Below are 57,671 nucleotides of genomic sequence, written 5' to 3' on the forward strand. Positions count from 1 at the left end.
GCCCGGATTTGCCAAAGCGCCTTCTCCAATGCAAGGACCGGGACGTCCAACACCCGGACAACCTTCCGCGATCCGTCCCCCCATCGCATTTGACAATGGTGCAGGAATATTGACCTGCTTCCCATCAGCTACGCATTTCTGCCTCGCCTTAGGGGCCGACTCACCCTACGCCGATGAACGTTGCGTAGGAAACCTTGGGCTTACGGCGAGGGGGCTTTTCACCCCCTTTATCGCTACTCATGTCAGCATTCGCACTTCCGATACCTCCAGCACACTTTCCAGTGCACCTTCGCAGGCTTACGGAACGCTCTCCTACCATGCATATAAATATGCATCCGCAGCTTCGGTATATTGCTTAGCCCCGTTACATCTTCCGCGCAGGACGACTCGATCAGTGAGCTATTACGCTTTCTTTAAAGGATGGCTGCTTCTAAGCCAACCTCCTGACTGTTTTAGCCTTCCCACTTCGTTTCCCACTTAGCAATATTTGGGGACCTTAGCTGGCGGTCTGGGTTGTTTCCCTCTTGACACCGGACGTTAGCACCCGATGTCTGTCTCCCGTGATTGCACTCTTCGGTATTCGGAGTTTGCTATGGCGTAGTAATCCGCAATGGACCCCACAACCATGACAGTGCTCTACCCCCGAAGGTGATACACGAGGCACTACCTAAATAGTTTTCGGAGAGAACCAGCTATTTCCAGGTTTGTTTAGCCTTTCACCCCTATCCACAGCTCATCCCCTAACTTTTCAACGTTAGTGGGTTCGGACCTCCAGTACGTGTTACCGCACCTTCATCCTGGCCATGGATAGATCACCTGGTTTCGGGTCTACACCCAGCGACTGAAATCGCCCTGTTCGGACTCGCTTTCGCTACGCCTGCCCTAATCGGTTAAGCTTGCCACTGAATGTAAGTCGCTGACCCATTATACAAAAGGTACGCCGTCACCCCCTTGCGAAGGCTCCGACTGTTTGTATGCATGCGGTTTCAGGATCTGTTTCACTCCCCTCCCGGGGTTCTTTTCGCCTTTCCCTCACGGTACTGGTTCACTATCGGTCGATCACGAGTATTTAGCCTTGGAGGATGGTCCCCCCATCTTCAGACAGGATTTCACGTGTCCCGCCCTACTTCTCGTACACCCAGTTCTTCCTCGCTGTTTTCGTCTACAGGGCTATCACCTGCTATGGCCGCACTTTCCAGAGCGTTCGACTAACAATGAAGATAAAGAGTACAGGCTGCTCCCATTTCGCTCGCCACTACTCTGGGAATCTCGGTTGATTTCTTTTCCTGCGGCTACTTAGATGTTTCAGTTCGCCGCGTTCGCTTCGCGTAACCTATGTATTCAGTTACGGATGACCCATTCGGGCCGGGTTTCCCCATTCGGACATCTACGGATCAAAGCTCGTTTGCCAGCTCCCCGTAGCTTTTCGCAGGCTACCGCGTCCTTCATCGCCTGTGATCGCCAAGGCATCCACCACATGCACTTGTTCGCTTGACCCTATAACGGGTGCGTCTCGGCCGCATTCACTGGGAATCCGGCGTGATCCACATCGCTACAGGTTGAGTATTCGTGTTGCGCCGTATTCCAAAGCAATCTTTCGATCACTTAAAAATACATTGATACAATCACAACCCTGATTCACCTACTCACGCACCCATCTCGAGGCACGCTTTCGTGAATCTCTTTACTACTTCTTCCTGATTGTTAAAGAACGACAGCCGATAGCGCAGTTACCATCACCACGTATCGCTCTGACTGGCTCAATCGCCAATGCATAACGCTCGGTGAATACCGAACACTAGGCATTGAGGATTGGTGGAGGATGACGGGATCGAACCGACGACCCCCTGCTTGCAAAGCAGGTGCTCTCCCAGCTGAGCTAATCCCCCCGGTCATGCACAGAACAGCATCTGCTTTCCATCCCCGGGGGTCTCACCGGTCAGCCACCGCAGAATCAGTGGTGGGTCTGGATGGATTCGAACCATCGACCCCCGCCTTATCAAGACGGTGCTCTAACCGGCTGAGCTACAGACCCCTGAGTCTGTCTGCGTATGCTGTGCATGTGTGTCTTCAAAGTTCACAGCCGATAAGCGTGAGCGCTTGGTGCGTCGCCTGACGCATAAGCTCTGGAAAGGAGGTGATCCAGCCGCACCTTCCGATACGGCTACCTTGTTACGACTTCACCCCAGTCATGAATCCTACCGTGGTGACCGTCCTCCTTGCGGTTAGACTAGCCACTTCTGGTAAAACCCACTCCCATGGTGTGACGGGCGGTGTGTACAAGACCCGGGAACGTATTCACCGCGGCATGCTGATCCGCGATTACTAGCGATTCCAGCTTCACGCACCCGAGTTGCAGAGTGCGATCCGGACTACGATCGGTTTTCTGGGATTGGCTCCACCTCGCGGCTTGGCAACCCTCTGTTCCGACCATTGTATGACGTGTGAAGCCCTACCCATAAGGGCCATGAGGACTTGACGTCATCCCCACCTTCCTCCGGTTTGTCACCGGCAGTCTCCCTGGAGTGCTCTTGCGTAGCAACTAGGGACAAGGGTTGCGCTCGTTGCGGGACTTAACCCAACATCTCACGACACGAGCTGACGACAGCCATGCAGCACCTGTGTTATGGCTCCCTTTCGGGCACATCCACCTCTCGGCAGACTTCCATACATGTCAAGGGTAGGTAAGGTTTTTCGCGTTGCATCGAATTAATCCACATCATCCACCGCTTGTGCGGGTCCCCGTCAATTCCTTTGAGTTTTAATCTTGCGACCGTACTCCCCAGGCGGTCAACTTCACGCGTTAGCTACGTTACCAAGCCAATGAAGGCCCGACAACCAGTTGACATCGTTTAGGGCGTGGACTACCAGGGTATCTAATCCTGTTTGCTCCCCACGCTTTCGTGCATGAGCGTCAGTATTGGCCCAGGGGGCTGCCTTCGCCATCGGTATTCCTCCACATCTCTACGCATTTCACTGCTACACGTGGAATTCTACCCCCCTCTGCCATACTCTAGCCCGCCAGTCACAAATGCAGTTCCCAGGTTAAGCCCGGGGATTTCACATCTGTCTTAGCGAACCGCCTGCGCACGCTTTACGCCCAGTAATTCCGATTAACGCTTGCACCCTACGTATTACCGCGGCTGCTGGCACGTAGTTAGCCGGTGCTTATTCTTCCGGTACCGTCATCCGCCACAGGTATTAACCACAGCGTTTTCTTTCCGGACAAAAGTGCTTTACAACCCGAAGGCCTTCTTCACACACGCGGCATTGCTGGATCAGGCTTGCGCCCATTGTCCAAAATTCCCCACTGCTGCCTCCCGTAGGAGTCTGGGCCGTGTCTCAGTCCCAGTGTGGCTGGTCGTCCTCTCAGACCAGCTACAGATCGTCGCCTTGGTAGGCCTTTACCCCACCAACTAGCTAATCTGCCATCGGCCGCCCCTGTAGCACGAGGTCCCGAAGGATCCCCCGCTTTCCTCCGCAGAGCGTATGCGGTATTAATCCGGCTTTCGCCGGGCTATCCCCCACTACAGGACACGTTCCGATGTATTACTCACCCGTTCGCCACTCGCCACCAGGGTTGCCCCCGTGCTGCCGTTCGACTTGCATGTGTAAGGCATGCCGCCAGCGTTCAATCTGAGCCAGGATCAAACTCTTCAGTTCAAACCTGTTACTGTTTCTCGGGCTCTCTCGAACCCGGTCGCTCACTCAACGTACTGACGAATGATCCTTCCATCTCTCGACAGAAAAACCTTCCTTTCATTACTGTGTGAGACCTGATACTTTCGCTTCACCCGGCCCCGTAAGACCCGGTGTGCGCCAGCGCATCAAGCGCCCACACTTATCGGCTGTTAGTTTTTAAAGATCAGTTACGCTTCCACGAGCGCGCCGCACCGGATGACTACCTTCGCCACCCCCTGCACCGCTTCGTTTCTGCGCCCGCTGCATCAGCAGCAGAGAAACGAGATTATGAAGACTCTCTTTCGTTTCGTCAAGAGCTTTTTTGCTTTCGCTTAAAATCCCTGGCGTCACGACCGCTGGTTTCCGCCGCGGCCCTCGTTTGCAACGAGGAGGCGAATAGTAGGTGAACCACAACCGAATGACAAGGGTTTGACCCAAACATTTTTTTGACGCGTCACTTCCGAGTTGAATTGACCACCGCGTTGACCACCGCGTCGGCGGGTACCGCCTGCGCCATTGCCGCGTAGCCCGCGTCGCTCGGGTGAATATGGTCGCCGCTATCGAACTCGCGCCGCAAGCGGTCCAGATGCGCCGTGTCGCGCAAAGCGGCGTCGAAGTCGACGACACCGTCAAACGCACGCGCAGTCCGGATCCACTGGTTGACCGCCAGCCGGATGCTTTCACGCGACGGCGGTAGTGCGGCCGGCGTCAACGTCGCGCCGAACACCTTCACGCCCGCATGTCGCGCGGCGGCAATCAGCCGCTCGTAGCCTGCAATCAAATCCGGCGCCGTCACCGAGGTATGCGGGAAATCGCAATCCAGGCCATTACGCGCGGGCATCGAAGCGAAATTGATGTCGTTGATGCCAATCAGCACAATGGCAGTCTTGACGCCCGGGCGCTGCAACACGTCACGGTCGAAGCGCTTGGCGAGCGCGTCGCCGTAACAGGGAGAATCACTCAGCAGACGGTTGCCGCTAATACCCAGATTGACCACGGCAATGGATCGCTCGCCACCGCCGTTCGCGGCAAGCCGTCGCGCGAACGCGTCGGGCCATCGGCGATTCTGGTTGAGGCTGGAGCGCATGCCATCCGTGATCGAATCGCCGATCGCCGCCACCGCCGCTGACGACGGCGCAGCCGACACCGCCATCCCCGTTACCCAAACATACTGCGTAAATTTGCCGCGAAAGCCGGCCGCCGACGCATCGGCCGTATGGTCGCCAGGCGTCGACACATAATTGACCTGATTCGATACCCGGTGCCATGCGACGATCCGCTGCTCCGGTCCCACGAACACGCTCACGGCGTACGGTTTGCCTTCGACCACGTCCAGCGCAACCGGATCGCTGTCCAGCTCGCCGCCCGCCGGCACGCTCACGGCATTTTTCCCGCCGAAGGTAACGCGCGCGTCTGCGCCCACCGTAGCCGCGCCGCCATCTGAGCGGGCAACGCGCACATCCTCGATGACAAGCGGCGTCTTCCCGTACTCGTTACTCAGATGAATTCTTGCGGACGCGCCCGACAGCGTCGGGTAGATGATTTGACGCACGGTTCGTCCGGCAACGTCTGGCGCACGATATAGAGGCGGCAGATCGGCGCGCTGAGGAATCGGCTGCAGTGCCGTTGCCCAGGCGGTTACCCAGTGCGCCGAAGTGGCATCGGCGGCAAACACGGTGGTGGGAAGAGCAAATTGGGACAGCAGCGCCGCGCTACAGGCGGCGACTAAGGCGCGAATGGTCATTCGGAGAATGTGTTTCCAGGCGAAACGTGTATTGTGCCCGAAGCCACCTTTCCCGCCGGCGGCCGGCCGGTGGACATGCGCCGCGCCTCGACACCCGTCAGGCCGCGAGACGCTCGCCCATCATATTCAGCGCCAGCGCCTCGGCGACTTCAATGCCGTCGATCGCCGCCGAATAAATGCCGCCGGCATAGCCTGCGCCCTCGCCGGCCGGATACAGCCCTTCGATATTGACGCTCTGATAGTCGTCCCCGCGCTTTACCCGGATCGGCGAAGACGTGCGCGTTTCGACGCCCGTCAGCACCGCGTCATGCATCGCGAAACCGGCAATCTTGCGATCCAACTGCGGCAAGGCTTCCCGGATCGCCTCGATCACATAGTCGGGCAAAGCGGTGCTGAGATCGGTGGGATGCACGCCCGGCTTGTAGGACGGCACCACCGAGCCAAGCGACGTAGACGGCCTTCCGGCGATAAAGTCGCCGACCAGCTGTCCCGGCGCCATATAGTTACCGCCGCCGAGCTCGAAAGCCCGCTCTTCCCACTTGCGCTGGAAAGCAATGCCGGCAAGCGGGCCGCCCGGATAATCTTCCGGAGTAATCCCCACGACGATGCCCGCATTCGCGTTACGCTCCGCGCGCGAGTACTGGCTCATGCCATTGGTCACGACGCGCCCTGGCTCGGACGTCGCCGCCACGACGGTGCCGCCGGGGCACATGCAGAAGCTATAGACCGCGCGCCCATTGCTGCAATGGTGGACCACCTTGTAATCAGCGGCACCCAGCTGCTTGTGTCCGGCAAATTTGCCGAACCGGCTACGATCGATCAACCCCTGCGGATGCTCGATCCGGAACCCGAGCGAGAAAGGTTTGGCCTCGATGAACACGCCGCGCTCATGCAGCATTTCGAACGTATCGCGAGCGCTGTGCCCCACGGCCAGCACCACGTGGTCGCAACGCAGCGTCTCGCCATTCGACAGCTTCAATCCGCGCACCTTGCCCTGATCAATCTCGATATCGTCGACGCGCGTTTCGAAACGCACTTCGCCGCCCAGTTCATGAATGGTCGCGCGCATCTTTTCGACCATGCTGACAAGACGGAACGTTCCGATATGCGGACGGCTCAGGTAGAGAATGTCTTCCGGCGCGCCCGCGCGGACGAATTCATCAAGCACCTTGCGGCCGTAGTGCTTCGGGTCCTTGATCTGGCTATACAGTTTGCCGTCCGAGAACGTACCCGCGCCGCCCTCGCCAAATTGCACATTCGATTCCGGATTCAACACCGACTTGCGCCACAGCCCGAACGTATCTTTAGTGCGCTCACGAACCGCCTTGCCCCGCTCCAGAATGATCGGACGAAAGCCCATCTGAGCGAGGATCAGGCCCGCAAACAACCCGCATGGCCCCATGCCGATCACGACCGGGCGCAGCGTTGCAAGTTGCGCCGGCGCTTTAGCGACGAACTTGTACGTCATGTCGGGCGTGACGCCGCAATGCGGAACCGTGGCCAGATTCCTGAGCGCGGCCGCTTCGTCCTTGACCTCGACATCCACGATATAGGTGAGCTTGATGTCGGCGCGTTTGCGCGCGTCGTGCGCACGGCGAAACACGGTGTAACGGACCAAGGCGTCTGCAGACACCCCGAGTTCCTTGAGGCGCGCGCGGATTGCCGCCTCCAGCGCGCTCTCGGGATGATCGAGCGGGAGTTTGATTTCGCTTAGACGTAACATGAGCAATGGGAAGCAGATGGGCCGCACATCACGGCCAATTCGCAATTTTATAGGTTTAGCGTCGCCGCGGGGCAGCGGCTTCCCCGAAACGCATCCGTGCAAACGGCCTGCCGGCTCGCAGCGATTTGCCACGACGTCTCAAAAAATTTGTTAACCGACCGGTCGGTTGGTTTATACTGTGCAGACACTGACAACTTCCTCAGAGAGCGTCCCCCATGTACACGCAATCCCTGGATATCCCCGGCAACGTTTCACCGCTAGACGCGGGCGCGGATTCGCCCGAGCAGGTCAAATTCGACGCGGTCATGGAGGCCGACGGCAAGATCGAGGCCCAGGACTGGATGCCCGAGGCCTATCGCAAGACGCTGGTGCGCCAGATTTCGCAGCATGCACACTCTGAGATCGTCGGCATGCTGCCGGAAGGCAACTGGATCAGCCGCGCGCCGAGCCTCAAGCGCAAGGCGATCCTGCTCGCCAAGGTTCAGGACGAAGCCGGCCACGGTCTCTATTTATATAGCGCGGCGGAAACGCTGGGTGTATCACGCGATCAGTTGATCGCGGCGCTGCACGCCGGCAAAGCCAAGTATTCGAGCATCTTCAATTATCCGACGCCCACCTGGGCGGACGTCGGCGTGATCGGCTGGCTGGTGGACGGCGCGGCCATCATGAACCAGATTCCGCTGTGCCGTTGCACATACGGCCCGTACGCCCGCGCCATGATCCGCATCTGCAAGGAAGAGTCATTCCACCAGCGCCAGGGTTTCGATGCGCTGATGTCCATGATGGCCGGCACCGACGCGCAGCGCGAAATGGTCCAGCAAGCCGTCAATCGCTGGTGGTGGCCGGTCCTGATGATGTTCGGGCCGAGCGACAAGGATTCGATCCACAGCAATCAGTCGTCGAAGTGGGGCATCAAGCGCATTTCGAACGACGATCTTCGTCAGAAATTCGTGGACGCCACCGTCGACCAGGCCAAGGTGCTCGGCGTCACGCTGCCGGACGCGGACCTGAAGTGGAACGAAGCGCGCGGCCATTACGACTACGGCGACATCGACTGGGAAGAGTTCTGGCGCGTCGTCAACGGCGACGGCCCGTGCAACCGCGAGCGTCTCGCCACCCGTGTCAAGGCTCATAACGAAGGTGCCTGGGTCCGTGAAGCCGCCCTCGCCCACGCCGAAAAGCAGCGCCAGCGCGCGCAACAGCAAGCCGCGTGATAGCAGCGTCAAGCCACGCCAAGCAAAGAATCTGGAGATCAGCAATGAACAAGGAATGGCCGATTTGGGAAGTCTTCGTGCGCAGCAAGCAGGGACTCGACCATAAACACTGCGGCAGTCTGCACGCCGCCGACGCGCCCATGGCACTGCGCATGGCGCGCGACGTCTACACGCGCCGGCAGGAAGGCGTGAGCATCTGGGTGGTGCCTTCGTCGGCGATTACGGCGTCCGCGCCGGAAGACAAGGCGGAATTGTTCGAACCGGCTGGCGACAAGATTTACCGCCACCCGACGTTCTACACGCTCCCCGACGAAGTCAACCACATGTAAGCGCGGTCATGAACATCACGCCCCAACATCTCCAATACGTGCTGCGCCTCGCGGATACCGCGCTGATTCTCGGTCAGCGCAATACCGAGTGGTGCGGCCACGGTGCGATTCTCGAAGAGGACATCGCGCTGTCGAACATGAGCCTCGACCTGATCGGCCAGGCGCGCCTGCTTTACACGCATGCCGCCTCGCTCGAACAGCAGCTCACCGGCCGGGCCCGCACGGAAGACGACTACGCGTACTTTCGCGCCGAGCGTGAGTTTGCGAATTACACGCTTTCCGAGTTGCCGCATTACGGCCCGCTCGCAGGTACAGCGCAAGCCGAAAAAGACTATGCGGTCACGATCGTGCGCAACTTCCTGTATTCAACGCTGATGGCACATCTGTGGACCGCGCTCACGCATTCGAAGGACGAGCAACTGGCCGCTATCGCGTCGAAGTCGATCAAGGAAACCAGCTACCACGTGCACCACTCGCGCGAATGGCTCGTAAGGTTCGGCGACGGCACAGACGAGTCGCACCGCCGCGCCCAGGCCGCGCTCGACTATCTGCTGCCGTACACCCGTGAATTCTTCAGCACGGACGCAGTGGAAGAAAGCATCGCGGCGGACGGAATCGGGCCGCTCACGTCGGACCTCGAAGCAGCATGGCTCGACGACGTGCGCGCCGCGCTCGACGAAGCGACGCTAAAGCTGCCGGAAGCGGTCAAACACATCACGACGGGCAAGCACGGCGAGCATTCGGAACACATGGGTTTCGTGCTCGCGGAAATGCAAAGCCTCGCGCGCCAGCATCCCGGCGCGAGCTGGTAAGCCGGGGCGCGCGACCATGACGACCTCGACTTCGACCGACGCCAACGCCAACGCCGATCTCACGCTTCAACGTGCGTGGGCTGTGCTCGAAGCGGTGCCTGATCCGGAGATTCCGGTGGTATCGATCCGCGAACTCGGCATTCTGCGCGACGTGCGCCGCGCGGATGACGGCGCGCTCGAAGTCGTCATCACGCCGACCTACTCCGGTTGCCCGGCCATGTCGCAGATCGCCGAAGACGTCGCGCATGCGCTCGACGTCGCGCAACTGAAGCCGTATCGCGTCGCCACGGTGCTCGCGCCAGCGTGGACCACGGACTGGATGACCGCCGAGGCCCGCGAAAAGCTGCGCGCCTATGGTATCGCGCCGCCCACCGGCAATTGCGGTTCGCCTGCGCCGTCGCAGGAAAAAGTGGTGCGCTTCGTGCCGCGCGCACTGCCGGCGCCTTCGTGCCCACGCTGCGGCTCGGCGCATACCGAGCGTCTCGCGCAATTCGGTTCGACCGCCTGCAAAGCCTTGTACCGTTGCCTCGACTGCCGCGAACCTTTCGACTACTTCAAACCATACTGATATGGCCACCCCGCAATTTCATCCGCTGCGAATCCGCGAAGTACGACCCGAAACCGCCGACGCCGTCTCGGTCGCTTTCGAAGTTCCCGTGGAACTGCGCGACCACTACCGATTCACGCAGGGCCAGTTCGTCACGCTGAAAACGCACATCGACGGCGAGGAGACGCGCCGTTCATATTCGATCTGCGTGGGTGTGACCGATTATGATCGCGACGGCGAATTGCGCATTGGCATCAAGCGGGTGCGCGGCGGCCGCTTTTCGAACTTCGCGTTCGACGAGTTGAAGCCCGGTCACACGATCGACGTGATGACGCCGGACGGGCGCTTCTTTACGCATCTGAACGCTGAGCAGGGTCAGCAGTATCTGGCGTTTTCGGGCGGCTCGGGCATCACGCCGGTACTCGCGATCATCAAAACGACGCTCGAAGTCGAGCCGCGCAGCACGTTCACGCTCGTCTACGGTAACCGCAGCGTCGATCAGATCATGTTCGCGGAAGAGCTTGAAGATCTGAAGAACCGCTTCATGAACCGCTTCGTGCTCTATCACGTGCTGTCGGACGATCTGCAGGACGTCGAGCTGTTCAATGGCGTCCTCGATCAGGCGAAATGCGCGGCATTCATCGAAAACCTGCTTCCCGCCGACGCGATCGACGAAGCCTTCATCTGTGGCCCCGGCCCGATGATGGACGCCGCCGAAGCCGCGCTGAAAGCCGCGGGCGTGCCGCCGGCAAAGATTCATGTGGAGCGCTTTGGCTCGCCGCTGCCGCAAGCGGGCGTACCGCCCGTCGAGATCACCGAAGATACGCCGGCTGCCGATCTCGAAATCGTGCTCGACGGCAAGCGCCGCAAATTGCGTCTGCCGTATCAAGGTGTGAGCGTACTCGACGTCGGCCTGCGCGCCGGACTGGCGTTGCCATATGCGTGCAAAGGCGGCGTCTGCTGCACCTGCCGCGCAAAGGTGCTGGAAGGCGAAGTGAAGATGGAAAAGAACTACACGCTCGAAGAACATGAAATCCGCGATGGGTTCGTGCTCACGTGTCAGTGTCATCCGATCAGTGATCGTGTGGTGGTGAGCTTCGACGAACGTTGAGCGAGTGCGGCGGAACGTCCCTTACGACGTCCGCCGTGCTTTCAGCGGTTTCGCAATCCGCTTACACTAGGGGCCGCTCGCACCCGGGACTTCTGTTCCGGAGACGAGCGGCCCCTTTTTTCGTCACGTTTCATGTTTCATGTGTCGCGGTCATTTATAGCGCGTCACTGTCACATGTACTGTTCAACCGCCAGCCAGGCCACAAGCCGATGAGCACGATCCACCTCACCAATGGCGACGTCGCCGCCGAATCATTACGCGCGGCGTTGCGCAAAGCGGGCCGCGACGAACGCGTGCAGGCGCTGCGCGACGATCTGGCGGTCGGCCCCCTGCGCGGCATCGACGACGGGCCCGACGTGCGCGCCGACTTCTGGGATCGCGTGAGCGCTGATACCAAGCGCGACTTCATGCGCGAATTCCGAGAACAGGCAGCGTCACTCGACAAAATTTTGCACGACGAAGCCCACCTGGTGATCTGGCACGCCGAGAGCGCGGCCGACCAGTTGATGCTGCGCCGGGTCTGCTATTACTTTCGAAACAGTCCGCAGCGGTTGAACGAAGTGCGCCTTTCGATTCGCGATCTCACCGATCCGGGTGCGTGGGCACACAGCCGGAAAGACCGCGCGACATCCGTCGGCATGTTCGCGCCGGACGTGCTGCACGCCCGACTGCCAGACGCGGCGCCCATTTCCGTGCTGCGTATCAGCCGGCTCGCGCTCGAGTGGCAGGAAGTCAAACACGTCAATGGCGAAACGCGGCGGTGGCGCGATAACACGTTCATGAGCGGCAGCTTCGCCGAACTGGACGCGCTGATTCTGGACCAGCTTTGCGGCGATTGGCAGCCGGCCGCCCGAGTAGCCGCCGAACTGATGGCCGCCGAACTTGGCTACCTGGTCAGCGATAACATCGCATTATGGCGCTTGCGCGAACTGGCTTCGACGCGCCGCATCAAGCTACGGGGAAATCAGAACGCATGGCGCACGTTGGAAGTCTGCGCCGCGCTCGCCCCATGTGCACATTAAAACAATAGACGACTTATGGCCCGTACCCGAGCTCCCGACCACGAAACTCAGCGAGAGCAGATTCTCGAACTTGCCGCGGCGAAGTTTGCGCAGACCAGCTATCCGAGCACGTCGATGTCGGACCTGGCTGCCGCGAGCGGCACGTCAAAGGCGCGCCTATATCACTATTACGCGAGTAAGGAAGCGATCCTGTTCGACCTGCTGGACCGTTACACGAAGCGGCTCATGTTGATCATCGCCGAGGTGGAAGGCGCGAGCCAGCGACGCGGTCTGACTGAGCGCGAGACGTTCGCCGAATTGATCCGGGCGTTTCTGTCCGAGTACGAAACGTCGCATAGCCGGCATGTCGCGTTGCTCAACGACGTGAAGTATCTGGTCGACAATCAGCGTGAGATTATTCTGAACCGACAGCGCGACGTGGTCGCCGCATTTGCGCGCCAGCTTGCGCGCGCTTACCCGGAACGCGCCACGCGCGAAAACCAGACGGCTCTGACGATGATGGTGTTCGGCATGATCAACTGGACTTTCACGTGGCTCAAACCCGGTGGCCGCCTCGGTTATCGCGAATTTGCCGAGCAGGTGGTGGGCATGGTGGAGCACGGACTAGGCTCCGCACCTTCCTGATTGCGCAGAGCACCAATTTTCATACGAAAGCGGCACCACATTTTTGGCGAGATGCGACAGTCGGCCGCGAACGCTCGTTCCAATCACATATTCTTTCAAATCAATTGCTTACCGCCGCCTTGCTGCAGTTTTAGGCGTTCTCTTCAGTTTTACATACGGGTTTTCCCTAGTGATCCAGGCGTGTTTCCGCTAAAATGATTTTTGCGGTGCACCATGCCGCTCGATCACAAGGAGAACCCTGACCATGAATCTGATTAAACCCCGCGCTGCCGAGCCGATTACCGCGAACGACTGTTCGCCGCAGCCTGCTGGGCGTCCGTCTGCTCTGGTTCGGGAACTCACTGCGGTCGACCGTGAGCGCCTGCTGGCCCATTTCCTTGCGCTCGACGAAGACGACCGTCTGCTGCGTTTCGGCCAGATCGTGCCCGATCACGTTATCGAGAACTACGTGCGTGCAATCGACTTCACACGCGACACGGTTTTCGGCGTCTTCGACAGCCAGCTTCAACTGACTGGCGTCGGCCACCTTGCTTACTTGCCGGCCGAAGGCGATAAGCGCACTGCTGAGTTCGGCGTGTCCGTGCTGGAAAGTGTTCGCGGTCAAGGCATTGGTTCCAAGCTGTTCGAGCGCGCTGCCATTCGCAGCCGCAATACGCACGTCAGCATGTTGTATATGCACTGTCTGTCGCGCAATTCCACCATGATGCACATTGCCAAGAAAGCGGGCATGAAGATCGAGTACGCGTATGGCGAAGCAGACGCGTACCTCACGCTGCCGCCGGCGGACCAGTCCAGCATCATCGCGGAGATGCTGCAGGAGCAAGCGGCCGTGTTCGATTACGCGCTCAAGCGTCAGGCACGTCAGGCCTCCAAGCTGTTCGACGCATTCATGCCTACAGCCGCCGCAGCTTAAACTGCGCGTATAGGTTAAATAACAACAAAGGCGGCCTCGTGCCGCCTTTTTGTTTCCCGCTACGCGGACCTTGCACGATGCCGCTCACAAGATCGGCAACGCTGTCGTCTCTTTGATCTTCTCAAGAGAAAAACTCGTTTTGACGTCGATTACAGACGGATGGTGCAGGAGTTGATCCTGCACGAAGCGAGAAAAATGCGCCATGTCCTCCACCTGCACGCGTAGCAGGTAATCCATATCTCCCGTCATGGCATGGCACGCGACCACCTCGGGCCACGTCTGCACGGCCGCCTTGAAGAGGTCGGCGTGCGTGGCGTCGCCGCGCGGACTCAATGCGGGGCCACCCCGCTTCTCCAGCCTGACGTTCACATATGCCAGCAAATCAAGCCCCAAACGCTGCGCATCCAGCAACGCCACGTAGCCGCGAATCACACCGCTTTCTTCCAGCCGACGAATTCGCCGCAAACAAGGGCTTGGCGACAGGTTGATGCGTTCGGCAATTTCCTGATTTGATAGCCGGCCGTTCTCCTGAAGAATCGCCAGGATACGCCTGTCGATTGCGTCTATCTGAGTTTGAGCCATAAGCTGCCGTCCGATCGATGAGCTGCGCCATAAAATAGCGCAAGCGTACTCACGGGCGATTATCTTCGCAAGTTTTCGTCGTCAGCACGCCTTTACACTTGCGTCATTCGGTCGCATTCAAAACGCGACTACCTGAAATCCCCACGTCGCGCCACTCACGCGCAAATCAGGAGACAGACAATGCAAGTTGCAACCTGGGACAACCCGGTCGGCACCGACGGCTTCGAATTCATTGAATACACCGCACCGGACCCGATCGCGCTCGGCAAACTGTTCGAGCAGATGGGCTTTACTGCGGTCGCCAAGCATCGTCATAAAGACGTGACGCTGTATCGCCAGGGCGAAATCAACTTTATTGTCAACGGCGAGCAGGACTCGTTTGCGCAGCGCTTCACACGCCTGCACGGCCCGTCGATCTGCGCGATCGCGTTCCGTGTGCAGGACGCGGGGAAGGCGTACCAGCAGGCGCTGGAAAAAGGCGCGTGGGGTTTCGATAACAAGACCGGCCCGATGGAATTGAACATTCCCGCGATCAAGGGCATCGGCGACTCGCTGATCTATTTCGTCGACCGCTGGCGCGGCAAGAATGGCGCAGAGCCGAACAGCATTGGCAACATCGATATTTACGATGTCGATTTCGAGCCGATTCCGGGCGCAAACCCGAATCCGGTCGGCCACGGACTGACCTATATCGACCACCTGACGCATAACGTGCACCGCGGCCGCATGCAAGAGTGGGCCGAGTTCTATGAGCGCCTGTTCAATTTCCGCGAAGTGCGTTATTTCGATATCGAAGGCAAGGTGACGGGCGTGAAGTCGAAGGCGATGACCTCGCCGTGCGGCAAGATTCGCATTCCGATCAACGAAGAAGGCTCCGACACGGCTGGCCAGATCCAGGAATATCTCGACGCCTATCGCGGCGAGGGCATTCAGCACATCGCGCTCGGCAGCAATGACATCTACAAAACGGTCGACGGTCTGCGCGCGTCGAACATTTCGCTGCTGGACACGATCGACACGTACTACGAGCTCGTCAATCGTCGCGTGCCGAATCACGGCGAACCGCTCGACGAACTGCGCAAACGCAAGATCCTGATCGACGGCGCGCCCGACGATCTGCTGCTGCAAATCTTTACCGAAAACCAGATCGGCCCGATCTTCTTCGAGATCATTCAGCGCAAGGGCAATCAGGGCTTCGGCGAAGGCAACTTCAAGGCGCTCTTCGAATCGATCGAACTCGATCAGATTCGCCGCGGCGTCGTTCAAGACAAAGCCTGATGGGAACGTGCCGCGCGAAAGCGTGAGACCGTAATACTGCAATGCGCGCGGCAAAAAGAAAGGGCGAAGGTCGTAAGACCCTCGCCCTTTGACTTTGATACCGCTCTACGAAGTGCGATCGAACCGGCAGCGCTAACGAATGACCGCTGGTGTTGAATCAATGCGCTGCGTCACGCGCGCATCATGAATTCTGCTCTTCTTCGTCCGAGCGACTCTGGCGTGAATCGCGCTGCGCGCTTGAGCGTGCCGGCGCCGATTGCGCCGCACGTGTCACCGCATGCGACAGTGCCCCTGCACTAGCCGCATTTGAGCGCACGGGGACGCTCATTGCGAAGAATGTGGCCGAAACCATCAGGAAGGTCTGGATATTTCTTGTGTTCATGCGTGCTCCTTTTTCTGACTGCCCTGCTGTCGCGAGGCTTCACAAAACGTGAAGAGTTACGCGAACATTGCTCGCAGGTGGGCAGTTAGACAGTGATTTCGACCACGGTTCCGCACATTTGTAGAATTTACAGCTTGTTACAGCGCTGTTGATGTTCAAGGCGGGCCGTATGTCAATCGCGCGCAAAGCGCCCCGTCCCGCACGCGTGGGCGGCATTTTTGGAAGACTCCGGCGGCGGGTTTTCACCAGTGCTACCATCACTTAAAACACGTCAATATGGCGGCCCCGGCCCAAAGCATTCACAAGATGCCGCGGCCCAAAAATAAGTTTTGGTGATCCCAAACTGGTTGGAGGAGTACACATAATGAATGCCCCGCTCGACGCCGATCAGCGAGCTTCGCTCGAAGCCGCGCTATCTTCCGTCACGCTCGACGACAAATACACCCTTGAGCGCGGCCGCGCGTACATGAGCGGCATCCAGGCGCTGGTTCGCCTGCCGATGCTGCAACAGGAACGCGACCACGCCGCCGGCCTCAATACCGCCGGCTTCATCTCGGGTTATCGCGGATCGCCGCTCGGCGGACTGGACCAATCCCTGTGGAAAGCGAAGGCGCATCTCGCCGCCCATCAGGTCGTGTTCCAGCCCGGCGTGAATGAAGACCTGGCCGCCACGGCTGTCTGGGGCTCGCAGCAGGTCAACCTGTACCCGAGCGCGAAGTACGACGGCGTCTTTTCAATGTGGTACGGCAAAGGTCCGGGCGTCGATCGTAGCGGCGACGTGTTCAAGCATGGCAACTCGGCCGGCTCGTCGCGGCATGGCGGTGTGCTGGTGCTCGCCGGCGACGACCACGCGGCAAAATCCTCCACTCTCGCCCACCAGTCCGAGCACATCTTCAAGGCGTGCGGCCTGCCGGTGCTGTTCCCGTCGAACGTGCAGGAATATCTCGACTTCGGCTTGCACGGCTGGGCGATGAGCCGCTACTCCGGACTATGGGTCGCAATGAAGTGCGTGACCGACGTGGTCGAATCGTCGGCTTCGGTCGACATCGATCCGCATCGCACGAAAATCATCCTGCCCGAAGATTTTGCAATGCCCGAGGGCGGCCTGAATATTCGCTGGCCCGATTCGCCGCTCGTGCAGGAAGCGCGTCTGCTCGACTACAAGTGGTATGCGGCGCTCGCCTACGTGCGCGCCAACAAGCTGGATCGCGTCGAAATCGATTCGCCGCATGCGCGCTTCGGCATCATGACCGGCGGCAAGGCATACCTCGACGTGCGCCAGGCACTCACCGATCTCGGTCTCGACGACGAAACCTGCTCGCGCATCGGCATCCGTCTGTATAAGGTCGGCTGCGTGTGGCCGCTCGAAGCGCAAGGTGCGCACGCTTTCGCGCGCGGGCTGGACGAAATTCTGGTGGTCGAGGAAAAGCGCCAGATTCTCGAATACGCGATCAAAGAAGAGTTGTACAACTGGCCGGACGCGCAGCGTCCGCGCGTGTTCGGCAAGTTCGACGAAAAAGACGGCGCGGGCGGCGAATGGTCGGTGCCAATGGGCAACTGGCTGTTGCCGGCGCACTATGAACTGTCACCGGCGATCATCGCCAAGGCCATTGCCACGCGTCTGGAGAAGTTCGATCTGCCGTCGGACGTGCGCGCCCGCATCGGCGCGCGCATCGCCGTGATCGAGGCGAAGGAAAAAGCGCTGGCGCGTCCTCGCGTCGAGGCGGAGCGCAAACCGTGGTTCTGTTCGGGCTGTCCGCACAACACGTCGACCAATGTGCCCGAAGGTTCACGGGCAATGGCCGGCATCGGCTGCCATTACATGACGGTCTGGATGGACCGCAGCACCAGCACCTTCAGTCAGATGGGCGGCGAAGGCGTCGCGTGGATCGGCCAGGCGCCGTTCACCGACGACAAGCACGTGTTCGCCAACCTCGGTGACGGCACGTATTTTCACTCCGGGCTGCTGGCGATTCGCGCGGCGATCGCGTCGAAGACCAATATCACGTACAAGCTGCTTTACAACGACGCAGTCGCGATGACCGGCGGCCAGCCGGTGGACGGTGTGCTGACCGTGCCTCAGATCACCCATCAGCTTGCGGCCGAAGGCGCGACGAAAATCGTGATCGTCACCGATCAGCCGGAGAAGTATGACGGCAATGTCGGCCTCGCACCGGGCATCGACATTCATCACCGCGATCAGTTGGACGACGTGCAGCGTCAGTTGCGCGAAGTGTCGGGCACTACGATCCTGATCTACGACCAGACCTGCGCGACGGAGAAGCGCCGTCGCCGCAAGCGCGGCACGTATCCGGACCCGGCACGCCGCGTCGTGATCAATGAAGCCGTGTGCGAAGGTTGCGGCGATTGCTCGGTGAAGTCGAACTGCCTGTCGGTCGAACCGCTCGACACGGAATACGGGACCAAACGCCAGATCAACCAGTCCACCTGCAACAAGGACTTTTCTTGCGTGAACGGCTTCTGCCCGAGCTTCGTGTCCGTGGAAGGCGGCCAGTTGCGCAAGCCCAAGGCGGCTTCGGGTGTCGGCGCCGACGCGTTGCCGCCCGTGCCGGAACCGGAACTGCCGTCCATCGAGCGTCCTTATGGCGTGCTGGTGACGGGCGTCGGCGGAACGGGCGTGGTAACGATCGGCGCGCTGCTCGGCATGGCCGCGCACCTCGAGAACAAGGGTGTGACGGTCCTCGACGTCACCGGCCTCGCGCAGAAGGGCGGCGCCGTGATGAGTCACGTGCAGATCGCGCGCAATCCGCTGGACATTCACGCGACCCGCATCGCCATGGGCGAAGCGAATCTCGTCATCGGCTGCGATGCGATCGTCACGGCGAGCGACGAATGTGTGTCGCGGATGCAGGCCGGCCGCACGCGCGTGGTGTTGAACAGCGCGCACACGCCCACCGCCGCGCTCATCAAGGATCCGAACTGGCGCTTTCCAGGCAGCAGCACGGAAGCCGACGTGCGCGCGGCTGCCGGCGACGACGGCGTGGACACCGTCGACGCCAATCACTTCGCCGTTGCGCTGCTCGGCGACGCGATTTACACGAACCCGTTCGTGCTCGGCTATGCGTGGCAACGCGGCTGGATACCGCTTACGTATCAGTCGCTGATGCGCGCGATTGAACTGAACAACGTGCAGGTCGAGAAAAATCGTGCGGCATTCGAGTGGGGCCGGCGCGCCGCTCATGACCTGGCGGCCGTGCGCAAGCTGGCGCAGTCGCAAGGCCGTAGCGCGACGGCTGAAACGGCAAGCAGCAAGATCATTTCGCTCCACACGCCGAAGGCGCTGGATACGCTGATCGAAAAACGCGCAGACTATCTGACCGCGTGGCAGAACCGCGCATATGCCGAACGTTATCTCGCGCTCGTGTCGCAAGTGCGCGCGGCTGAGTCGGCGCTCGACTCGATGGACAGCCAGTTGCCGCTCACCGAAGCCGTCGCGAAGAATCTGCACAAACTGATGGCGTACAAGGACGAGTATGAAGTCGCGCGCCTCTACAGCGATCCGGCGTTCATCGAAAAGCTGAAGGCGAATTTCGAAGGCGACTGGAAGCTGCACATTCACCTCGCGCCGCCCACATTCTCGAAGAAAGACGCAAAGGGTCATCTGGTGAAGAAGAAGTACGGCCCGTGGGTGTTCCGCGCAATGCACGTGCTTGCCAGATTCAAGTTCCTGCGCGGCACGGCGCTCGACGTGTTCGGCAAAACCGAGGAGCGTCGCACCGAACGCGCGCTGATCGGCGAGTACGAAGCGCTGGTGCGTGAACTGATCGGCGGACTGACCTTGCAAAAACGCGAGCTCGCGATCGAACTGGCGAATCTGCCGGACGACATCCGCGGCTACGGTCACGTGAAGGAGAACAATCTGAAGGGTGTGCGCGTGAAGTGGAATCAGTTGCTGGCGCGCTGGCGTTCGCCGGAGGCCGGGAAATCACAGCACGCGGCATGATCTGGCGTGGTTCGGAAGGGTCATAAAAAACGCCACGGAATCACTTCCGTGGCGTTTTTCTTTGAGGCTAACTTTATTACGGCAGGCTCGTGAGGCATCTTCGCACGGCGCAGCATGAGCCGCGCCGCTGTCACGAACCTTACTGCGCGCTGCTACGCTGACGCGCGTTGGCCGACGCAATCGCCGTCATGTTGATGATCCGGCGAACCGTGGCGGCCGGCGTCAGAATGTGCACCGGCTTTTCAGCGCCGAGCAGGATCGGGCCCACCGTCACGCCTTCGCCACCGATCATCTTCAGCAGGTTGTACGTGATGTTCGCCGCTTCCACGTTCGGCATGATGAGCAGATTGGCTTCGCCGGTCAACGTCGAGCCGGGGAACGCCGCCTTGCGCACAGCTTCCGACAGTGCCGCGTCGCCGTGCATTTCACCGTCGATCTCAAGCGTAGGCGCACGCTCGGCGATCAGCTTGCGAGCCGCCGCCATGCGTTGCGACGATGCAGAAGGCGCGCTGCCGAAGTTCGAGTTCGACAGCAACGCCACCTTCGGCGTCATGCCGAACTTCTCGATTTCGCGCGAAGCCAGCATGGTCATGTCGGCGAGTTGCTCGGGAGTCGGCGTTTCGTTCACGTACGTATCGCAGATGAACAGGTTGCGGCCCGGCAGCATCAGCAGGTTCATCGCGGCAAAGTTCTGCACGTTGTCCGCCTTGCCCAACACCTGTTCGATGAACTTCAGGTGCGTATGGTACTGGCCGATCATCCCGCATATCATGCCGTCCGCTTCGCCCAGGCGCACGAGGATCGCGCCGATCAGCGTGTTGAACTTGCGCATGGCCGCCTTGGCGACATCCGGCGTCACGCCTTCCCGCGCGCCGAGCTCGTGGTATGCCTGCCAGCTCTGCTGGTAGCGCGGGTCGTCTTCCGGATCGACGATCTCCACGTCTACGCCGCATTTAAGCTTTGATCCCATCTTCTTCAGACGCATCTCGATCACAGACGGACGGCCGACCAGAATCGGCTTCGCCATCTTTTCGAGCAGGACGAATTGCGCGGCGCGCAGCACGCGCTCGTCTTCACCTTCGGCGAACACAATGCGCGCCGGTTCCGACTTGGCCGCCGCGAACACCGGGCGCATCACCATGCCCGTGCGATAAACCGTGGTGCCGAGTTCTTCTCGGTACGCATCCATGTCCTGGATCGGGCGCGTGGCGACGCCCGAGTCCATTGCCGCTTGCGCGACTGCCGGCGCGATCTTGATGATGAGGCGCGGATCGAACGGCTTCGGAATCAGATACTCCGGGCCGAATTCGAGCGAGTGACCTTCGTAGGCCTTGGCGACCTCGTCGCCCTGATCGGTTTCTTCGGCCAGCTCGGCGATCGCGCGCACGCACGCAAGCTTCATTTCTTCCGTGATCGTGGTTGCACCGACATCCAGCGCGCCGCGGAAAATGAACGGGAAGCACAGCACGTTATTGACCTGGTTCGGATAGTCCGAACGGCCGGTTGCGATGATGCAGTCCGGGCGCACTTTCCTGGCGTCTTCCGGACGGATCTCCGGCTCCGGATTGGCCAGCGCGAGGATCAGCGGCTGGGTGCCCATCTCGGCGACCATTTCCGGCTTCAGCACGCCGGCGCTCGAACAGCCGAGGAACACATCGGCGCCGCGAATCGCATCGGCGAGCGAGCGTGCTTCGGTGTTCGCCGCGTAACGTTCCTTTGATGGATCCAGGTTACCGCGTCCTTCGTAGATCACGCCTTTCGAGTCGGTGACGAGAATGTTCTTCTTCGACAGCCCCAGATTCACCAGCAGGTCGAGGCAGGCAATTGCCGCCGCGCCCGCGCCGGAGCAGACCAGCTTCACTTCGTCGAGCTTCTTGCCGACCACTTTGAGGCCGTTCAGAATTGCCGCCGACGCGATGATCGCCGTGCCATGCTGATCGTCGTGGAAGACCGGAATCTTCATGCGCTCGCGCAGCTTCTTTTCAATATAGAAGCATTCCGGCGCCTTGATGTCTTCGAGGTTGATACCGCCGAGCGTGGGCTCGAGCATCGCAATGGCTTCGACCAGTTTGTCCGGATCCGACTCGGACAGCTCGATATCGAACACGTCGATGCCTGCGAACTTCTTGAACAGACAACCCTTGCCTTCCATCACCGGCTTCGCAGCGAGCGGGCCAATGTTGCCGAGACCCAGCACCGCGGTGCCATTCGTGATCACGCCGACCAGGTTGCCGCGCGAAGTGTATTTCTGCGCGTCGAGCGGTTCGTCGTAAATGGCCATGCAGGCAGCGGCGACGCCCGGCGAGTACGCCAACGAGAGGTCGAGCTGGTTCGACAGCGGTTTGGTCGGCGTGACCGAAATCTTGCCGGGTTTTGGATTCTGATGGTATGCGAGAGCGCTTTGCTTGAGTTGTTCGTCCATTTTTTGGCCTGCGAGACGTAAGTAATGGGGCCGCGCACCCTGCGCCGTAGCGCCGCTTGCATCGATCGGATGGATAGTCGACCGGGGCGGTTTTCGCGTGCGCCGGTTGGGCGTGGCGTCGAACCTCGGCGGGACCAGGACAGTGCGGAGTGCTTCGCGGGTCGGTTAGTGTACACCCCGAATGCATGGGTGCACTGAGTGGTTAACCATGCTCACCATCCGCGAGACAAGGGGCAAAAATGCTGCAGCGCGGCATGTCGTGGGCGTGTGCCGACGTTCTGCCATTCCTCTCATCGACGCCATTGACCCTGTTGGTACGCGCGCCTGCTGTCATCCGCTCACGTCAGCTTACGTCACGCTCACTCCAGCTCAACGCCACGGCGCTCGGAGATCAGAAACAGCGTAGCCAGGATATCGAGCAGATAGATCGACGCGAGCAGGCCAAGCGCCGCGCCGAATGAATAACGCGCGGCCAGCGCACCCACCACGACCGGTCCAAAGCCGCCGACCGCGCGGCCCACGTTGAACAGCACGTTCTGAGCGGTAGCGCGCGCCTCGGTGGGGAACAGTTCGGAAATCAGCGCACCATATCCGCCGATCATTCCATTGACGAACACACCCATCGCCGCGCCGCCGACAAGCAGCGCAACCGGCGTGGTGAGATGCGCGTAGACGAAGACCATCACCACGGCGCCCGCCTGGTAGACGAGGAACGTGGGCTTGCGGCCGAAGCGATCCGCTGCGGCGCCGAATAACCAGATGCCGCACGCCATGCCGAGCACCGTCACTGCCGTCCAGAGGCCCGAGCGGGTCAGCGAATAGCCGAACGTTTTCGACAGATAGCTCGGCAGCCAGATCATCAGCCCGTAATAACCGAAGTTCTGCACCGAGCACAGAATCGCGACGCCGATGCTGGCGCGAGTCGTACGACCGTTGGCAAACAGTAATGTCAGTGGCAGCTTGCGCTTGCCGCGCGTTACACGCCCGGTGAACAACGCCGGCTCGTCGACGCGGCGTCGCACGAAAAACGACACGACCGCCGGCAGCAAGCCGAGCGCGAACATGCCGCGCCAGCCGATCAGCGGCAACAGCAACGGTGTGAGCAGCGCCGCCGCCAGCACGCCGAGCTGCCAGCCAAGTCCAACATACGACGAGACCCGCGCCCGCTGCGACGCCGGCCACGCTTCCGCCACCAGCGTCATGCCAATGCCGAATTCGCCGCCAAGGCCTATCCCTGCCATGGTCCGGTAGGCGAGCAGATCGGTATAGCCTTGCGCCAACGCACACAGACCCGTGAACACGGCGAAGATCAGGATCGTCCATGTGAGCATTCGCACGCGGCCAAAGTAGTCGCTCAGCACGCCGAAGATCACACCGCCCGCCACCGCGCCGACCAGCGTCCACGTGACGAGCGAGCCGGCCTGCGCCGAACTCAGGTGCAGGTCGGCGGCAATGACGGGCAGCATGAAACCGAGGATGAGCAGGTCGAAGCCGTCCATCGCATAACCGAGTACCGATGCAACCAGCGCGCGACCCGCATAGCCGTTCTTTGAGGACGTATCGGTTCCAGTTGATGAAGAAGCGGCGGTCATAGAAAGCGTTCCATGGGGAGAAGGACGGCGGCGATAGCGCAGACACGAGAAATTCGCGTGAGTGTAAAGGCGGCTCATGTGGCTCACAAGCTGGCCAAAAAGCATAGGAGACAGGCGTCGCGCCGCTCGTCGTCGAGCGGCGCGATGCACGGCCGCCTCCTCGGAAAGGTCTGAATCGGGTAAAATGTCGGCCTACTCGCGCAGCAAAAGTCGGCCTGCAACTCGCAGACTGGCCGCGTATCGGCTCTTAAGGGCGTGCCGCCAGGCGCCGCCCAACGGGGCGCGACATACCTCACTTGCTGCGCCACCGGGCCGCGCGCCCGCTTCTCCCCGCTCACACCCAAGGATGCGCCCATGACAGGCTTCGATCGCCAGACGATCTCCGACACGACCGCCAAGATGCTGCTGGAAGTTCAGGCAGTGCACTTCAACGCGGAGAAACCGTACATTTTTACGTCCGGCTGGGCGAGCCCGGTTTATATTGACTGCCGCAAGCTGATCTCGTATCCGCGCGTGCGCCGTGGTTTGATGGAAATGGCCGAGACCACCATTCTGCGCGACGTCGGCTATGAGCAGATCGACGCGGTGGCGGGCGGCGAAACCGCCGGCATTCCGTTCGCGGCGTGGCTCTCCGACCGCCTGATGGTGCCCATGCAATACGTGCGCAAGAAGCCGAAGGGTTTCGGCCGTAACGCGCAGATCGAAGGCTTGCTGACCGAAGGTCAGCGCGTGCTGCTGGTCGAAGACCTGACCACCGACAGCCGCAGCAAGATCAATTTCATCAACGCACTGCGCACCGCCGGCGCCACGGTGAATCACTGCTTCGTGCTGTTCCACTACAACATCTTCAAGGAAAGCGTGTCCGTGCTGAAGGACATCGACGTCGATCTGCACGCGCTCGCCACGTGGTGGGACGTGCTGCGCGTCGCGAAGGAAAACCAGTACTTCGACACGAAAACGCTCGACGAAGTGGAGAAATTTCTGCACGCACCGGCTGAATGGTCGGCGGCGCACGGTGGCGCGACCTCCACGCCGCAGTAACGTATGTCGTTGCTTCAGGCCGCGGCATTGAGCGTCAAGCAGCAACGCAGCGGTCGGTAAAGCTCACATGCAAAGGCCGCCTGTCTTATCGACAGGCGGCCTTCTCTTTTTTACCCCTACCTCACGCACGCCCGATCAGGAAGCGTTGCCCGGATCTTCCGTTGAATTCGACGACAGATTCAGCAAGCCATTGCTCTGCGCGTATTGAAACAGTTCCGAATCGCGATCGATACCAAGCTTGCGCATCGCCGTATTTTTTTGCGTGCTAATCGTCTTGATGCTGCGATTGAGCTGTTCGGAAATTTCCTTGATCGTCATGCCGGACACGAAGAGCCGCACCACTTCCAGTTCTCGCCGCGACAACATGACTTCGTCGTTTTTGCCTCCGGCATTCATGCGCAACGCATCGAGCGACGACTTGACGGACGGGCTCATATATTCGAGATTGCGGCTGACGTGCTGCACGGCGAGCCCAATATGGCTCAGATCGTCCGACTTGTTCACGACCGAAGTCACGCCAAGCTCGCTTAGCCGCTTGAGTAGCGCGGCGTTCTCCAGCATTGTCAGAACGACGATGGGAAGCTTGGGAAAATTGCGGCGCAAATAGCCGATGAGTGGCAAACCGTCGCCGTACTGGCCGCCAGGCATGGCCAGATCGGTGACGAGCACGTCGCACGCGACCGTCTGCAACACCTTGATCAACTCGGTGGACTGCCGTGCACGTGCGACAACTTGCAGACCGGGAAACTTCAGCAACGCCTGTTCGGCACCAAACAGAATGACTGGGTGGTCGTCCGCTACCACGACCCTGACTGGATCTTGCATCGCCCTGCCCCCTACAGATAAAACCCTCTCCAAGACTTCTGTCATGCGTTTTTTTTGATCGTTATTGAACTAAGGGAGCATGGCCATTCTTGCGCCAAAATTCCTCTGACTATAGCCGATTCGCCCTCGCAAAATCCGGTGGGAAACAACAATATGCATCGTAGAGCTAATGTTAGACTTTGATTCGAGCTTGGGGCACCAAAAAGGGACAATAATCTTCGTGGGGCCAAAGGCCTCACGCCCTCACAGGAGAACCGGCACATGCGCCTGCGTTGCCTGGTTGTTTCGATGGTTTCGCCGTTCCGCCACCTGCCTTCCTTTCTATGCGCGATGTCAGGTCTCGCCTGGTTGGCTCTGTTCGCCCCTTACGCTTCGGCGCAGGGCACGTTCTCCCTGAAGAGCACCAGCTTCCACGCCGGCAACACCGTGCAAGCCGCGCAGGTCTTCAATCAGGACGACTGCCAGGGCGGCAACCGCTCTCCGCAATTGAGTTGGCACGACGCGCCGTCCGGCACCCGCAGCTTCGCGATTACCATATTCGACGAAGACGCGCCTGGCCGGGGCTGGTGGCACTGGGCGGTCGCCGGCATTCCGGCCACGGTCGACAGCGTGCCAGAAAACGCGAGCTTTTCGGGCTATCTGAAAAAAGTTGGTGCCGTCGAGGCGCGCAATGACTTCGACGTCGACGGCTACGGCGGCCCATGCCCGCCGCCGGGCAAGCCTCACCGCTATGTCATCACGGTCTACGCGCTGAACACCGCCGATCTGCGTCTCGCACAGGGCCGCCCCGCGCTGATGTTCGATCATGAGATCAGCACTGCGACACTCGGCAGCGCGCGGCTGGTGGTCAGTTACGGAAGATAATCGCGCCCGCACCTTGCCTTGCCTCGATTCGAAACCCGTTCACCTTGTTGGAGATCGTCATGTCCAGGATTGTCATCGTTTTTCATAGCGGTTATGGCCACACGAAGAAAGCCGCCGAAGCCGTGCTGGCCGGCATCCTTGAAGCCGGCGCCGAAGGAAAGCTCATGCCCGTCGGCGATATCGACGAGGCAGCCTGGACCGAACTCGCCGCCGCCGACGCGATCATTTTCGGCGCGCCGACCTACATGGGCGGCCCGTCCGCCGACTTCAAGAAGTTCGCGGACGCCAGCTCGAAAGCCTGGTTCGGGCAACTGTGGAAAGACAAGATCGCGGCCGGCTTTACGAACTCGGCCACGATGAACGGCGACAAATTCTCGACAATCCAGTATTTCGTCACGCTGGCCATGCAACACAGCATGATCTGGGCGGGCACCGGCATGATGCCGTCGAACACCAAGGCGGCTACGCGCAACGACCTGAACTATGTCGGCGGCTTTACCGGCCTGCTCACCCAGTCGCCCGCGGATGCTTCGCCCGAAGAAGCACCGCCTGCAGGCGACCTGGAGACGGCGCGAATGTTCGGCGTGCGAATCGCCGGCGTCACCGCGCGCTGGCTCGCCGGCGCGCAATAGCAACGCGGGGCGCCCACACGGGGCGCATCGCGCTTCGTGCGGCAACGGCATGCATCTGCCGCTCAAAAGGTCACGCCGATGTCACTTTCGGCGCGCATCGTCGTTTTTTTACCCTGTTTTGCACGCCTGCCGCCGTGACGTCTTAAAATGACGTTCCGGCGCAGCCTCGCGCCCCGTTTCCAGCAGCCAGTGAGATCGAAATGAGCACGAAAGTTTTTGTCGACGGACAGGAAGGCACGACCGGCCTGAAGATTTTTGAATACCTGTCGCAACGCGCCGATGTGGAGATCCTGCGTATCGGAGAAGCGAAGCGCAAAGACCTCGAAGAGCGCCGTCGTCTCATCAATGCTTCGGACGTGACGTTCCTGTGCCTGCCCGACGTTGCGTCGCGCGAATCGGCCTCGCTGGTGGAAAACGATCGCACCGTGCTGATCGATGCGAGCACCGCGTTCCGCACGTCCGCCGACTGGGCGTATGGACTGCCCGAGCTGGCCCGTTCGCAACGCGAGCGTCTGCGCACGGCAAAGCGCATTGCCGTGCCGGGCTGTCACGCGTCGGCGTTCGTGCTCGCCATGCGTCCGCTCGTCGAAGCGGGTGTGGTGGCGCCGCAATTCGCGGCGCACGCGTATTCGATCACCGGCTATAGCGGCGGCGGCAAGAAAATGATTGCCGAGTACGAAGCCGGCGGTGACGACAAGCTCAAGAGCCCGCGGCCTTACGCGCTCGGTCTCACGCACAAGCATTTGCCGGAAATGGCTGCGCACACCGGGCTGAAGTCGGCGCCGATCTTCACGCCGATCGTCGGCGACTTCTACAAGGGTCTCGCGGTCACCACGTTCTTCTCGCCAAACCAGCTTGCCAAGAAGGCAACGCCGCAGGACGTGCAGGCGCTCTTTGCCGAGTACTACGCCGGCGAGGCGTTCGTGCACGTCGCACCGTTTAACGCCGAGGCGAATCTCGACAGCGGTTTCTTCGACGTGCAAGCGAATAACGACACCAACCGCGTCGACCTGTTCGTGTTCGGCAACGAAGAGCGTTTCGTGACAGTCGCTCGGCTCGACAATCTGGGCAAGGGCGCATCGGGCGCGGCCATTCAGTGCATGAACCTCGCGATCGGCGCCAAGGAGGAATCCGGCTTGAAACGCTAACGCTGGCGCTGACTTCGCTTCACCACAATGTCGATCTGATTCGTCGCGATACACCAAAAGCCGGTCACAACAGACCGGCTTTTTTTCGTTCAAAAATTCCCCGCTATTCAATTACTGCCGTTAATCAGTAGTAGCCCGCATTACTTAAAAAACCGGAATAAGATCGTTCTTCCATTTTCCGGTAATTCATGCCATCCATTTCTCTGCTACGCAGAGTTTTCCGCCTGGGGAAATTCCGGATTTTTTTGCGAACGATCGTTCGAAGATGATAGAGCCGTTTTGCTGCAAGGCTTGGCTGGCATGCGTGTGCGGCATAGCAACTTCGGCGCGTGCAGAACGCAAAAATCCTTTTTTGTTTAAAAGGGCTGTTAGCGCCCGCGTAGTGCGCATACGAAGAAATGAGCGCTGTTTGAATCGGTCTTTTTAGACGGCTTATTCGATTGACAGGCAATAAACACAAAGCGAAATTAGCTCGCACAATTACATGAGGGAGACAGACGCATGTCGCACGCCATTATTCGAGGCATGGCGCTAGCCATTGCCGCGGCCCCATTCCTTATCGCTTGCGGCGGCGGCAAGGCCGACAATCCGGGCCCGGTCAACGCGCCGCAATGCTCGGGCGCGAGTTGTGGTGTTCAGGGAGCGCCGCCAACCGGCGCGAGCGCTGCGGCGCTCTGTCCGGCCACGGCTGATATCGTCAAGAGCACTTATCTTGGCGGGGCGGGTAGTGGCGAAGTGGTTCAGCTGAACATCGACGCGACCGCGATGACCTACACGCTGAAGTGGATCAAATCGCCCATCCCACTGATCCACGCGGACGTTACCGTGACCCGCGAGGGCACGCAGATTACCGGCGCGGTGATCCATCCGCCGACTGGCACATTGCCCACTGCCGAACAGACCCGCTGCGCGTTCATTCTGGGCAAGGGGACGGGCACCGCGTCGAACGGCACAACGTACACAACGGCAGACTTCGTCAACAACCCCAATCCGCCGATGGTCCTCGTGGGTCTCGGCGTGGCGGGCGGCGGCATTCCTGGCGCCGATGTCGAATACGACGGTCTGACCATCCTGCCAGTGCCGGGGCTGGAAAACATCGGCGCGGTGCCCGCGCGCCATTTCGACTTCTATCCGTTCCTTGGCTTTGCCAGCACGTCGACGGACCTCACCAGGCTTGCAGGCACGTATAACGGCTTGCTGTATCACCTCGTGCCGTCGGGCGCTTACGCCGCCACGTCGACGAACACGGTGGAGACATTCGACGCCAGTGGCAACTGCACAGGTTCCAACCCGAGCAACAGTGCGTTCACGCCGAGTTCGAGCGGCTGCCTGACGACCGGCACCGCCTGGACGCTCAACAGTGGTGGCTACTTCGACAGTCAGAACGCGCCGCAAATCAGCACGCAACTCACACTGCCCAGCGGCAAGAGCGGCCCTGTCGCACAAGCTCACATGATTCTCGGGCAGATCAACGGTGCAACGGTGCCGCTCGTGATCCGCACCGGTTCGGTCAACCTCGGCACCGCGCCATTGCATCTCGACGCGAAAGTGGACGACGAATCCGGCATCGCGATGCTCGCCGCGGCTACGCCGCTGGCATCGGGCGGTTTCAACGGCGGCTACGTGGGCGCGGATTCGAATTTCCGGTATACCGCCACGCTGATCCAGGGACCGATAGGCACCTTCATCAACCCCACGACCTCCAACGCCGAAGACGGCTTCGGCCTCGGCTACGGCCTGCCGAGCCCCGGACTGATCGGCGTCCAGGATAAGGCAGGCAAAACCGGTTTCGCGATCGCATCCGGCGGCCTCTACGCGATCACGATCCAGGACTCGGTCAACGGCGGCGTCGCCACGACATCACAGCTGAACGGCTCGTCGGCAGGCGCCCCCTACTTCGGCATCGGAGCGCAAATCAGTCATTGACGCATTCCAAAAGGCGACGCAACTGAGGCCTTGCAAACGGCCCGTGCGCGGTTGCCGGACAAATCAAGCAAATGGTGGCCGGACCGGGAGCCGGCCACACACAACGAAAAATAATCTGGAGGCGGTATGAATCGGAAAGTCATTGCGGCGCTCGCTATTGCGGCGCCGTTACTGGGGGCATGCGGCGGTGGGGGTGGCGGCGATGGCCCGGTGACGGAGGTCCGTCTGTGCCCATCGTCACTCGACTACAACACGGTATTCACCGGCGGCGGCGGTGACGGTGAACTCGTCAAGCTGCAACTCGATACGACCAGGATGACCTGGCAGGTCAATTACGTCGAGTCGCCGATTCCGGCTACCACCGGCACGGTCGTGCCGACCCGCGCGGGCCAGACCGCAAGCGGCACGCTGACCCCGGAAACCCTTCTGCCGACCAACAAGCTGAACCAGTGCGCATTCCGTCTGAACGGCGCGAGCCTCGACCCCGCGCGTCCGGCGCGGATATTTGTCGGCGAAGGCGTGGCGGGCGGCACGATCCCGGGCGCCGAAATTTCGTTCGGCGGAATTCTCGGGGTGGGCGCAGTGCCGGATACCCGGTTCCCTTACTACCCGTTCATCGGCTTCTCGTCGATCGAAACGAATCTCGCCAACGTAGTCGGCACGTACAACCAGCTCGGCTATCACCAGGTGCCGTCGCAGAATTTCGCGCCGGTCGCGGTCGATTCGAAAATTACGATCAACGCGGACGGCACCTGGCAGGAGTGTGACAACTCGGGCGTGAACGCAGGCAAATGCCAGCAACCAGGTACGAACTTCACCCCGGCGGCCGACGGCAGCGGTGCGTTCCAGACCAACAACTTCCAGGGGCAGGCAAAGCCGACCCTCGCCTCTACGCCCGAAGCGCGCGGCTACATGATCGTCGGCAAGCTGCGTAATCAACTGGTGCCGATTCTGGTGCGAACTGGCGCGGCGAACTCGTCGATCACCACGCCGCAAAATGGCGCGCTCGGTCCTTACGCGGACGATGAATCGGGCATCTCGATTCTGTCGCCGCAAACCGCGATTGCCGTCAACTCGCAGAACGGTGAGTACATCGGTGTGGATAGCCAGTTCGACTATCGCACCACCGCGCTCGAAGGCACGCAGGCGACGTTGCTGGATCCGTTCAACGCGTCGCAGGCGTCGCTCGCGACCGCGCTGAACCTCGACTACACGCAAGCGGTGCCAGGCGTCGTGAAGACGACGCAAGTCGGCGCGCCGACCGGCACCACGCCGACCGGAAAAATGATCTTCACGGGCGGTGTGTTCGGCTATCTCGATCTGACGAACGCGGCGTCGCCGTACTTCACGATCGGTGCGTTCGTCCAGTGACGGGTCAGCTACGCGCCGCCATGGCGCAATGAGACCCACGCGTCGCGCGCTGCGTTGACAGCAGACGCGACGCGGCAGGCCGCACTTACCCAACACCTGGCGCAATGGCGCAAGGGCGGATCAGCCCACCGCCGTGGCTCACCGCGCGCCACGAGATAAAACGAGCGCACAGCGCGCCCTCAGGAGACGCAACATGAGAAGAATCTGTTTCGCGATACTGGCCGCGTGCCTGTCCGCCAGCGCGCACGCCCAGCATGCGGGCGACAACGTCGCCGTGCTCGGCTGGTTTCACGTGATGCCGCAGGATTCGAGCACGCCACTCACCACGAATGTCGCGCCGACGCCCATCAATACGCCGCTGCGTTTGCCGAGTTCGTTCACGTCGGCAGGCACGGGGTTGTCGACGAATAGCGCGAATACGGTGGGTCTCGTCTTTAGCCATTACGTGACGGACCATATTGCCGTGACGTCGGTAGCGGGCGTGCCACCGGTGTTCAAGATCTACGGCCACGGCACCATTCAGCCGCCGGGTCCGGCGGGCGCGCTCGGCCAGCAGGACCTAGGCGACCCGCAATCCAATCCGATCGTGAAGAGCGTGCGTCAGTGGAGCCCGGCACTGATCTTCCAGTACTACTTCAATGCGCCAACCGCGAAGTTCCGGCCATTCGTCGGCGTCGGCGTGTCATATAACTGGTTCTCCGACATTCAGCTCAGTCAGAACTTCGTCACGTCGACGCAGAACAATCTCGGCGCCGTGCTCGCCGCGGGCGCGGGCAAGCCGGGGCAAACGCAGGTGTCGGCGAAGGCGTCGTCATCATGGGCGCCGGTGTTCAACGCCGGGCTGTCGTACAACATCACGGACCATTGGGGCGTGGTGGCGTCGGTCACGTACATTCCGCTGAAGACGACCTCGTCGGTGATTATCAAGGCCGCGGACGGCACGGAGCTGGGCGTCTCCAAGGCCGAATTGAAAGCGGACCCTATCATCTCGTATCTCGCGGTCTCGTACCGATTCTGAGACGAAGGCCCGCGCGCTGGGGAAGGTGAAACACGACAGTGTGGCGGCCACCACGTAAAAGGGCGAGCGGGCTTTTTCTCGATGGCGGGAAGCGAAGACGCGCCGCGTCTGGAATGTGCGGGCAAAAAAAAGCCCGCCTAGCTCGGCGGGCTGAATCCATATCAGAGGAGACATGGAGGAGACAAGAACCACTATAGCAAAATCCTTGGTGCGTCGCAACATTCAAACTAGGGTTGACCCTCAATGTTGCAAAAAAACCACGCCGCACTTGCTGAAGCGCGGATCATTGGCTGGATAGCTCGTTGCGGCGGTTGCCTATCCACGAAACTTGCTGCTCAGCGGCCCGCTCGCCGCGCTGCGACCTGACCCAGTACAGCGAAGTCTTTCTCGCCATCACCGTGCGCGACCGCTTCGATCAGGCTGTCGCGCACGACACTCGCAATCGGCAATGGCGTGGTGACGGCGTCGGCGGCAGCCAGTGCAAGACGCACGTCTTTCAGACCGAGACGCGCCTTGAACAGCGCCGGCTCGTAGCGTTGCTCCGCGATCATCTTGCCGTAGCCCGAATAGACCGGCCCCGGGAATAGTCCGCTCGTGATGACATCGAGAAAATCCTGCATGCCGACACCATGACCTGACACGAGTGTCGACGCCTCGCCCAGCGTTTCCACCGCGGCGGCCAGCATGAAGTTCGCGGCCAGTTTCATCACGTTCGCCTGCTGCGGCAGCGAACCAATCCGCCACGTTTTCTGGCCGATCGCGTCGAAAATCGGCTGCACGAGATCGATCGACTCCGCCGGACCGCCGGCTACCACCGTCAGCTTGCCCGCGGCCGCCACGTCCGGCCGGCCGAGTACTGGCGCCGCGACGTAATGCACCCCGCGCGATGCATGCGCCGTCGCGAGTTCTTCGGCCAGGGCCACGGAGATCGTCGCCATGTTGACGTGCACGAGGCCGCGCGGTGCGTGCTCCAGCAGTTCCGCCGTGACGACGTCGCGCAACGCGGCATCGTCGGCGAGCATGGAGAACACGGCGTCGCCCGCGAACGCTTCGGCCGGCGTGGCGACGATTCGCGCCCCCGCGTTGGCGAGCGGCTGTGCACGCTCCGGCGAGCGGTTCCACACGCGCACCTGGTGTCCGGCTTTCAGAATGTTTGCCACCATCGCCGCGCCCATCTCGCCGAGACCAATAAAACCGATGTCCATCTGTCGCTCCATCTTCTAAAGAACTGGAAGTAAAGCACACCCATGCGACACCTGCAGGACAACGCGCAGTGAAGTCCAGTGCGATACTGCAGGTATGGTGACCGCGACCTTCCGCTTCTACGAGGAGCTGAACGATTTCCTCGCCCGCCCGCTGCGCCGGCGCACGTTCAGCTACGCCTGCGCGCGCGGCGCCACCACGAAACATATGATCGAAGTGCTCGGCGTGCCGCACACCGAAGTCGAGCTGATTCTCGTGAACGACGAATCAGTCGGCTTCGATCATCTTCTGGCCGATGGCGACCGCATCGCCGTCTATCCGACATTCGAAGCGCTCGACATCCAGCCATTATTACGCGTACGCGAGCGGCCGTTGCGCACGGTGCGTTTCATCGCCGACGCCCATCTCGGCGGACTCGCGCCGCTGCTGCGTCTCGCGGGCTTCGACACGCTTTATGACAATCACTATCCCGACGCGGACATCGAAGCACTTGCAGCCGTCGAGCAGCGCGTCGTCCTGACGCGCGACCGCGAGCTGCTGAAACGGCGCAATATCACGCATGGTTGCTACGTGCGCGCGCTACGGCCGCGCGAACAGCTGCGCGAAGTATTCGAACGACTCGATCTGGCAGGCAGCGCGCAGCCGTTTCGTTTGTGCCTGATGTGCAATGCGCCCCTGCGGCGAATCGCGAAGGAAGAAGTCGGCGGCCGCGCGCCTGATGGCGTGCTTGAGCGGCATCATCTGTTCGTTACCTGCGATGTTTGCCGGCGCGTCTTCTGGGAAGGCACGCACTGGCAAAAAATGCGGGCGCTGATGGACAGTGTTGCGGCGTCGCGGGACGCGTCCACCTGAACTTCGCTTGAGCATGTCGCGCGGTGCGTACAATGCGGGATTATTTATCTGGCAGAGGCCTTCCGTATGGCGATGAAAAAAACCGACCTTGAAAAGAACAAGGCGCTCAAACTGAACAACGCGATGAAACTGACAAGTGCGGATCGCTTTGGCAAAGGTGCAATCGCCGAGCCGAAACTTGACCGCCGCGAGCAGCGCAAGCTCGACCAGGCGCAAGGCCTCGTTGCGTTTGCGTGCAAGTTGAATGGCGATCTGGTCGCCGAGTTGAAAGAACGCGCAGCGACGCATCCCGACGGCATGACCGGCTTGCTGAACGAAGTCATCAAGCGTGGCCTCGCAGGCTGACTGGGACCGCTGCGAACACTGGGCGCCGCCGCGGTTTGAGTGAGTGGCCGGCGCCGCAGATGCAGAAAGAATGCGAGGAGCAACGCAAAAAGGCCAGAGCAAGCTCTGGCCTTTTTGCTGGCATGGCGTTTCACCGAACCCGTGCAGCATTGCCCAGCTAGCGGCGCAATGCAGCTAGACGGACAACAGCTTAGTTCTGCGTGCCCTTGTCGTTCGTGCCAGCTGCCGAAGCTGCCGCAGCAACCGGAGCGCGCTTGCCGTGCGTCTTCAGCTTCTTGATGTGATGCTTCTTCGGTGCGCTAGCAGCAGCCGGAGCTGCGTCCGAAGCTTGTGCGAATGCCTGAACCGAAACCAGCGCGATCGATGCGGCTGCGAGCGAGACGATGACTTTTTTCATGTGTTGATCCCCAAACCTGAACGACTGAGTCAGTGTGAATGAAATAGCTGCACGGCGAAGCAGACAGGGCTTGAGGCGCCTTCCCGCTCCCCGCCGGAGAGTATTACCCAGCGTAGGCGGTTTGTCATGTCTAAAACTCGATATGTATTTTCCGGGAGACAGCTTTCTTTCGCGACGCTTTCGCTCGTTAAGCAATCCATATTAGGGAGATTACCTAGACGCTCTTTCTGCGCGATTTTTGCTGGTCCGCATGCGTGATTTTGCGCGGAAGACACTTGGACGGCACTGCGTGGCTTCATGCAGCACGAGGATGCGCATTCAAATGCGGTCGATCCGAAGTCGGCGGGAACACACACCAGCAGCCGTCGTCGTGGCGAAAGAAAAAGAGGCTGCGCGAGCCGGCGTCGTCGGCCGTCTCGACGCGGACGTAACGGCAGCCGCCGAGCCGCATTCGGCTGAATTCGGTAACGTGGACCGCAACCGCAGGCGACGGAGCAAGCCATTTCTCGACCAGAAAGCGCAGTGAATAATCACTCGCTGTTCTCATGATCCGCTCCGCACCGGCTTGTCCTGATGATTGTCCCGCACGGTTTCGCTACTTTCATTGTCCCGTTCGGAGTCTGCGTCGCTCTCCGCGCAAGCCAGCGCCATTGCGCGGTTGGTAGCGGCCGCACGCAGCGTCGTGCAATGCGTGGCGTGCCGGATGTCGGACAAAAGACGAACGAGTTGTCTTGCTGATCTGCGTTTCATACACCCCCCGCACTGCACCAGTAACTTCAGAAAGCACTTTAACTCTATGCCTGTATGGACCGTCGTTGAAAACTTTTTGACTAAATAGCAACAGTCGCGTTTGCAGTAAAGACGCGCAATCTTCGTACCGTCCGGTTTGCAGTGTGCGCGTTGCCAGAGCAGGCGTCTGTTCGCTTGCGAGCGCCTGGGCTGGAGATCGGTGTCGGAAGACGAAGAGAAGAACACGAAGCACAGGCAGTTATCCACAAATCTCTCTGGATAACTGGGGTACAACGTAGGGAACAGCCTGTGTGCCGAACTTTGATAAACCCTCGTAGCGCTCAGCCCCTGCCAGGGTTATCCCGGTTATGTAGTTTTTCTACAGACGTATTGCGATCGGTTATGAGATTCGCACCGCCTTGATGCAATACCGGATTTACCAGTTATCCACAGAAATGGCGGACGCTTGTTAACTACTACTACGTATACATCCATCTGAAGTAAACAGCTTGGATAAGGACAGGCCGATGCTCAGGTCAAAGACTGAGCAGCCGCGAATCGCATCACACGCGGCCGCTCCGCGAAACTCAATGTGTCGTATCCGATCCGCTCGCGGGGAGTATGGCGGCGGCTTTGTTAATCGCATCGGGCATCTCGGGGACGGGCGCCGGCACTGCGGCGTCGACGGGCACCGGCAGCAGTCGCGTTTCGATCCGGGTACTCGTCACAGGTTCGGTGCGCACCACCGTTTGCAGATAGTGATCGACGAGACCGAAGAATCGGTCATAGAACTTGCCCGATGGGATCGTTTCGCTCGAAATCTTCACCATCGCGTCGTTGTTCGAGCGGATCGGCAACGACAGCGAACCCAGCACGCTCAGCCCGACCGTCGCGGAGGTATCGCTCTTTTTGAGCGCAAAGCCGTTCTGAACGGCGTTGACGTAAACAATGCTCGTGTCGCTCGCTTCCTCGCCTGGCGTGCACACCACGTGAAATTCGACCACGACATGCGTGTCACCCGTCGGCTGAAAATTCTTGGTGCCATCGACGGTGTCGGCGCGTGACATCGTCGTCAGATAGCCTTGACTGAGCAGCGCACGGCGTGCGGCTTCGCAGGCGTCCGTCGTACTTGAATTGAAGTTGCGCGCGTAAGGACTCGCGCCGGTTTCGAACAGCTCCTGCGTGAATTTCGGGGAAGACGAACTGCTGCACGCGGCGAGCGCCAGCACGCCGAACACGGAAGCGGCGACGGATCGGGAAAACGAGGTGAACATGGTCGATCAGAAGATCAGGAGATGACGCGATAAGAGAGGGCGCTGCGTGCGCGACTGGGAATGCATTGTAGAGCGGTTGATGCGCGTGCGGAAAAAGCAGGCGATACCCCACGTTCCGTGGCTGTCACGCATGATCGGGGTTGATCGCGGCGGCTTGTTCAGCCCGACGCGATCTGTTGTAACCCGAAATAATCCGATGCAAGCCGTTACCGGCCCGAACCACCAGCCGGCACGGAGAACGCGTTGATCCAGCTGTCGTAGGCCGGTGCACAAGGGCCGGCCGCCTGGCCTTCGCATGAAGCAGAAGGCGCGTCCGTCGCCTGTGCGGCGATTTGCGGCTTGGCGACGGCGGCGAAGTCTTCCACGCGCAAGCTTACTTTCTGCGCGTAAGCCTGCGAACCGCCGTAGCTTTTGAGCGCCGCGTTCATGTCGCCATTGGCCGAGCGCATGTAGCCATAGAGGATGGCCGAGCCTGCTTCGATATTCGCGGTCGGCTCGGTGAGGTCTTTTACATTCCGCAGCAATCCGCGATGCGCGCCCGGCACGACCTGCATCAGCCCGGTCGCGCCATTCGCGCCCTTGGCCTTTTCCTTGAAGCGGGATTCGATCGAGATGATGGCGAGCAGAAGCGCCGGCGGAAGCGAATATTTCGATGCCGCGGATTGCACCGCGTCGGAGATTTTCTGAGCCCTTTCCTTCGCCAGACCGAATTTATGTGAGAGATAGGCTGTCATGCGGTCGGTGTTTTCGTCGGCTGACGCTGATTGGATCAGGCCGAGAGAAAGCACGATCAGACAAAGTAACCGGCGCATAACAAAGGTCGGGGAAAAGGAGAATTCCTCCGATTATACCCGTGTCGTCGAAGCGGCTGCCAAAAATCCCTTACGAATCAACGCACATGATTAAAAGGCGCACTTTACTTCGACGATTTCCTCAGGTCGTAGCCGTCGTTGAGCGTCGTCAGGAATGCGGCGACGTCGTCGATATCCTGCTCGGACCATACCGGACGTTCGCCCGCTTTACGCGTCAACGGTTCGTCCGTCGTGTCGACGTTCACGCGCAATGCGACCGGCAGATCGTCGAATTTATCGATCTTGCCGTGCGCATCTTTCGGATACCACCTGGCCGGATTGGTGTCGCGCTGAACATAGAACCGCAGCGCGTCCTTCAACGTATGGAAGCGGCCGTTGTGGAAGAACACCTGACGGGTCGCCGTATTGCGCAGCGATACCGACCTGAACAGTCCGCAATTGCTCGGGTCGCTCGACTGATCCTTACGCAGCGGCCCGCACAATCCCATGTCGAAGTACTTCGGATCGGCGTTGACCCGTAACTCGGGATTGCGTGGCACGCCGAGCGCCTGAAAGTTGAAGTCGGTGAAAAGCGGATGCGAGCCATCGACACCGCGCTGGTCGATATGACAAGACGCGCAATTGCCTCGCGCCGGGTCGTCGAACAACTTCTGACCTCGCGTCTCTTGTGCAGTTAGTTGCACTTTGCCATCGAGATAGTAGTCGTACTTGCTCGTGTACGGATGGAAGCTGGGGTCTTCCAGCTCGAATCGCTCGATGGCATACATCGCCTGCGCAAACGCCTTGCTGCGGCCGACAAAGATGTTCCGGCCGAACACCTCCTTGAAGCGCGACGCATAGGGGGCCCGCTCGAGCTTTGCGAGGACGGCGGCCGGGTCCTTGTTCGCCATCTCGTTCGAATCGAATAGCGGGAAAGTGGCCTGATCGTGCAGGAGATTGAACCGGCCATCCCAGCCGAAGCCGCCCACCGGCGCATTGTCCGTCTCGCTGAGGCGCTCGGACAGGCTGGCGGCCTGCGCGTGGCTCCACATAGGCGTGCGGTTGAGCGTATAGCGCAGGCTCGGCACAGCGCGCGTGCCCTGTGAGTGCATACCCGCGCCGCCCAGCTGCGCGGCGAGCCCGTTGGGCGGCCCATACGCATGCGACGGACTATGGCAACTCGCGCACGACATCTTGCCCGACGCGGACAACGCCGGATCGAAGAACATCAGTTTGCCCAAGGCCGCGGCGTCGCTCAGAGCAGGCTTACTGTCGGACGATGCCGGCGCGGCCGACGCCACGGGTCCGTGCCCGGCCAGCATCAAGGCGCCGAGCAGGAAGAAACTCGCCGTGCCCGTCGCGCGACAGGCGAGGCCCGGCGCACGCGCCACGAATGCCGCGACGCGCCTGGTCGACCAGGTAGTGAACCGCATAACCGAAGACAGCATTGAAGCGCTTACAGGTTCGTGAAGATGTCGTTGCCGAACCCGACGAGGCCAGCCTGTCCCGCGTAGCCGAGGTGGCTGAGCTGGAAGATGTCTTCAATGCTCCTGAGCATCGAATAGTGGTTGTACTGCACCGTCGACACGGTGCCCGGTTTGATGAACGGCGAGATCATCACGGCGCCGGTCTGGTCGCCACCGTAGCTTTGCTTCGTCAGATTGATCGTCATGCCCTTGTATGCGAGCGACGACGTCTGCGGGAACGGCGCGAGGTTCGGTCCCGGCTGCTGGCCGCAGCACGTCGACCCGGAAAAGATCAGGTTCTCCACGGTGGCCGACGGTTGCGTGACGGTCGCGTAACTGCTCTCGTCGAAGTTGATGATCAGCAGCCCATCCTGCTTGAATGCCGGCGACGCGGTGATAATCGGCACCCACTTCTGCAGGAACGTGTTCGCGCTCGTCAGGCCGCCCGGCTGACCGTTCACGCACGGCGCGTCATGGCCGTCGTCGCACAGGTTCGGCGTAATCAGATTGAAGTTGGCGGTGGTCGATATCGACTGCAGATCGGTGGAGAGCCTGTTCAGATTCACGACGTTCTGACCGCAGTCCGCCGAATCGATAATCGAATGGAAGTACATGAACGGGTTGTGGCGCGTCGCGTACTGGTCGCCCAACGGCACGGCCGCACTCGGCGCTTCCGCCGACTGCGTCATGTCGGTGGTATTGAGTGTCGGGTGGCCGCACGTGGCTGCCTCGCGGGCCGTGTCGTTGCCCATGTCTCCCTCATAACCCTTCCAGGTATAGCCCGCGGCTTTCAACTGGTCCGGCAACGTCTTGATGCTTGCCGGGTATACGCAGCCCGAGCCGATCGCCTGGCCGTCCGACGTCATGCCGGTCAGCTTGAAGTCCTGGAACGTGATGCAGTCGTTGTCGGTTTCCGGAGTCGGCGCCTGGCCGCTGATCATCGCGATGTAGTTGTCGAGGCTCACGTGCCCCGTGCCGTAGTACTGCTGCACCATCGCGCCTTGCGAAGCCAGCGTCTGCGACAGATACGGCGCCTTGCTGTTGGCACCGAACGTCGTTGCATAGTTTTCGTTTTCCAGCGTGATCACGAAAACGTGCCGGATTTTCTGCTGTCCGACCACATTCAGCGACGACGATGACGAGCCGCATGCGGCCACAATCAAACCAAGCAAGGCCGCGCAAACGACCGTCAGAAAAGCACGCAGCCTTCCGCGTTGTGACATGGGTGACCCCTGAGTGTTGATGTTTTAGTCCGGGCCACACTCTATGCACCACGTATGACGCCGACGTGAACGACACTGCAGGTTGGCGCTATACCAGTTATTTGGCGTGGCATAACTGTCGGTGCTCTGTCCTTCGATGAAACGGCTCGCCACGGTCTGCATAATCGCGGTTACGCGGATTTGAGACAATGATTGCCCATGACGAATCTCGTCGCGGGCAACCGGGTGTAGCCTTGGCGTTTTCGCGTTGGCGTCGTCCCATCGATCAAAGAGAAGTTTTCAGGTATGAGCAAGACCGCATTCATCCCCAGCGTGCCCGGCACGTCGGAAGACGATTTCGAGATTTCCGCGACGTCGAAGCTGGCCGGATACCGGCGCTTCTTTGGCGTCCTGAAAGTGGTTCGCACCACCGACGGCCGCGTGCTGTTTCCATTCGAAGGCGCACCCGAACTCGGTCCCTACGCGACCAAGCTCGAGGCCGTCGCCGCGGCGCAGGTGTACGGCGAGCACATCGTGATCAGCGACCTCGCGCGTCCCGAGTTGTGAGCGGGGCAGCGCTTCGAACGGGTAGCGAAGCGCCGCACGGAGCCGGTTTCTTCAGGAGCACAGCATGGCCTCACTGCATGGCGCAACGCTGCATGCCGCGTCCAGATGGAGCGCCGCCGCGGCGCTAAGCTTCGCGTGCTGTCAGACGGGCTTCGCGCAGGACGTTGCCGCGAACGCCGAAACCGGACAGCAGGCGCTCGGCAGTGCCGAGGTGATTCATGCTCAGGTGCGTGTGGTTGCCATCGACCCCGCGACCAATAGCGTGACCTTGCGCGGTCCGCGCGGCAATCTCGCGGATGTGGACGTCAATCCCGCCCTCGCCGACGTAAGCAAGCTGCGAGTTGGCGACGCATTGAACGTCGCTTACCAGCAGGCGCTCCTGATCCACCTGGACAAGCTCGCGACTCGCGGCGTGCGCGAGCGCGTGGAAAGCACAGCGGCGATTCCTGCCGCCGCGGGTTACGCATCGTCCGCACATCGCGTACAGGTCGTCGCGACGGTGCTCCGGATTGACCGCAAGAGCCGTATGGTCACGCTGCGTGGACCCAGGCATCGGCAGGTGCTCAGAGCGGCAAACAGCGTCCCGTTGGATGAACTGAAAGTCGGCGACAGCGTACGGGCTGAGTTCGTGTCGGCGGCGGCTGTGGAGTTGGTGCGTGATTAATTATGACCTGATGCACCGGTGTCCAGCCTCGTTGACAAAATTACCTGGCCAAAACCGATCCCTGACACGTGCACAGAAAGATCCAAAGAAAAGATAAGCGCTGCTACGCACCGACTCTGCAACGAAGCGAGCCACGAGGCGTAACGGGAACGCCGCTTGCGTAGGGTCGTTCACAGCAAAATGGCTGGCAACGACCGCCTCAGCGGTTCAACCCAAGGAGTAATGAACATGGATCCGGTATCGCACGGCATTATCTTTTGGCTGATTATTGGCGGAATCGCCGGCGCACTGGCCGGCCGCATCGTTGACGGTGGCGGCTTCGGCATCATTGTCGACATCATCGTGGGGATCGTCGGCGCATTCATCGGCGGATGGCTCGGCGGCGTTCTCGGCCTGCACATCGGCAGCGGCATCATCGGCTCGCTGATTACCGCGTTGATCGGTGCGGTCATCCTGCTTGCCATCTTGCGCCTCTTCAGCGGAGGCCGCGCGCGCTCGCTTTAACGCGCGTTCGCCGTTTCGCGTTGGCGGCCAGTCCGCCAACGCGAGACTTTCCCATCCAAGTCAGTACGGCTAGAACTTTTCCACCCAAGGCCGCAACTCGACCTCCCACGTCCACGCACTGCGATTCTGCCGATGGATGTGCAGATATTCCTTCGCAATCGCGTCCGGGTCCAGCCACCTGTCGTCCTTGCCTCCGTCTGTCACCGCCGCCGGACGACTGCTTGCGATTCCCCCGTCAATCACGAAATGCGCAACGTGAATGTTCTTCGGTGCGAGTTCTCGCGCCATCGATTGAGCCATTCCTCGTAACGCGAATTTCCCCATGGCAAAGGGCGTTGAGCCCGGCAGCCCTTTGACGCTCGCGGTCGCACCGGTAACCAAAATGGAGCCGCTGCCACGCGCCAACATCTGAATCGCCGCCGCTTGTGCGACCAGAAAGCCGCCCAATGCGGTGATCTTCAAGGCCTCCTCCAGCTTGTCCGCCTCGATGTCTTCGACCGCTGCGCGATATCGCCCGCTGGCGTTGTAGACCACCACGTCGGGCGCGCCGAAAGAACCCTTGACGCGATCAAACAGCGCCTTTACGTCGTCCGCTCGACTCGCGTCGCATTTCAACGGAAGCGCGCCCGTCTCGTCGACGAGATCCGTCAGCTTGCCCGTATCGCGTGCGGCAAGCGCAACCTGCATGCCCTCCGACGCAAACAGTCTCGCGAGAGAGGCGCTCAGGCCTGCTCCAGCGCCCACAATCAAAGCGGTTTCGGTTCGGCTCACGATTCCTCCGGCATGGACAGCACGGGTTTGGCTTCAGACGCACAGATTACGCGTTCACGCCTGTTGCAACGTCAAGTCCAACCGATTCTAATCCTGGCTTCAGCACCGCGCTCGCCAACGCGCACGACGCAATGACAGGCGACGGTTGCGCCTGTTTTCTTTCCCGGATAATAAGGGCATGCTCCAACCGATCGCCACCTGCCGGCGCCCCGTTGCGGCAGCGACGCGCGTGTCGAGCGGCGTAATGTTTCGGAGCGGGCAGGCTGGTTTCCAGCGGTATTCCACAACGAGCGCATCAGAGAAGGCGAAGGCCATGGATCATCCATTACTTGCGGGGTATGCGCTGGTCGTTTTCGACGTACTGCTGTGGCGATTCCGGTTTCCTGCCGACGAAACCGCGCGACTCTTCTGCCGTCTTCTGATTTTCGCGCTGCTTTCCGCACTGCTCTTCAGCACCGGCCTCAGTCCGCTTTCGCAGGCGGCGTTCTTGCAGTCTCCGGCGCTGCACGTCGCAGGACAGATTCTCGAAGTGATCTGGTGGCTCAACGGGGCGCGGCTGCTGTCGCTCGCGCTCGACTTGCTGCTGCTTCCAAAAACATGGCGCAAGCAGCGGCTTTTCCAGGACGTGTTCGGAGCGGTCGTGTTCCTCGCCGCGATCGTTGCCGCGCTCGCTTTCGTGTTCGAGTTGCCGATTCGTGGCGTGGTCGCCACGTCGGGCGCATTGGCCATTGTTCTCGGCCTCGCGATTCAAAGCACCTTGAGCGATGTCTTCGCTGGCATCGTCATCAACACGACCGAGCCTTATCAGATTGGCGACTGGGTGACGATCGACGGCGTGGAAGGCAAGGTGCTCGAAATGAACTGGCGCGCCACGCATCTGCTCACGGGACAAGGCAACGTTGTGATCGTGCCGAACGCCGTCGCCGCAAAGACGAAGATCACGAACAACAATCGCCCGGCTGCATTGCACGGCGTAACAGTACTATTGGAAATATCGCCGCAGGAGCGTCCGGGTATTGTCCTCGCAGCGCTTGAAAATGCACTTGCCGGCACGCGATTGATTCTGGAGACGCCGGCGCCCTATGCGCAAGTGAAAAAGACCGGCGTCGATTCCGTTCAGTACGAAGTGACGGCCTACGTCGATGATATGTCGCGCAAGCTTTCGGTTTCGAACCAGCTCTACGACCTTTGCTACCGACATCTCGCCGCAGCGGGCATCGATCTGCGTCCGCTCAGCGTGCCCGCGCCGGTTCGCGAAATCTCCGACGCGAAGGAACGGCTGCTGCGCCGCATCGACATATTCGCGGCGTTGAACACTGAGGAAATCAGGAAACTCGCCATGCGTTTGAAGCGGCAGGAGCTGGAAGTCGGGCAATTGTTGATGAACGCCGACACCGTGCCGGATACGTTGAGCATCGTCGATTCCGGCGTGCTGTCTGTGACGACCGCGGAACCGACCGGTCAGGTGGAAGTGGCGCGCCTCGGTCCTGGCGACGCTGTCGGCGAAATGGGACTGCTCGCCGGGTTGCCGGCGCAAGTGCGGATTGCCGCGCTCAAACGCAGCGTGGTCTATCAGCTCGAAAAAGAAGACCTGACGCCAATCCTCAAGGACAATCCGGAAGTCGCGAAGCGGATGTGCCGGTTGCTGTCGACACGGCAGGAAGCATTGGGCAAGCTATCCGTCGAGGTTCCGCAGTCTGCCGTGCCCGATCATTCTGTTTTTCAGTGGCTGCTCGACAAGGTGCGCAAGCTTCACTCGCTGGCATCGTAGGCTTGCCCGTACCGCAGGATGGATCGCTACGGACAGCCTCCGCGCTGCGGATTAGGCGCCACGGCAAACGTGCCGCCTGCGATTATCCGGTCATAATGGTTTTGTTGAACGCCAAGACGCGTCGCACCGCGAGGGCGTCGCCGGAATGCGGAAAACAGTGACGTAGCTCACCGGCCAAAGGAGGCCAGCATGACGAGCAACAGCCAGTCAGCAAACGACGCCGCCGGGCAGACGCCGGAACCGCTGCAGACGCTTGCCGGGTATCTGGAGCGATCGCTCGACAAAGCCACGAGCATCGTGATGATCCGGCATACGCGCGACGCGTGCACGGTCTACCTCGGCGACCCTGCCGGTCCGAGCGAAGAGCTGAAACAGGTGGGCACGATGACCACGTCGCTTGCGAACAGCCTGCTCGAAGCAACGGCTTCGGGCGTCAACCAGATTCAGATTGGCGACCAAAGCTACCGCTTTGTTCGAAGCTTTACACAGGTAGGGGAAATGGCCGCGGTGGTTTTCGCGGCGGATTGACAACGATTGGGGGTTTAGAAAGGAGTGGCTGGCTCAGAACGCTGCAGGGGCCGCGCAGCGTGATCGATACGAATGCGGGCCCTGCTGATAAGTCTGCTGTGCGCAGCCTTATTGCGATGTCCTTCCGACCGTTTGGTCGACGAGTCTGATCTTCAACGGTTTGTCGGCATCGAGTTTCTTTTTCTCGACGACATACTTCCAGCCATCTCCGCTACCCGTGTTCCGGTAGAACGCGACGACGGCCACGTAGTTCGTATCGGCTTTCATTGGCTGCGACAGGCTTGCCGACGCACCCGGATTCAACACCGCCGCGAGATTGTCCTGAAGATCCTGCGCAAGCACGGTGTGGTCGCTCTTCAGGAGATCGGTGTAGGACGCGCCGTCGAAAAGCTTGCGGTCCCTGAGCTGGTAGATGCGCACCGAGACCGAGGTCGCGCGGCCAGCATCGTCAGGATTCAGTGCGTCACGCGCGGACAGGTCCACGTCGAGTACCTTGACCTGCTTGTAGAATACCGCGTGGTAGGCGTCCGCTGTTGCATCGGAGACGGTTTGCCACGCCCCACACCCCGCGAGCAGGAGCGCGGATGCAGCAATGGAAATGGTCAGGCGGTTCAACATCACGGTTCGATCCTATGTAGCGCGTTGCGGACTCAGGTACGGATTGGGTGGTGGCGCGGGAAACGCCTCGTACACACCGAGCGGTATATCGATCAGCCGCTCATCCTCTGCATGCAGCACAGTCGTCCAGCCAAGACGGGGCGTCGGTCCTGCGGGTGCGGCGCCAATCACCGGAGGCGGAGCAATCCACGAAGAGACCTGCATGCGCAGATGAACGTCTGCCTTGATACCGATATAAAGCTGCACATAAGCCTTCAGTTCGCGATGCAGCCACGCTCCGGGCAGCAGGTCATGAACCTGCCGCGCACTGTCGGGACGCAACGTGACGCGTACGGCACGACTACGGTAGGCGAGCCGACGGCCCAGCAAATACCTCCCGCCCAACCCTCGCGTTGAGCGACCTTGCAGTTCCGGTTCCGACTCCGGCGCGCTCGAAGTCAGCGGCCGAGGTTGCCCGGTCCCGGTGACGGCCGGAAAAAATTCATCGACGCCCACGCCCACGCCCGGCGCGGCCAGCGCGATCACCCCCGCGAGCCCTTCCGGTGTGCGCGTCCTCTGCGTCAACAGGCCCAGCAGCGCAAGCATCCGGGCGTCGGGCAACCCCGCGCGCTGCGGCTTCTCACCCCAGCCAAAGCCGACGAGACACAGGAGGTTGCGCGAATGCGCGTCAGTGCCGCCCGCCCGGAAGCTCTCCGGGTACCGGTATTTCTTCCAGGCGCGATACAGCAGCGTCACGAACCGATGATCGAACTGGTCGAGAAATGATTCGACCACCTCGTGTCCTTCCTTGCGCAGGACAATGTCGTCGATCAGGTGCGGCGGCATCGCCGCATCGACGCCGTACAGACCCATGAAGGTTGTCCGCACGATCGGCGGCGACGGCGGAGTGGCTTCCTCCCCCACCGCGCCGAAGTCGACCGTGACGACTTCGCCGGCCGGGAACCCCAGACGCGGCCACGATCCGAATCGCACGGGTTCGTGTTCAGGCGTGTCGCGCGTTCCAAATCCGGGGCGCTCGGGCGAACGGACTTCGAGCAGGCGGCACAACTGCATGAAATTCATCCGGGGCGCACGTGCAAGCAACGACGCGACTAGCGGTTCGAGATCGGGGAGATCGGGTAGCTTCATAGCGGCGCGCGTTGTGCCTTGCTGCGCGGCCAGACGGTGCGCGTTTGCGATGGCAGGCTCACGATTGAAAGTCTGGTGAACAGGTTGATTTCCGCATACAGCGCGAAAAACCGATGCAGCAGTTCGCCGAACAGCATCAGATCGCCCTCCCCCGCGAATGCCTGCGAATCGAGCGTCACGTCGATCAGCACGCCGCGTTCAACCGAGCCGCCCGACACCTCTTCGAGCAGTTCCTGCGACACCCGGAGGATGCCCGAAAGACGCCGGCGGTTGAGCTCGTCGTCGGTCCAGTCGTAGAGTGCGAGTGCGCCGCGCAGCACTTCCGCGTCCATCAGCGAGAGGAAGTTGGGTGCGAGGTGCGAGAGCACGCGCCACTGGAAACGGTCATCCGTGGGCGGATAGAGCGGAAGCGTCGGCGCGACGAGATTGCGTACGCCGGCGAGATTCGGCGTGCTGACGGAAAGCTCGCTCAGGCTGGCCTCGCGCAACCCCTTGCGAGGCAGCATGCCGTTGGTGCCTGTCACGCGCAGCGACAGGCTTTCTTCCGGCAGCGTTTCCATCGTCTCCCAGGCGTGCCCTCCGAGGACGACCAGGGTCTCATGCAGGCCGGACACGCCGGGACGCACGCGCGCATGGAAATACCGCTCCGGTGCCTCGTGACGCAACATACCTCCGCGATGCCGGAATGTGGCGAAGGGCACGTACTCGTAGCGCTGCGCTGTCACATGGTCAAATGCCTCGATGGCGTCGACGGAATACGTCTCGACGTGCTCGCCCTGATGGCCCGCCGGCACGACGCGATACGCCGTTTCGTGGTGGTTGACCTCGATCGGCTCGGCATCGAGCTCGAAAAGATTGATCACGGGCGAGCAGAACAGCCGCACGTTGTCGTGGCTGAAACGCTGGTCCGACGGGTACGTGTCTTTCAGGATGAGTTCAAGCTCGAACCGCGTCGTCCCTGCGGGGAGCTTGGCCACGTCGAGGCCGCACAGGTCGACGAAGAGAAACTTCTCGCGGAACGAAAAATATTCGAGCAGCAGCTGGTAGCCCGAAAACGCGGCATCCGCCTTCCGCCACAGCCGCTCTTCGGCCGAGAATCCCGCCGGCTCGATTGTGATGCCGGATAGCGGCACGGCTTCCCCGTCACGAACTTCCGGAATGCGCCACAGCACGGCGTCGATCTGACGGGTCAGTGCAAGGTGCATGGAAAACGCCACCGGCAGATCCGCGTTCAGGTGCAGGCGCAGGCGGCCCAGGTCGGTTTCTTCACGCCGTGCCGATTGATGAAGCTTGAAGCCGAGCCGGATGACCGAACGACCATCTTGGCGCACGGCCGGTCCGGCGTGCGTGATGGTCAGCGGTTGCAACGCCACGGCCTGTGTGGTCCGGTAAAGACATTGCACCGTGCGGGGTGTCGTGCTTTCGGCACCTGTGGCAGACGGAACGCTGATCGGCGCGGAGCGTACCGGCACCCCGGCCGGCACGAATTCGGTTCGCTGAAGCTTCTCGCGAAGCGGCACGAGCTCGACGATCGAGAGCGATGGAATCATCCGGAGATAGTGCGGCCACAGCAGACTGACGAGTCCTTCGGTGAGTTCCGGCAATTCGTCGTCGAGCTTCTGCTGAATGCGCGCCGCCAGAAAGGCGAAACCTTCATGCAGCCGCTCGACATAGGGATCGCGGTCGCCCACGCGATCGAGATTGAGCATACGCGCGCGGTCGGGATGCGCGTTGGCGAATTCCTTGCCGGACTCGCGCAGATAGCGCATCTCGGCTTCGTAATAACGCAGGATCGGATCGTCGTTTTGCATCGATAGTCTCTTTACGGTCGGACGTCGCACGTCGCACGGATTCATTGGAGCGCCAGCGCCCGCGCGGGATCGAGAACCGTCATCTCGCCCTGCAGTTCGCCGATGCGTCGCGCGAGCGCAAGCGTGTCAGCACCCTTGCGGTTGTTCGACGCTTTCAGTGCACGAAATAGTTGATGCTTGACCTCGAACACGAGCGCCGGATCCCAGCGCGTCAGCGCTAGCGATTTCGCCGACGAATCCAGCTCGGCCAGCAGCGCAATCGCGGTATCCGGCCGTCCAGCATGATCGGCAAGACGGGCCATCACGAATCGCTGCAGATAACGGTGGCGATCCGTCTTCAAGCCCGGTAGCGCTTCGAGCCACGCGAAAGCCGCGTCGATCCCGTCGCGCCCGGCCAGGTCCTGGGCCTGCGCCTCGATCTCCGGCCAGTCGCCCGCTTTGTTAGCCTCGCTGTCGGCCGCCACCGGCAGCGGCGCGACACTTTCCCCTGCTTCGAGATCCCGCACGACCGCGTGCCGGGCGATCCACTCAAGCGTCGCATCGCCGGCGAACGGTGTACCGTCGTTGAACGACAGCCGCTCGATTCCCGGCAGCCTTTCGAGGAAAAGCGCGAAATCCGCGCGCAGCAGTTCACGCCAGGCACCGTAGGGCGCGCCCACATGATCGAGCGCGACATGCTGGAAGTACTGCAGGTCGAACCACAGATGATTGACGCCTTCCATGAACGCGCCTTCCACACGTTCGAGCAATTCGTGCCACTGTTTCTGCAGCACGAGCCGTTTCATCTGCTGCCGCAGTTCGGCGCGCGGTGCCACGAGCCGCGTATGCGACGCGGCATCCGACGGGGGCACGTCGTGGACCGTATCCCAGCGCACACAGCGCACGAGCCGTACCGAGGGCAAATATCCGTTCTCCTGATCGCGCAGCCACGCTGCCATCGCGCGAGCCTGTTCGAGCAGGGCGAGCGCCGAGTTGATCGGACCGGAAGGAGCACCCGTCGCGATGGGCGACGATGGGGGCGTGAAAACGGCTTCACTCACTGCGCTTACACCGCCCTCGTTGTGAAAGCGCAAGACGAGCGGTTGCAGATTCGGGCGTGCAGCCTCGGGCCACGCGTCCGTGTGCGTCAACACGACATCGAGCGCCGCGAGTGCGCGTTCGAAATCCGTGGGTGCAAACTCACCGCGGCTTTCCAGCAGGTTCAGCACACGCTCGGTCACCAGCATCTCGACAGCGCCTTTCTTTGCTTCGGCGCGCGCGGGCAGAACGCCTTCGCCGAACCGGTCGACCAGCGCGGCCACCAGTTCCAGTCCATCCGCGAAGCCGGCCGGTCCATCCTGCCGGAGCCGGGCACACGCGTAGTAGCCCGCAACGCGCAGATCCTTGCCCGTCTCCTTCAGAAGCTGCTCGCAGGAACAAACGATCAGACCATCGTCGATCCCTGACAGCTTGCCCGCTTCATCCTTTAACGTGAAGAACGCATCTTCGTAGCCGGGATCGCGGCCGACGCCCGGCTCCCCCGGAAACTGCTGCGTCCACGGCGACCAGCTATCAAGGCGGGTACGCGCAAGTTTTCCGGCCTCTTCCCGTACCGGAAAGAGGCTCCTGAACCGGTCTCCCAGCTTCATTCCGCCTCCGGGGCAGCGCCACGCGGCCATGGCGTGGACGCGTGCTTCGCGGCGTCGAGCGCGGCCGGCGGCAATGGTGAAGGCGAGCTGATCGTGACCTTGGCATGCGACTTCACGCCGCCCGTCACAAAGATGCGCGTGGGCAGCGCAAAGTGCCGCAGTTTCAGCACGTCGAGCGGACCGGCACCCACATCGCTGCGCAACTGCGCCTTTAGCGCCGTACCCTGACTCGTATCGGGAGACCAGGTCAGCAGATAGCGTGCGTTGTCCTGTTGGGACAACGTCGCCCGCTCGAGCAGACGGATCAGACCGAAACGCCCCTGCGCGTCCATCGCAGTGCGTAGTCCGCCCTGCTCCGTCTGCCATTCAATGTGCGACCGGTTCTCCAGCGACGGTCCGGGCCATTCAAACGGCACCCACTCTTCCTGCTGGTTGAAATAATCGAGACTGTGGCCCGACAGCACGAACTTCGTGCTCGTGACGCCCGGCGTCGCGACGCCTCGCAGATCGAACCGGATGTGCGCTTCGCCTGACGGGAACATCACGGTTGAGACACGGATCAACCGGTTCAGGCTTTCGAGAAAGCCCGGGTCCAGCATGAGCGTGCCATGCTCCGCACCCTGGGCTGCCACCCAGTGATCTCCCTGACGCTCGACAACGCCAGCCAGCTGCGTGGTCACGAATTGCACGATCACACCGTTGTCCGGTCGCATGAAGCGCGCCATTTCGGGCAACGAGGCGTCGTTGTCCGAATCGGCGAACGGGTAGCGGCCGCCGAAGGACTGGTTCCAGTCAGCCACGATGCAACGGCGCCAGATATCGTTCAGGCTCGCCGCGGCGGGTTGCAACACGGCCTGCCAGGTCTGATTAAGCGGAGCCTGCAGCAGCTGGCCGAATCCTGCCCATTGCTCGCCCAGGCTCGCGGCCACCCGGCTCGCGAAGTCGCGGCTGTCGGCAAGATCGGACGTCTTGCCCTGCAGCACCGACTGCGCCGCGACGCGCGACATGGCATCCGTGTCGGCGCTGTTCACCAGCTGCTCGACCTTCAGCCGCATCGCGGTTATCCGTTCGAGGTAACGTGCGAGACTCAGGTCACCGGTGCTCGCCAGTTGCGCGGCAGCCTTGCCTGATTGTGGCGGCGCAGCGGAATCGAGGTCGCTGCCTGTCAGCCGCAGGATCGGGCCGAATGTGATGGCAAGCGGGGCAAGCTGAGGTTGCGCCTGCTTCGACGGATTTTTTTTGTCAGCGCCCACGAGCTGTTGTGCCTTGCGGATCAGCGTGTCGGCAAGCGACTGCGTGTTCGCCCCGGCGCCCGCCTGATAGATGATCGTGTTCATAAGCGCGACCAGCGGCGAACGTTGCGGGTCGCCGAGCAGCGTAAGCTGGTCCGCTGTGGCCGACAGGGAAGAGGCCGGCTGCCAGCGCAGGCTGTTCAGGAACTGCTCCCAGGCCCGTGCATAGTCGTGGAAGTAGCGTTGCCGCAATTGCGCTTTCAGCGTCAAAGGAGCCTGGTCCGCGGAGCCGGTTTCCGACAGCACCCAGTCGCCGGCGACATTGCCCTGCTCGCTCGCATCGTCGATTGCTGTCGACATGCGCTGCTCCCACGCTTCGCGGGTGAACACGCCCGGAATCGTCTGCGTCGTGTTGAACAGCCCATGTCCGGTGGTGTCACCCAGCAGCGTAGCCAGGGAAACGGGCGGATACTTCGGCTTCGCATCGTCGAGGATCTGCTGGTAGATCGCGTTGGTCGAATTCTGGATGCCGCGCACACTCATGACCGTCTGACGCGTGGCTGCGATGAGGCCGCTATCGGGGATGATCGCCAGTGCAGAACTGATTGTCGATGCCCGGCGCGCCAGGTGATTCGCGAAGAACGCAATCGCGTGCTGCCGCAGGTCTTCCCACGTGCCGGCCGAAACCGGCGAGTCGACGGGACGTCCTGGCGCGCCCATCGCGGTCAGTTGAGGTGTCAGAAATGCGGCGACGGCCCGCTCCGGCTTCGCGAGCATCAGATAAGCTTTGAGCGTGTCGTAAGCGGTCTGCGCCTGGGTGTTGCCGCCGCTCGCAATCTCTTCGTCGGAGATCACGGCGAGCTGATGCAGACGCGCCTCCAGTTCCTCGCGGATCGGGCCGATCAGAATACGGCTTGCAGCGCCCTCATAGCCGGGCCATAGCGCATCGAGCAGCGCGCTGTCGCGGTTCAGACCGAAACGCGTTGCCCACGGTGCGCCGGTGCGCCGGCGCACCTCGAGTGCGTCGATCTGGTTATCGAGGCTGCCGAGCGTCTGCAGCGCCTGTGTCGGATTCTGTGCACCCGACAGCATGGCGAGCGTGTTCCCGGCAGCGGCGATCGTCGCGCGGTTGGCGAGACCCGATAGCATCGTGCCGACGATCCAGAGACCGATCGCAGCCGTTGTGATATAGGCGGCGATCGCGGAGAACGAGAGGCCGACCCGGCGGCCGTGAATCTTGCGGCTATGCTCGGCTACGGTTTGCCAGATCGCTCGGTGTTGCGGTCCGACGCGCGGCTCGTCGTCAGTCGCGTCGGCGGGCGTCCGCCGTGCCAGTTCCCGTTCCTTGAATAGCGATGCGAAAAGAAGCCCGTGAACTGCGTGTCGCCACACACGCGAGTGGGCAGAGTGCAGGACCAGCGCCGACAGCGCACTGTGAAGGTTCGAGATGTGTTGCGACAGTGCGGCGGGATAGCGGTCGTGGGCGTCCTTCGTGAGTCGCACGACGCCGGCGTCCGCGAGGTTGCAGGTGAGGTCCTGCAACGACGTGTCGATCTCGTCGCCGTTCAGGCGCGCATTCGACCACGTGAACCCGATTGCCTCGTCCAAACTTGAGGTTTCGTCGCCGAAATCGGTGACGTCAAGCAGATACACCGGCGCGGCCCAGCGCAGCGCGCGGGTATGGCGGGCGAGCCGTTGGGCGAGGTCGTCGGTGTCGAACGGCGCGTCGACCGAGGTCCGGTTAGGCGTGACCGCCACGATCGCGTCGACCGGGCGACGGCGGCGCAGGCGGCGGATCTCGCTGAGCCATTCAGTCTCGAGCATGTCACGCGTTTGCCTGGCGTACAGCAGGACCGTGTCACCGGTGATCAGATACCCCGCGTCGGCGAGTTCCGGTGCCAGCCGTTTTACCAGCGGTATGTCGCCGACGACGAGCACCCGTCGCTCGTGATAGCGCCAACCGTAGCGCTCACCCAGGATATGGCGGAGCGCGGCAGCGCGATCGACCAATCCTGGTGGTTGATCCGGGTCGTCGTGGTCAAGGGACGCTGCGCGCTTGTCAGCATCGTAACGGGTCAGCCAACGGGCAGCTCTCATTGAGGCGATCCACAGCAGCAGCACCTCGACATACTTGACCAGCAGGATCACCACCAGCAAAGCGGAAGACAGCGAAAGCTCGATGATGATCCGGGTATCGCGAGACCATCCGTAATGCGGCCCTTCCACCCATACAGCGATACCCAGCGCAAGGAATACGACGACGATCGCAATGCCAATGAAGAGAGCGGCTGGTTGGGTCTTGCTGTCGTTGCTGTTGTCGTTGCTGTAGTCGTTCATGTCTGCTTTCTGCACGTGAGGGCGATCAGTTCTTTACCTTCGCCACACAGCACGAGTTGCGGCTCGCTCGTTGCCCGCGCGTTTTCGGCGGCAAGCGCGACGGCCAACCACGGTCCTGCGCCCGCACAGTCACCCACCGACGTCTCGAGCGCAAACCATCGCGTTTCCTCGGCGAACGACACGGCTTGGCGAACCGCACTTGCACTGCCACTGGTCAGACCGTGTGTCCACACCGTATGCAGCCGGTCGCAGGAGGATTGGCCCCAACGAGTGGCGAGGCCGAGCGTCCTGGCGGCAGTACCCACCGTCCCTTTAGCGGGGCGATGCAGTCGCAGTCCGACGGGCATCGCAGGTGAGGCAAGGCGCGGGCGTCCGGCGAGCAGGGCGACGCCCGTCTCCGCGACGCCATTGGACAGAACTGCACTGATCGCATCGCGCAGCTCAATGGTGACCAGCAGGTAGGCCGTATTGACTTCCCGACTGTCCAGCCACGCGTCTATCTGGAAAAGGGAGTGCCCTCGTTCTCCCGATCCTATGTCCACCTTCAAGGCGGGTACTTGTTCAGCAAGTAACTCCCGTATTCGCGTTTCGACTGCCTCGGACTTCAGCCGCGATTGATGACGAAGCTCGACCTGGAGCTTCGTTCGTGGCGGAAGAGCCCTGAGTTGTGGCAGGAGACGGTCGATCAGGCGCACAAGCAGCCACGTGCAGACGACATGATGCCGAGCGTGTTCCGCGAGTTCGTTGCCGGGCTGAAAATGCAAATCGGGAATGTCGAGCCAACGTGCATTGACTTCACCATCTGCGATTGCGCCGCCTGGTCGGAATTTCGCCTGTTCAGCGCCTGTCAGGATGCCTTCTAGCGAGTTGTCTGGATCGTTGGCGGCAAAGCACCAGGCATGGCCCAGGATGGCCAGTGGTCTGCCCGCCATTGCATGACACGCCTGCTCGGTCTTATCGCTGACGCGGTTAGTCGCAATCGCCTGATTGCGACGGACGTAGCCGTATCCCAGCCAGGCAAGCAGCAGAAAAGCCCAAGCCAGGAAGGGATAACCAGCTAGACAGAACCACAACCACGGCGTGTTAGTCGGACGACCTGCCGGCCAGAGCATCATCGCCAGCCCCGCGCCCACGCCCATGACAAGCACCAGCAGGACTGTCCAGACGATGATCGAGGCTTGAGGCGCGGGCGGGACCTCGACCCGCGGCGGCACGCGTTTGAAATCGACAGGCATCGCTTACCGAACCTGGGCCCCGCTGGACGCGGCAATGAGGACCGCCCCACACCGCGTGTGATCGCCGTCGCGCGAGAGCGGCACAGTGCCGTCCTTCAACCTGCCGCTACCTTCGACGATCTCGTTGTCGCCGTGGATCGGGCATGACACCTTGTCGCCAATACGGGCGGCGCGGCGACCCTTTACCTTGATGCGATCCGAGCCGGTCAGAATCTTGCCGCCGTGGCTCGTTGCGTCACCTTCGTATGCGAGATTTCTCAAGTGAACTTTTGCTTCGGATATGTTTCGAAATAAGCCGCTCATCCTGCCTTTACTTCGAGTAGATAAGTCCAGCTCTAACTTAACTTTTTTGCAGCGCTTCGGCTGCGAGGGCGCTGCACATTAACCACATGTCTAACGGCTTCGCACCTCCAGAGTACTGGACCTGGCACCACCCCGCCGTCATTTTTTCAACGGTGGCTCGGTCCCCTTCGATCAGATATTTTTTTGTCCTACTTCTAATATCGGGACCATCAAACAGGTACGTTTTGTATTTAACTCGGGCGGGAACATTGCCACCATCACTCATCAACGTGGCAAAAGGGGAAGCCATTGCCAGCTGTATATCTTCTTTTGATTGATAAGGGTATGTATAAACCACCTTGGATCCATCGGACAAAAAACTGTAATCTTCTCCGAACCAGCTGGAAGCGTGCTCATCGCGACGCATCGCACTTCCAGCCAGGGCGAAAACGTCAATCGAATAGAAATCGCCAGATGAATTTTTCTCAACGAGAGAATCTCTCACCTCCACAGAATGAATGACAAAAATCTTCTCTACCTGATCGCGACCGACATTCGATGAAAACGCATCAATAATTTGGCCCGGCGTGTCATCGTAAAGCAACCCCCTCCCCTCCGCCTTTACTGGCATATTTCCGTTGACTGAATAATACAATGAGATCGAATTGGCGCCGGTTAGTGTTTTTGTTTTAGAGTCGACCACTGGCTCTATAACAAAACAAACCGTTCCACTCTTTAATTTCAATGGCGGATAACTCTGTTCGCGGTGAAGATCGTCGCATGCGGTTTTTGCTTCCGCTGAGCCACCTAGAAGAGCCAACACCAGAAAAATACAAATCTTATTCATCAATACACCCCGACGAGAAATCGCGATTGAATATGGCGGATATTTCTCTTTTGAATTGCTGCCGCTCGGAAAGACCTTTGTATCCAGGATTGATTGGCCGGGTGACTTTCTTAACCCCCTCGTCGCCCGTGGTCTCCGAACTGTCAGCAATTGACCCGATGCCTCTGTCGGTCCAAAACCATAGTCCAGTCTCTATGATCACTCTGGGGTTATTTTCGACAAGCTCCGGCTGACTATCTATGGGATAGCCGATTTTCTGCGCACAGCGTTTGTAGGTTTCGTAATGCGTCAAATGAAGCAAGCCGCGACCACGAAAATCTTTACCGGGCTGTTCGTTTGCGCCAAAGCAATGCTCGCCATAAGCTGCATCATTTGCAATCAAATGATTTTGAATCCACGCGACCTTCGCCGCACGAGATGCGAAAACAATGTTTTTCCGGGCGAAACCGTTATCGATGGCAGTGGGAGCCATCCTGTACAAACTTTCCCCTGTATAACTTTGATAATTTAACGATTCTCTAAATGCTGTAAACCGCCTTGTTTCGTGCTTGGCCTGTGACAACAAATGCCCCATCTGACGGCAGCTATTAACGCCATATTCGGGAAACAAGTCGATTGAAGCGCGGGCCATTTCTGAAACAAAGCCAGCGCTTGCGCCGGGGGCAATTTTATTAAATAGCTCAGGGGTCAACGTGATGATTGCACCGCATCTCTTGCAAACCAG

Annotated in this window: 48 protein-coding genes, 2 tRNA genes and 2 rRNA genes (2 of these 52 only partly in view); 24 read left to right on the top strand and 28 right to left on the bottom strand. The window is 60.8% G+C overall.

Features of this window, described 5'->3' with window-relative positions; translation table 11 throughout:
* From AAGS40_RS13985 to AAGS40_RS14010, 6 genes are all read right to left on the bottom strand, one after another.
* Positions 1–1,497: ribosomal RNA gene (locus AAGS40_RS13985) — 23S ribosomal RNA — on the bottom strand (it extends 1,387 nt beyond the left edge of the window).
* Between the two features lie 316 nt (positions 1,498–1,813).
* Positions 1,814–1,889: transfer RNA gene (locus AAGS40_RS13990), tRNA-Ala, on the bottom strand.
* 69 nt (positions 1,890–1,958) lie between these two features.
* A tRNA-Ile gene (locus AAGS40_RS13995) sits at positions 1,959–2,035 on the bottom strand.
* 95 nt (positions 2,036–2,130) lie between these two features.
* Positions 2,131–3,663, bottom strand: a 16S ribosomal RNA gene (locus AAGS40_RS14000).
* The 16S and 23S rRNA genes sit together here with 2 tRNA genes alongside, the layout of an rRNA operon.
* A 472-nt stretch (positions 3,664–4,135) precedes the next feature.
* Positions 4,136–5,425 carry an SGNH/GDSL hydrolase family protein gene (locus AAGS40_RS14005; RefSeq protein ID WP_345812051.1) on the bottom strand — a complete coding sequence of 430 codons (1,290 nt, stop codon included), beginning with the start codon at positions 5,423–5,425 and terminating at the stop codon, positions 4,136–4,138.
* 97 nt (positions 5,426–5,522) lie between these two features.
* Complete coding sequence (locus AAGS40_RS14010; protein ID WP_345812052.1) at positions 5,523–7,148, bottom strand: NAD(P)/FAD-dependent oxidoreductase; 1,626 nt, start codon at positions 7,146–7,148, stop codon at positions 5,523–5,525.
* Positions 7,149–7,363: 215 nt separating this feature from the next.
* On the opposite strand from AAGS40_RS14010, the gene paaA reads away from it, so the two are divergent.
* The 8 genes from paaA to AAGS40_RS14050 all read left to right on the top strand — a co-directional run bounded on the left by paaA (position 7,364) and on the right by AAGS40_RS14050 (position 13,720).
* Positions 7,364–8,362: a 1,2-phenylacetyl-CoA epoxidase subunit PaaA gene (gene paaA / locus AAGS40_RS14015; protein WP_345812053.1), complete on the top strand. Its 999-nt coding sequence runs from the start codon at positions 7,364–7,366 to the stop codon at positions 8,360–8,362.
* Between the two features lie 44 nt (positions 8,363–8,406).
* Entirely contained in the window at positions 8,407–8,691 is a 285-nt protein-coding gene (gene paaB, locus AAGS40_RS14020; protein ID WP_007179854.1) for a 1,2-phenylacetyl-CoA epoxidase subunit PaaB, read from the top strand.
* A gap of 8 nt (positions 8,692–8,699) precedes the next feature.
* Positions 8,700–9,503: a 1,2-phenylacetyl-CoA epoxidase subunit PaaC gene (gene paaC, locus AAGS40_RS14025; protein ID WP_345812056.1), complete on the top strand. Its 804-nt coding sequence runs from the start codon at positions 8,700–8,702 to the stop codon at positions 9,501–9,503.
* 16 nt (positions 9,504–9,519) lie between these two features.
* Entirely contained in the window at positions 9,520–10,071 is a 552-nt protein-coding gene (gene paaD, locus AAGS40_RS14030; protein WP_345812057.1) for a 1,2-phenylacetyl-CoA epoxidase subunit PaaD, read from the top strand.
* A gap of 1 nt (position 10,072) precedes the next feature.
* Positions 10,073–11,161 carry a 1,2-phenylacetyl-CoA epoxidase subunit PaaE gene (gene paaE, locus AAGS40_RS14035; protein ID WP_345812058.1) on the top strand — a complete coding sequence of 363 codons (1,089 nt, stop codon included), beginning with the start codon at positions 10,073–10,075 and terminating at the stop codon, positions 11,159–11,161.
* 209 nt (positions 11,162–11,370) lie between these two features.
* The gene (locus AAGS40_RS14040) at positions 11,371–12,183 is read left to right on the top strand and encodes a DUF1835 domain-containing protein (protein ID WP_345812059.1); all 813 of its coding nucleotides are present in this window, start codon (positions 11,371–11,373) and stop codon (positions 12,181–12,183) included.
* Positions 12,184–12,198: 15 nt separating this feature from the next.
* The gene (locus tag AAGS40_RS14045) at positions 12,199–12,807 is read left to right on the top strand and encodes a TetR/AcrR family transcriptional regulator (protein WP_345812060.1); all 609 of its coding nucleotides are present in this window, start codon (positions 12,199–12,201) and stop codon (positions 12,805–12,807) included.
* 244 nt (positions 12,808–13,051) lie between these two features.
* Entirely contained in the window at positions 13,052–13,720 is a 669-nt protein-coding gene (locus AAGS40_RS14050) for a GNAT family protein (protein WP_345812061.1), read from the top strand.
* Positions 13,721–13,804: 84 nt separating this feature from the next.
* On the opposite strand, the gene AAGS40_RS14055 is transcribed toward AAGS40_RS14050, so the two are convergent.
* On the bottom strand, positions 13,805–14,302 hold the full coding sequence (locus AAGS40_RS14055) for an Lrp/AsnC family transcriptional regulator (protein ID WP_345812062.1): 498 nt from the start codon (positions 14,300–14,302) through the stop codon (positions 13,805–13,807).
* Between the two features lie 180 nt (positions 14,303–14,482).
* On the opposite strand from AAGS40_RS14055, the gene hppD reads away from it, so the two are divergent.
* Positions 14,483–15,580 (top strand): 4-hydroxyphenylpyruvate dioxygenase, encoded by a 1,098-nt coding sequence (gene hppD, locus AAGS40_RS14060; RefSeq protein ID WP_345812063.1) that lies wholly within the window; start codon positions 14,483–14,485, stop codon positions 15,578–15,580.
* A 181-nt stretch (positions 15,581–15,761) separates the two neighbouring features.
* On the opposite strand, the gene AAGS40_RS14065 is transcribed toward hppD, so the two are convergent.
* Positions 15,762–15,962 carry a hypothetical protein gene (locus AAGS40_RS14065; RefSeq protein WP_345812064.1) on the bottom strand — a complete coding sequence of 67 codons (201 nt, stop codon included), beginning with the start codon at positions 15,960–15,962 and terminating at the stop codon, positions 15,762–15,764.
* 364 nt (positions 15,963–16,326) lie between these two features.
* On the opposite strand from AAGS40_RS14065, the gene AAGS40_RS14070 reads away from it, so the two are divergent.
* Positions 16,327–19,926, top strand: coding sequence for an indolepyruvate ferredoxin oxidoreductase family protein (locus AAGS40_RS14070; RefSeq protein WP_345812066.1), 3,600 nt, complete (start codon positions 16,327–16,329; stop codon positions 19,924–19,926).
* Between the two features lie 139 nt (positions 19,927–20,065).
* Here AAGS40_RS14070 and AAGS40_RS14075 read toward each other — a convergent pair whose 3' ends face one another.
* Together AAGS40_RS14075 and AAGS40_RS14080 are read right to left on the bottom strand one after the other, a co-directional pair.
* The gene (locus AAGS40_RS14075; RefSeq protein ID WP_345812068.1) at positions 20,066–22,348 is read right to left on the bottom strand and encodes an NADP-dependent malic enzyme; all 2,283 of its coding nucleotides are present in this window, start codon (positions 22,346–22,348) and stop codon (positions 20,066–20,068) included.
* Positions 22,349–22,707: 359 nt separating this feature from the next.
* Positions 22,708–23,940 (bottom strand): MFS transporter, encoded by a 1,233-nt coding sequence (locus AAGS40_RS14080; protein WP_345812069.1) that lies wholly within the window; start codon positions 23,938–23,940, stop codon positions 22,708–22,710.
* A 354-nt stretch (positions 23,941–24,294) separates the two neighbouring features.
* Here AAGS40_RS14080 and AAGS40_RS14085 point away from each other — a divergent pair, with 354 nt between their 5' ends.
* Positions 24,295–24,981: an orotate phosphoribosyltransferase gene (locus AAGS40_RS14085; protein WP_345812070.1), complete on the top strand. Its 687-nt coding sequence runs from the start codon at positions 24,295–24,297 to the stop codon at positions 24,979–24,981.
* Between the two features lie 135 nt (positions 24,982–25,116).
* On the opposite strand, the gene AAGS40_RS14090 is transcribed toward AAGS40_RS14085, so the two are convergent.
* The gene (locus AAGS40_RS14090; RefSeq protein WP_345812071.1) at positions 25,117–25,806 is read right to left on the bottom strand and encodes a response regulator; all 690 of its coding nucleotides are present in this window, start codon (positions 25,804–25,806) and stop codon (positions 25,117–25,119) included.
* Positions 25,807–26,067: 261 nt separating this feature from the next.
* Here AAGS40_RS14090 and AAGS40_RS14095 point away from each other — a divergent pair, with 261 nt between their 5' ends.
* From AAGS40_RS14095 to AAGS40_RS14120, 6 genes are all read left to right on the top strand, one after another.
* On the top strand, positions 26,068–26,670 hold the full coding sequence (locus AAGS40_RS14095) for a YbhB/YbcL family Raf kinase inhibitor-like protein (RefSeq protein ID WP_345812072.1): 603 nt from the start codon (positions 26,068–26,070) through the stop codon (positions 26,668–26,670).
* A gap of 59 nt (positions 26,671–26,729) precedes the next feature.
* On the top strand, positions 26,730–27,302 hold the full coding sequence (locus AAGS40_RS14100; protein ID WP_345812074.1) for a flavodoxin family protein: 573 nt from the start codon (positions 26,730–26,732) through the stop codon (positions 27,300–27,302).
* A gap of 200 nt (positions 27,303–27,502) precedes the next feature.
* A complete protein-coding gene (gene argC / locus AAGS40_RS14105; protein ID WP_345812075.1) occupies positions 27,503–28,450 on the top strand; it encodes an N-acetyl-gamma-glutamyl-phosphate reductase in 948 nt (315 codons plus the stop codon).
* 501 nt (positions 28,451–28,951) lie between these two features.
* A complete protein-coding gene (locus tag AAGS40_RS14110; RefSeq protein ID WP_345812076.1) occupies positions 28,952–30,376 on the top strand; it encodes a DUF2957 domain-containing protein in 1,425 nt (474 codons plus the stop codon).
* A 126-nt stretch (positions 30,377–30,502) separates the two neighbouring features.
* Positions 30,503–31,747 (top strand): DUF2957 domain-containing protein, encoded by a 1,245-nt coding sequence (locus AAGS40_RS14115; protein ID WP_345812077.1) that lies wholly within the window; start codon positions 30,503–30,505, stop codon positions 31,745–31,747.
* A gap of 193 nt (positions 31,748–31,940) precedes the next feature.
* Positions 31,941–32,765: an OmpW family outer membrane protein gene (locus tag AAGS40_RS14120; protein ID WP_345812078.1), complete on the top strand. Its 825-nt coding sequence runs from the start codon at positions 31,941–31,943 to the stop codon at positions 32,763–32,765.
* A gap of 335 nt (positions 32,766–33,100) precedes the next feature.
* Here the strand turns inward: AAGS40_RS14120 and AAGS40_RS14125 are convergent, their stop codons facing one another.
* A complete protein-coding gene (locus tag AAGS40_RS14125; protein ID WP_345812079.1) occupies positions 33,101–33,970 on the bottom strand; it encodes an NAD(P)-dependent oxidoreductase in 870 nt (289 codons plus the stop codon).
* Between the two features lie 94 nt (positions 33,971–34,064).
* Here AAGS40_RS14125 and AAGS40_RS14130 point away from each other — a divergent pair, with 94 nt between their 5' ends.
* Both AAGS40_RS14130 and AAGS40_RS14135 read left to right on the top strand, forming a co-directional pair.
* On the top strand, positions 34,065–34,820 hold the full coding sequence (locus AAGS40_RS14130; RefSeq protein WP_345812080.1) for a Mut7-C RNAse domain-containing protein: 756 nt from the start codon (positions 34,065–34,067) through the stop codon (positions 34,818–34,820).
* Between the two features lie 66 nt (positions 34,821–34,886).
* Complete coding sequence (locus tag AAGS40_RS14135; RefSeq protein WP_345812081.1) at positions 34,887–35,165, top strand: hypothetical protein; 279 nt, start codon at positions 34,887–34,889, stop codon at positions 35,163–35,165.
* A 190-nt stretch (positions 35,166–35,355) separates the two neighbouring features.
* Here the strand turns inward: AAGS40_RS14135 and AAGS40_RS14140 are convergent, their stop codons facing one another.
* The 6 genes from AAGS40_RS14140 to AAGS40_RS14165 form a co-directional block, all read right to left on the bottom strand.
* Positions 35,356–35,562: a hypothetical protein gene (locus AAGS40_RS14140; RefSeq protein ID WP_345812082.1), complete on the bottom strand. Its 207-nt coding sequence runs from the start codon at positions 35,560–35,562 to the stop codon at positions 35,356–35,358.
* A 295-nt stretch (positions 35,563–35,857) separates the two neighbouring features.
* Positions 35,858–36,109 carry a hypothetical protein gene (locus tag AAGS40_RS14145; protein WP_345812083.1) on the bottom strand — a complete coding sequence of 84 codons (252 nt, stop codon included), beginning with the start codon at positions 36,107–36,109 and terminating at the stop codon, positions 35,858–35,860.
* Between the two features lie 769 nt (positions 36,110–36,878).
* Entirely contained in the window at positions 36,879–37,565 is a 687-nt protein-coding gene (locus AAGS40_RS14150; RefSeq protein ID WP_345812084.1) for a DUF2242 domain-containing protein, read from the bottom strand.
* Between the two features lie 206 nt (positions 37,566–37,771).
* A complete protein-coding gene (locus AAGS40_RS14155; RefSeq protein ID WP_345812085.1) occupies positions 37,772–38,377 on the bottom strand; it encodes a transglycosylase SLT domain-containing protein in 606 nt (201 codons plus the stop codon).
* 104 nt (positions 38,378–38,481) lie between these two features.
* Positions 38,482–39,789: a cytochrome c peroxidase gene (locus AAGS40_RS14160; protein ID WP_345812086.1), complete on the bottom strand. Its 1,308-nt coding sequence runs from the start codon at positions 39,787–39,789 to the stop codon at positions 38,482–38,484.
* 23 nt (positions 39,790–39,812) lie between these two features.
* Entirely contained in the window at positions 39,813–41,045 is a 1,233-nt protein-coding gene (locus AAGS40_RS14165; protein ID WP_345812087.1) for an alkaline phosphatase family protein, read from the bottom strand.
* Between the two features lie 285 nt (positions 41,046–41,330).
* Between AAGS40_RS14165 and AAGS40_RS14170 the strand changes: the two genes are divergently transcribed.
* From AAGS40_RS14170 to AAGS40_RS14180, 3 genes are all read left to right on the top strand, one after another.
* Positions 41,331–41,591: a DUF6723 family protein gene (locus AAGS40_RS14170; RefSeq protein ID WP_345812088.1), complete on the top strand. Its 261-nt coding sequence runs from the start codon at positions 41,331–41,333 to the stop codon at positions 41,589–41,591.
* Positions 41,592–41,655: 64 nt separating this feature from the next.
* Positions 41,656–42,255 carry a hypothetical protein gene (locus AAGS40_RS14175; protein ID WP_345812089.1) on the top strand — a complete coding sequence of 200 codons (600 nt, stop codon included), beginning with the start codon at positions 41,656–41,658 and terminating at the stop codon, positions 42,253–42,255.
* A 228-nt stretch (positions 42,256–42,483) separates the two neighbouring features.
* Positions 42,484–42,759 (top strand): GlsB/YeaQ/YmgE family stress response membrane protein, encoded by a 276-nt coding sequence (locus tag AAGS40_RS14180; RefSeq protein ID WP_345814421.1) that lies wholly within the window; start codon positions 42,484–42,486, stop codon positions 42,757–42,759.
* A gap of 69 nt (positions 42,760–42,828) precedes the next feature.
* On the opposite strand, the gene AAGS40_RS14185 is transcribed toward AAGS40_RS14180, so the two are convergent.
* Positions 42,829–43,530 carry an SDR family NAD(P)-dependent oxidoreductase gene (locus AAGS40_RS14185; protein ID WP_345812090.1) on the bottom strand — a complete coding sequence of 234 codons (702 nt, stop codon included), beginning with the start codon at positions 43,528–43,530 and terminating at the stop codon, positions 42,829–42,831.
* Between the two features lie 313 nt (positions 43,531–43,843).
* Between AAGS40_RS14185 and AAGS40_RS14190 the strand changes: the two genes are divergently transcribed.
* Complete coding sequence (locus AAGS40_RS14190) at positions 43,844–45,301, top strand: mechanosensitive ion channel family protein (protein WP_345812091.1); 1,458 nt, start codon at positions 43,844–43,846, stop codon at positions 45,299–45,301.
* A 189-nt stretch (positions 45,302–45,490) separates the two neighbouring features.
* Complete coding sequence (locus AAGS40_RS14195; RefSeq protein ID WP_345812092.1) at positions 45,491–45,829, top strand: hypothetical protein; 339 nt, start codon at positions 45,491–45,493, stop codon at positions 45,827–45,829.
* Between the two features lie 108 nt (positions 45,830–45,937).
* Here AAGS40_RS14195 and tssJ read toward each other — a convergent pair whose 3' ends face one another.
* From tssJ to AAGS40_RS14240, 9 genes are all read right to left on the bottom strand, one after another.
* Positions 45,938–46,447, bottom strand: a complete 510-nt coding sequence (gene tssJ / locus AAGS40_RS14200; RefSeq protein ID WP_345814423.1) for a type VI secretion system lipoprotein TssJ — start codon at positions 46,445–46,447, stop codon at positions 45,938–45,940.
* A 12-nt stretch (positions 46,448–46,459) separates the two neighbouring features.
* Positions 46,460–47,575: a type VI secretion system baseplate subunit TssG gene (gene tssG, locus AAGS40_RS14205; RefSeq protein ID WP_345812093.1), complete on the bottom strand. Its 1,116-nt coding sequence runs from the start codon at positions 47,573–47,575 to the stop codon at positions 46,460–46,462.
* Positions 47,572–49,386 (bottom strand): type VI secretion system baseplate subunit TssF, encoded by a 1,815-nt coding sequence (gene tssF / locus AAGS40_RS14210; RefSeq protein WP_345812094.1) that lies wholly within the window; start codon positions 49,384–49,386, stop codon positions 47,572–47,574. The genes tssG and tssF overlap by 4 nt, the downstream gene beginning before the upstream one ends.
* A 41-nt stretch (positions 49,387–49,427) precedes the next feature.
* A complete protein-coding gene (tssA, locus tag AAGS40_RS14215; protein ID WP_345812095.1) occupies positions 49,428–51,014 on the bottom strand; it encodes a type VI secretion system protein TssA in 1,587 nt (528 codons plus the stop codon).
* The gene (locus AAGS40_RS14220) at positions 51,011–54,583 is read right to left on the bottom strand and encodes an ImcF-related family protein (protein WP_345812096.1); all 3,573 of its coding nucleotides are present in this window, start codon (positions 54,581–54,583) and stop codon (positions 51,011–51,013) included. The genes tssA and AAGS40_RS14220 overlap by 4 nt, the downstream gene beginning before the upstream one ends.
* Positions 54,580–55,818 carry a hypothetical protein gene (locus AAGS40_RS14225; protein WP_345812097.1) on the bottom strand — a complete coding sequence of 413 codons (1,239 nt, stop codon included), beginning with the start codon at positions 55,816–55,818 and terminating at the stop codon, positions 54,580–54,582. The genes AAGS40_RS14220 and AAGS40_RS14225 overlap by 4 nt, the downstream gene beginning before the upstream one ends.
* Positions 55,819–55,821: 3 nt before the next feature.
* Positions 55,822–56,079 (bottom strand): PAAR domain-containing protein, encoded by a 258-nt coding sequence (locus tag AAGS40_RS14230; RefSeq protein ID WP_345812098.1) that lies wholly within the window; start codon positions 56,077–56,079, stop codon positions 55,822–55,824.
* Positions 56,080–56,158: 79 nt separating this feature from the next.
* Positions 56,159–56,947: a hypothetical protein gene (locus AAGS40_RS14235; protein WP_345812099.1), complete on the bottom strand. Its 789-nt coding sequence runs from the start codon at positions 56,945–56,947 to the stop codon at positions 56,159–56,161.
* A protein-coding gene (locus AAGS40_RS14240; protein WP_345812100.1) for a glycoside hydrolase family 19 protein crosses the window boundary here: on the bottom strand, positions 56,940–57,671 show its 3' end. Its footprint extends 1,890 nt past the window's final position; 732 of the gene's 2,622 nt are visible here — the last part of the coding sequence; its start codon lies off the right edge, out of view; it ends in the stop codon at positions 56,940–56,942. The genes AAGS40_RS14235 and AAGS40_RS14240 overlap by 8 nt, the downstream gene beginning before the upstream one ends.

Origin of the sequence: Paraburkholderia sp. PREW-6R (assembly GCF_039621805.1) — a bacterium.
GTDB lineage: Bacteria > Pseudomonadota > Gammaproteobacteria > Burkholderiales > Burkholderiaceae > Paraburkholderia.

Excerpts from the sequence above, each read along its gene's own strand:
- AAGS40_RS14005 (WP_345812051.1), bottom strand. The coding sequence starts at position 5,425 with ATGACCATTCGCGCCTTAGTCGCCGCCTGTAGCGCGGCGCTGCTGTCC.
- AAGS40_RS14010 (WP_345812052.1), bottom strand. The coding sequence starts at position 7,148 with ATGTTACGTCTAAGCGAAATCAAACTCCCGCTCGATCATCCCGAGAGC.
- paaA (WP_345812053.1), top strand. The coding sequence starts at position 7,364 with ATGTACACGCAATCCCTGGATATCCCCGGCAACGTTTCACCGCTAGAC.
- paaB (WP_007179854.1), top strand. The coding sequence starts at position 8,407 with ATGAACAAGGAATGGCCGATTTGGGAAGTCTTCGTGCGCAGCAAGCAG.
- paaC (WP_345812056.1), top strand. The coding sequence starts at position 8,700 with ATGAACATCACGCCCCAACATCTCCAATACGTGCTGCGCCTCGCGGAT.
- paaD (WP_345812057.1), top strand. The coding sequence starts at position 9,520 with ATGACGACCTCGACTTCGACCGACGCCAACGCCAACGCCGATCTCACG.
- paaE (WP_345812058.1), top strand. The coding sequence starts at position 10,073 with ATGGCCACCCCGCAATTTCATCCGCTGCGAATCCGCGAAGTACGACCC.
- AAGS40_RS14040 (WP_345812059.1), top strand. The coding sequence starts at position 11,371 with ATGAGCACGATCCACCTCACCAATGGCGACGTCGCCGCCGAATCATTA.
- AAGS40_RS14045 (WP_345812060.1), top strand. The coding sequence starts at position 12,199 with ATGGCCCGTACCCGAGCTCCCGACCACGAAACTCAGCGAGAGCAGATT.
- AAGS40_RS14050 (WP_345812061.1), top strand. The coding sequence starts at position 13,052 with ATGAATCTGATTAAACCCCGCGCTGCCGAGCCGATTACCGCGAACGAC.
- AAGS40_RS14055 (WP_345812062.1), bottom strand. The coding sequence starts at position 14,302 with ATGGCTCAAACTCAGATAGACGCAATCGACAGGCGTATCCTGGCGATT.
- hppD (WP_345812063.1), top strand. The coding sequence starts at position 14,483 with ATGCAAGTTGCAACCTGGGACAACCCGGTCGGCACCGACGGCTTCGAA.
- AAGS40_RS14065 (WP_345812064.1), bottom strand. The coding sequence starts at position 15,962 with ATGAACACAAGAAATATCCAGACCTTCCTGATGGTTTCGGCCACATTC.
- AAGS40_RS14070 (WP_345812066.1), top strand. The coding sequence starts at position 16,327 with ATGAATGCCCCGCTCGACGCCGATCAGCGAGCTTCGCTCGAAGCCGCG.
- AAGS40_RS14075 (WP_345812068.1), bottom strand. The coding sequence starts at position 22,348 with ATGGACGAACAACTCAAGCAAAGCGCTCTCGCATACCATCAGAATCCA.
- AAGS40_RS14080 (WP_345812069.1), bottom strand. The coding sequence starts at position 23,940 with ATGACCGCCGCTTCTTCATCAACTGGAACCGATACGTCCTCAAAGAAC.
- AAGS40_RS14085 (WP_345812070.1), top strand. The coding sequence starts at position 24,295 with ATGACAGGCTTCGATCGCCAGACGATCTCCGACACGACCGCCAAGATG.
- AAGS40_RS14090 (WP_345812071.1), bottom strand. The coding sequence starts at position 25,806 with ATGCAAGATCCAGTCAGGGTCGTGGTAGCGGACGACCACCCAGTCATT.
- AAGS40_RS14095 (WP_345812072.1), top strand. The coding sequence starts at position 26,068 with ATGCGCCTGCGTTGCCTGGTTGTTTCGATGGTTTCGCCGTTCCGCCAC.
- AAGS40_RS14100 (WP_345812074.1), top strand. The coding sequence starts at position 26,730 with ATGTCCAGGATTGTCATCGTTTTTCATAGCGGTTATGGCCACACGAAG.
- argC (WP_345812075.1), top strand. The coding sequence starts at position 27,503 with ATGAGCACGAAAGTTTTTGTCGACGGACAGGAAGGCACGACCGGCCTG.
- AAGS40_RS14110 (WP_345812076.1), top strand. The coding sequence starts at position 28,952 with ATGTCGCACGCCATTATTCGAGGCATGGCGCTAGCCATTGCCGCGGCC.
- AAGS40_RS14115 (WP_345812077.1), top strand. The coding sequence starts at position 30,503 with ATGAATCGGAAAGTCATTGCGGCGCTCGCTATTGCGGCGCCGTTACTG.
- AAGS40_RS14120 (WP_345812078.1), top strand. The coding sequence starts at position 31,941 with ATGAGAAGAATCTGTTTCGCGATACTGGCCGCGTGCCTGTCCGCCAGC.
- AAGS40_RS14125 (WP_345812079.1), bottom strand. The coding sequence starts at position 33,970 with ATGGACATCGGTTTTATTGGTCTCGGCGAGATGGGCGCGGCGATGGTG.
- AAGS40_RS14130 (WP_345812080.1), top strand. The coding sequence starts at position 34,065 with ATGGTGACCGCGACCTTCCGCTTCTACGAGGAGCTGAACGATTTCCTC.
- AAGS40_RS14135 (WP_345812081.1), top strand. The coding sequence starts at position 34,887 with ATGGCGATGAAAAAAACCGACCTTGAAAAGAACAAGGCGCTCAAACTG.
- AAGS40_RS14140 (WP_345812082.1), bottom strand. The coding sequence starts at position 35,562 with ATGAAAAAAGTCATCGTCTCGCTCGCAGCCGCATCGATCGCGCTGGTT.
- AAGS40_RS14145 (WP_345812083.1), bottom strand. The coding sequence starts at position 36,109 with ATGAGAACAGCGAGTGATTATTCACTGCGCTTTCTGGTCGAGAAATGG.
- AAGS40_RS14150 (WP_345812084.1), bottom strand. The coding sequence starts at position 37,565 with ATGTTCACCTCGTTTTCCCGATCCGTCGCCGCTTCCGTGTTCGGCGTG.
- AAGS40_RS14155 (WP_345812085.1), bottom strand. The coding sequence starts at position 38,377 with ATGCGCCGGTTACTTTGTCTGATCGTGCTTTCTCTCGGCCTGATCCAA.
- AAGS40_RS14160 (WP_345812086.1), bottom strand. The coding sequence starts at position 39,789 with ATGCGGTTCACTACCTGGTCGACCAGGCGCGTCGCGGCATTCGTGGCG.
- AAGS40_RS14165 (WP_345812087.1), bottom strand. The coding sequence starts at position 41,045 with ATGTCACAACGCGGAAGGCTGCGTGCTTTTCTGACGGTCGTTTGCGCG.
- AAGS40_RS14170 (WP_345812088.1), top strand. The coding sequence starts at position 41,331 with ATGAGCAAGACCGCATTCATCCCCAGCGTGCCCGGCACGTCGGAAGAC.
- AAGS40_RS14175 (WP_345812089.1), top strand. The coding sequence starts at position 41,656 with ATGGCCTCACTGCATGGCGCAACGCTGCATGCCGCGTCCAGATGGAGC.
- AAGS40_RS14180 (WP_345814421.1), top strand. The coding sequence starts at position 42,484 with ATGGATCCGGTATCGCACGGCATTATCTTTTGGCTGATTATTGGCGGA.
- AAGS40_RS14190 (WP_345812091.1), top strand. The coding sequence starts at position 43,844 with ATGGATCATCCATTACTTGCGGGGTATGCGCTGGTCGTTTTCGACGTA.
- AAGS40_RS14195 (WP_345812092.1), top strand. The coding sequence starts at position 45,491 with ATGACGAGCAACAGCCAGTCAGCAAACGACGCCGCCGGGCAGACGCCG.
- tssJ (WP_345814423.1), bottom strand. The coding sequence starts at position 46,447 with ATGTTGAACCGCCTGACCATTTCCATTGCTGCATCCGCGCTCCTGCTC.
- tssG (WP_345812093.1), bottom strand. The coding sequence starts at position 47,575 with ATGAAGCTACCCGATCTCCCCGATCTCGAACCGCTAGTCGCGTCGTTG.
- tssF (WP_345812094.1), bottom strand. The coding sequence starts at position 49,386 with ATGCAAAACGACGATCCGATCCTGCGTTATTACGAAGCCGAGATGCGC.
- tssA (WP_345812095.1), bottom strand. The coding sequence starts at position 51,014 with ATGAAGCTGGGAGACCGGTTCAGGAGCCTCTTTCCGGTACGGGAAGAG.
- AAGS40_RS14220 (WP_345812096.1), bottom strand. The coding sequence starts at position 54,583 with ATGAACGACTACAGCAACGACAACAGCAACGACAGCAAGACCCAACCA.
- AAGS40_RS14225 (WP_345812097.1), bottom strand. The coding sequence starts at position 55,818 with ATGCCTGTCGATTTCAAACGCGTGCCGCCGCGGGTCGAGGTCCCGCCC.
- AAGS40_RS14235 (WP_345812099.1), bottom strand. The coding sequence starts at position 56,947 with ATGAATAAGATTTGTATTTTTCTGGTGTTGGCTCTTCTAGGTGGCTCA.